Source organism: Pseudomonas tritici, assembly GCF_014268275.3.
GTDB lineage: Bacteria > Pseudomonadota > Gammaproteobacteria > Pseudomonadales > Pseudomonadaceae > Aquipseudomonas > Aquipseudomonas tritici.
Map to the genome: position 1 here is coordinate 4,413,630 of NZ_CP077084.1, position 56,467 is coordinate 4,470,096.

53 protein-coding genes, 1 tRNA gene and 1 pseudogene (2 of these 55 only partly in view) are annotated in these 56,467 nt (G+C 59.6%); 25 read left to right on the top strand and 30 right to left on the bottom strand.

All coding sequences use genetic code 11. The annotated features are described in order from the left end of the window. Positions 1 to 1,180, top strand: the 3' portion of a protein-coding gene (locus HU722_RS20010) for a CitMHS family transporter (RefSeq protein WP_065873296.1). The gene continues 125 nt to the left of window position 1, outside the view; the window shows 1,180 of its 1,305 coding nt (coding positions 126-1,305); the start codon falls outside the window, past its left edge; the stop codon is at positions 1,178 to 1,180. Between the two features lie 95 nt (positions 1,181 to 1,275). After that, positions 1,276 to 2,520, top strand: a complete 1,245-nt coding sequence (locus HU722_RS20015; RefSeq protein ID WP_371913950.1) for an OprD family porin — start codon at positions 1,276 to 1,278, stop codon at positions 2,518 to 2,520. A 299-nt stretch (positions 2,521 to 2,819) separates the two neighbouring features. Here HU722_RS20015 and HU722_RS20020 read toward each other — a convergent pair whose 3' ends face one another. Further along, complete coding sequence (locus HU722_RS20020; RefSeq protein WP_083207051.1) at positions 2,820 to 3,782, bottom strand: alpha/beta fold hydrolase; 963 nt, start codon at positions 3,780 to 3,782, stop codon at positions 2,820 to 2,822. Between the two features lie 169 nt (positions 3,783 to 3,951). On the opposite strand from HU722_RS20020, the gene HU722_RS20025 reads away from it, so the two are divergent. After that, on the top strand, positions 3,952 to 4,842 hold the full coding sequence (locus HU722_RS20025) for a LysR family transcriptional regulator (RefSeq protein WP_065880832.1): 891 nt from the start codon (positions 3,952 to 3,954) through the stop codon (positions 4,840 to 4,842). Between the two features lie 587 nt (positions 4,843 to 5,429). On the opposite strand, the gene HU722_RS20030 is transcribed toward HU722_RS20025, so the two are convergent. Then, positions 5,430 to 6,317, bottom strand: a complete 888-nt coding sequence (locus HU722_RS20030) for a LysR substrate-binding domain-containing protein (RefSeq protein ID WP_065873300.1) — start codon at positions 6,315 to 6,317, stop codon at positions 5,430 to 5,432. Positions 6,318 to 6,539: 222 nt separating this feature from the next. On the opposite strand from HU722_RS20030, the gene HU722_RS20035 reads away from it, so the two are divergent. Continuing rightward, entirely contained in the window at positions 6,540 to 7,502 is a 963-nt protein-coding gene (locus tag HU722_RS20035; RefSeq protein WP_065873301.1) for a DMT family transporter, read from the top strand. On the opposite strand, the gene HU722_RS20040 is transcribed toward HU722_RS20035, so the two are convergent. Then, a complete protein-coding gene (locus HU722_RS20040) occupies positions 7,497 to 8,120 on the bottom strand; it encodes a helix-turn-helix transcriptional regulator (protein WP_065873302.1) in 624 nt (207 codons plus the stop codon). The genes HU722_RS20035 and HU722_RS20040 overlap by 6 nt on opposite strands. A gap of 187 nt (positions 8,121 to 8,307) precedes the next feature. On the opposite strand from HU722_RS20040, the gene HU722_RS20045 reads away from it, so the two are divergent. The 3 genes and pseudogenes from HU722_RS20045 to HU722_RS20055 all read left to right on the top strand — a co-directional run. Then, positions 8,308 to 9,255 carry an ornithine cyclodeaminase family protein gene (locus HU722_RS20045; protein ID WP_065873303.1) on the top strand — a complete coding sequence of 316 codons (948 nt, stop codon included), beginning with the start codon at positions 8,308 to 8,310 and terminating at the stop codon, positions 9,253 to 9,255. A gap of 30 nt (positions 9,256 to 9,285) precedes the next feature. After that, entirely contained in the window at positions 9,286 to 10,296 is a 1,011-nt protein-coding gene (locus HU722_RS20050; RefSeq protein ID WP_225930644.1) for a membrane dipeptidase, read from the top strand. A 156-nt stretch (positions 10,297 to 10,452) separates the two neighbouring features. Continuing rightward, positions 10,453 to 10,853, top strand: a pseudogene (locus tag HU722_RS20055) (transposase); the annotation flags it as partial. Positions 10,854 to 10,913: 60 nt separating this feature from the next. Here HU722_RS20055 and HU722_RS20060 read toward each other — a convergent pair. Together HU722_RS20060 and HU722_RS20065 are read right to left on the bottom strand one after the other, a co-directional pair. Next, positions 10,914 to 10,989: transfer RNA gene (locus tag HU722_RS20060), tRNA-Asn, on the bottom strand. A 60-nt stretch (positions 10,990 to 11,049) separates the two neighbouring features. Continuing rightward, positions 11,050 to 11,946, bottom strand: a complete 897-nt coding sequence (locus HU722_RS20065) for a LysR family transcriptional regulator (RefSeq protein ID WP_065873304.1) — start codon at positions 11,944 to 11,946, stop codon at positions 11,050 to 11,052. 100 nt (positions 11,947 to 12,046) lie between these two features. Here HU722_RS20065 and lldD point away from each other — a divergent pair, with 100 nt between their 5' ends. Beyond that, entirely contained in the window at positions 12,047 to 13,198 is a 1,152-nt protein-coding gene (gene lldD / locus HU722_RS20070; RefSeq protein ID WP_065910858.1) for an FMN-dependent L-lactate dehydrogenase LldD, read from the top strand. Positions 13,199 to 13,494: 296 nt separating this feature from the next. Beyond that, entirely contained in the window at positions 13,495 to 14,421 is a 927-nt protein-coding gene (locus HU722_RS20075; protein WP_065873306.1) for a GGDEF domain-containing protein, read from the top strand. 72 nt (positions 14,422 to 14,493) lie between these two features. Here the strand turns inward: HU722_RS20075 and HU722_RS20080 are convergent, their stop codons facing one another. From HU722_RS20080 to HU722_RS20110, 7 genes are all read right to left on the bottom strand, one after another. Continuing rightward, complete coding sequence (locus HU722_RS20080; RefSeq protein WP_189683645.1) at positions 14,494 to 15,261, bottom strand: iron-containing redox enzyme family protein; 768 nt, start codon at positions 15,259 to 15,261, stop codon at positions 14,494 to 14,496. A gap of 80 nt (positions 15,262 to 15,341) precedes the next feature. Further along, positions 15,342 to 17,804 carry an EAL domain-containing protein gene (locus tag HU722_RS20085; protein ID WP_065873308.1) on the bottom strand — a complete coding sequence of 821 codons (2,463 nt, stop codon included), beginning with the start codon at positions 17,802 to 17,804 and terminating at the stop codon, positions 15,342 to 15,344. A 71-nt stretch (positions 17,805 to 17,875) separates the two neighbouring features. Then, positions 17,876 to 19,693, bottom strand: a complete 1,818-nt coding sequence (locus tag HU722_RS20090) for an ABC transporter ATP-binding protein (RefSeq protein WP_186752059.1) — start codon at positions 19,691 to 19,693, stop codon at positions 17,876 to 17,878. Next, positions 19,686 to 20,321 carry a DsbA family protein gene (locus HU722_RS20095; protein WP_065873310.1) on the bottom strand — a complete coding sequence of 212 codons (636 nt, stop codon included), beginning with the start codon at positions 20,319 to 20,321 and terminating at the stop codon, positions 19,686 to 19,688. The genes HU722_RS20090 and HU722_RS20095 overlap by 8 nt, the downstream gene beginning before the upstream one ends. Before the next feature lie 3 nt (positions 20,322 to 20,324). After that, positions 20,325 to 21,266 carry an oxygen-dependent tRNA uridine(34) hydroxylase TrhO gene (gene trhO / locus HU722_RS20100; protein ID WP_065873311.1) on the bottom strand — a complete coding sequence of 314 codons (942 nt, stop codon included), beginning with the start codon at positions 21,264 to 21,266 and terminating at the stop codon, positions 20,325 to 20,327. Between the two features lie 118 nt (positions 21,267 to 21,384). Beyond that, entirely contained in the window at positions 21,385 to 21,681 is a 297-nt protein-coding gene (locus HU722_RS20105) for a BolA family protein (protein ID WP_065873312.1), read from the bottom strand. A 12-nt stretch (positions 21,682 to 21,693) separates the two neighbouring features. Further along, positions 21,694 to 22,215 carry a DUF2059 domain-containing protein gene (locus tag HU722_RS20110; RefSeq protein WP_010208895.1) on the bottom strand — a complete coding sequence of 174 codons (522 nt, stop codon included), beginning with the start codon at positions 22,213 to 22,215 and terminating at the stop codon, positions 21,694 to 21,696. A 193-nt stretch (positions 22,216 to 22,408) separates the two neighbouring features. On the opposite strand from HU722_RS20110, the gene HU722_RS20115 reads away from it, so the two are divergent. Continuing rightward, positions 22,409 to 23,791: a class II fumarate hydratase gene (locus tag HU722_RS20115; protein WP_065873313.1), complete on the top strand. Its 1,383-nt coding sequence runs from the start codon at positions 22,409 to 22,411 to the stop codon at positions 23,789 to 23,791. On the opposite strand, the gene HU722_RS20120 is transcribed toward HU722_RS20115, so the two are convergent. The 3 genes from HU722_RS20120 to pap all read right to left on the bottom strand — a co-directional run bounded on the left by HU722_RS20120 (position 23,788) and on the right by pap (position 27,903). Further along, complete coding sequence (locus HU722_RS20120; protein ID WP_065873314.1) at positions 23,788 to 24,744, bottom strand: DMT family transporter; 957 nt, start codon at positions 24,742 to 24,744, stop codon at positions 23,788 to 23,790. The genes HU722_RS20115 and HU722_RS20120 overlap by 4 nt on opposite strands. A gap of 188 nt (positions 24,745 to 24,932) precedes the next feature. Further along, on the bottom strand, positions 24,933 to 26,117 hold the full coding sequence (locus HU722_RS20125; protein WP_065891056.1) for a thiolase family protein: 1,185 nt from the start codon (positions 26,115 to 26,117) through the stop codon (positions 24,933 to 24,935). Between the two features lie 271 nt (positions 26,118 to 26,388). Continuing rightward, a complete protein-coding gene (gene pap, locus HU722_RS20130) occupies positions 26,389 to 27,903 on the bottom strand; it encodes a polyphosphate:AMP phosphotransferase (protein ID WP_065873316.1) in 1,515 nt (504 codons plus the stop codon). Between the two features lie 141 nt (positions 27,904 to 28,044). Between pap and mnmC the strand changes: the two genes are divergently transcribed. The 5 genes from mnmC to HU722_RS20155 all read left to right on the top strand — a co-directional run bounded on the left by mnmC (position 28,045) and on the right by HU722_RS20155 (position 35,330). Next, positions 28,045 to 30,033: a bifunctional tRNA (5-methylaminomethyl-2-thiouridine)(34)-methyltransferase MnmC2/FAD-dependent 5-carboxymethylaminomethyl-2-thiouridine(34) oxidoreductase MnmC1 gene (gene mnmC / locus HU722_RS20135; protein WP_065891057.1), complete on the top strand. Its 1,989-nt coding sequence runs from the start codon at positions 28,045 to 28,047 to the stop codon at positions 30,031 to 30,033. A gap of 158 nt (positions 30,034 to 30,191) precedes the next feature. After that, positions 30,192 to 31,964 (top strand): N-acetylglutaminylglutamine amidotransferase, encoded by a 1,773-nt coding sequence (locus tag HU722_RS20140; RefSeq protein WP_065880821.1) that lies wholly within the window; start codon positions 30,192 to 30,194, stop codon positions 31,962 to 31,964. 3 nt (positions 31,965 to 31,967) lie between these two features. Further along, complete coding sequence (ngg, locus tag HU722_RS20145) at positions 31,968 to 33,713, top strand: N-acetylglutaminylglutamine synthetase (RefSeq protein ID WP_065891058.1); 1,746 nt, start codon at positions 31,968 to 31,970, stop codon at positions 33,711 to 33,713. Between the two features lie 145 nt (positions 33,714 to 33,858). Next, entirely contained in the window at positions 33,859 to 35,043 is a 1,185-nt protein-coding gene (locus tag HU722_RS20150) for an osmoprotectant NAGGN system M42 family peptidase (RefSeq protein WP_065873320.1), read from the top strand. Between the two features lie 59 nt (positions 35,044 to 35,102). Continuing rightward, on the top strand, positions 35,103 to 35,330 hold the full coding sequence (locus HU722_RS20155; RefSeq protein WP_003192759.1) for a YheU family protein: 228 nt from the start codon (positions 35,103 to 35,105) through the stop codon (positions 35,328 to 35,330). A gap of 7 nt (positions 35,331 to 35,337) precedes the next feature. Here the strand turns inward: HU722_RS20155 and csrA are convergent, their stop codons facing one another. Further along, positions 35,338 to 35,535, bottom strand: a complete 198-nt coding sequence (csrA, locus tag HU722_RS20160; protein WP_049712242.1) for a carbon storage regulator CsrA — start codon at positions 35,533 to 35,535, stop codon at positions 35,338 to 35,340. A 127-nt stretch (positions 35,536 to 35,662) separates the two neighbouring features. Then, a complete protein-coding gene (locus HU722_RS20165; protein WP_065891059.1) occupies positions 35,663 to 36,478 on the bottom strand; it encodes an SDR family oxidoreductase in 816 nt (271 codons plus the stop codon). 328 nt (positions 36,479 to 36,806) lie between these two features. Here HU722_RS20165 and HU722_RS20170 point away from each other — a divergent pair, with 328 nt between their 5' ends. Further along, positions 36,807 to 36,959 (top strand): DUF3309 family protein, encoded by a 153-nt coding sequence (locus HU722_RS20170; protein ID WP_065873322.1) that lies wholly within the window; start codon positions 36,807 to 36,809, stop codon positions 36,957 to 36,959. A 68-nt stretch (positions 36,960 to 37,027) separates the two neighbouring features. On the opposite strand, the gene HU722_RS20175 is transcribed toward HU722_RS20170, so the two are convergent. The 5 genes from HU722_RS20175 to HU722_RS20195 form a co-directional block, all read right to left on the bottom strand. Then, positions 37,028 to 39,115 (bottom strand): LTA synthase family protein, encoded by a 2,088-nt coding sequence (locus HU722_RS20175; protein WP_065873323.1) that lies wholly within the window; start codon positions 39,113 to 39,115, stop codon positions 37,028 to 37,030. Between the two features lie 341 nt (positions 39,116 to 39,456). Continuing rightward, positions 39,457 to 39,648, bottom strand: coding sequence for a PLDc N-terminal domain-containing protein (locus HU722_RS20180; RefSeq protein WP_003172956.1), 192 nt, complete (start codon positions 39,646 to 39,648; stop codon positions 39,457 to 39,459). Positions 39,649 to 39,715: 67 nt separating this feature from the next. After that, on the bottom strand, positions 39,716 to 40,246 hold the full coding sequence (locus HU722_RS20185) for a hypothetical protein (protein ID WP_065873324.1): 531 nt from the start codon (positions 40,244 to 40,246) through the stop codon (positions 39,716 to 39,718). 42 nt (positions 40,247 to 40,288) lie between these two features. Beyond that, positions 40,289 to 40,804, bottom strand: coding sequence for an ankyrin repeat domain-containing protein (locus tag HU722_RS20190; protein ID WP_065873325.1), 516 nt, complete (start codon positions 40,802 to 40,804; stop codon positions 40,289 to 40,291). A 110-nt stretch (positions 40,805 to 40,914) separates the two neighbouring features. Then, complete coding sequence (locus HU722_RS20195; protein ID WP_065891060.1) at positions 40,915 to 42,741, bottom strand: long-chain-acyl-CoA synthetase; 1,827 nt, start codon at positions 42,739 to 42,741, stop codon at positions 40,915 to 40,917. A 352-nt stretch (positions 42,742 to 43,093) separates the two neighbouring features. Here HU722_RS20195 and HU722_RS20200 point away from each other — a divergent pair, with 352 nt between their 5' ends. After that, positions 43,094 to 43,372: a DUF3509 domain-containing protein gene (locus HU722_RS20200; RefSeq protein WP_010208870.1), complete on the top strand. Its 279-nt coding sequence runs from the start codon at positions 43,094 to 43,096 to the stop codon at positions 43,370 to 43,372. A gap of 59 nt (positions 43,373 to 43,431) precedes the next feature. Here HU722_RS20200 and HU722_RS20205 read toward each other — a convergent pair whose 3' ends face one another. The 4 genes from HU722_RS20205 to aroC form a co-directional block, all read right to left on the bottom strand. Then, positions 43,432 to 43,701 carry a response regulator transcription factor gene (locus tag HU722_RS20205; RefSeq protein ID WP_049712233.1) on the bottom strand — a complete coding sequence of 90 codons (270 nt, stop codon included), beginning with the start codon at positions 43,699 to 43,701 and terminating at the stop codon, positions 43,432 to 43,434. A gap of 211 nt (positions 43,702 to 43,912) precedes the next feature. Continuing rightward, positions 43,913 to 44,443: a 1,2-dihydroxy-3-keto-5-methylthiopentene dioxygenase gene (locus tag HU722_RS20210; protein ID WP_065873327.1), complete on the bottom strand. Its 531-nt coding sequence runs from the start codon at positions 44,441 to 44,443 to the stop codon at positions 43,913 to 43,915. Next, on the bottom strand, positions 44,440 to 45,603 hold the full coding sequence (locus tag HU722_RS20215) for an MFS transporter (protein ID WP_065873419.1): 1,164 nt from the start codon (positions 45,601 to 45,603) through the stop codon (positions 44,440 to 44,442). The genes HU722_RS20210 and HU722_RS20215 overlap by 4 nt, the downstream gene beginning before the upstream one ends. A gap of 55 nt (positions 45,604 to 45,658) precedes the next feature. After that, positions 45,659 to 46,750 carry a chorismate synthase gene (gene aroC, locus HU722_RS20220; RefSeq protein WP_049712231.1) on the bottom strand — a complete coding sequence of 364 codons (1,092 nt, stop codon included), beginning with the start codon at positions 46,748 to 46,750 and terminating at the stop codon, positions 45,659 to 45,661. 143 nt (positions 46,751 to 46,893) lie between these two features. On the opposite strand from aroC, the gene HU722_RS20225 reads away from it, so the two are divergent. After that, a complete protein-coding gene (locus HU722_RS20225; RefSeq protein ID WP_065891061.1) occupies positions 46,894 to 47,856 on the top strand; it encodes an alpha/beta hydrolase in 963 nt (320 codons plus the stop codon). 99 nt (positions 47,857 to 47,955) lie between these two features. After that, positions 47,956 to 48,762, top strand: a complete 807-nt coding sequence (locus HU722_RS20230; RefSeq protein WP_065880818.1) for a hypothetical protein — start codon at positions 47,956 to 47,958, stop codon at positions 48,760 to 48,762. A gap of 72 nt (positions 48,763 to 48,834) precedes the next feature. Here HU722_RS20230 and prmB read toward each other — a convergent pair whose 3' ends face one another. Next, positions 48,835 to 49,743, bottom strand: coding sequence for a 50S ribosomal protein L3 N(5)-glutamine methyltransferase (gene prmB / locus HU722_RS20235; protein ID WP_065873330.1), 909 nt, complete (start codon positions 49,741 to 49,743; stop codon positions 48,835 to 48,837). A 239-nt stretch (positions 49,744 to 49,982) separates the two neighbouring features. Here prmB and HU722_RS20240 point away from each other — a divergent pair, with 239 nt between their 5' ends. The 5 genes from HU722_RS20240 (at position 49,983) to HU722_RS20260 (ending at position 52,767) form a co-directional block, all read left to right on the top strand. Further along, entirely contained in the window at positions 49,983 to 50,573 is a 591-nt protein-coding gene (locus HU722_RS20240; RefSeq protein WP_065880816.1) for a cysteine hydrolase family protein, read from the top strand. A 142-nt stretch (positions 50,574 to 50,715) separates the two neighbouring features. Beyond that, positions 50,716 to 51,036 (top strand): hypothetical protein, encoded by a 321-nt coding sequence (locus tag HU722_RS20245; RefSeq protein ID WP_065873331.1) that lies wholly within the window; start codon positions 50,716 to 50,718, stop codon positions 51,034 to 51,036. 75 nt (positions 51,037 to 51,111) lie between these two features. Beyond that, complete coding sequence (locus tag HU722_RS20250; protein WP_065873332.1) at positions 51,112 to 51,669, top strand: Smr/MutS family protein; 558 nt, start codon at positions 51,112 to 51,114, stop codon at positions 51,667 to 51,669. Positions 51,670 to 51,747: 78 nt separating this feature from the next. Then, positions 51,748 to 52,293 carry a GTP cyclohydrolase I FolE gene (gene folE / locus HU722_RS20255; RefSeq protein ID WP_003442011.1) on the top strand — a complete coding sequence of 182 codons (546 nt, stop codon included), beginning with the start codon at positions 51,748 to 51,750 and terminating at the stop codon, positions 52,291 to 52,293. Between the two features lie 102 nt (positions 52,294 to 52,395). Then, on the top strand, positions 52,396 to 52,767 hold the full coding sequence (locus HU722_RS20260) for a glutathione S-transferase N-terminal domain-containing protein (RefSeq protein ID WP_065873333.1): 372 nt from the start codon (positions 52,396 to 52,398) through the stop codon (positions 52,765 to 52,767). Between the two features lie 22 nt (positions 52,768 to 52,789). Here the strand turns inward: HU722_RS20260 and HU722_RS20265 are convergent, their stop codons facing one another. Genes HU722_RS20265 through HU722_RS20275 form a run of 3 tightly spaced genes read right to left on the bottom strand, consistent with a single transcriptional unit; the run spans position 52,790 to position 55,726 of the window. Then, entirely contained in the window at positions 52,790 to 53,110 is a 321-nt protein-coding gene (locus HU722_RS20265; RefSeq protein WP_065873334.1) for an AtuA-related protein, read from the bottom strand. Then, on the bottom strand, positions 53,107 to 54,432 hold the full coding sequence (locus HU722_RS20270) for an acyclic terpene utilization AtuA family protein (protein WP_065910855.1): 1,326 nt from the start codon (positions 54,430 to 54,432) through the stop codon (positions 53,107 to 53,109). The genes HU722_RS20265 and HU722_RS20270 overlap by 4 nt, the downstream gene beginning before the upstream one ends. 1 nt (position 54,433) lies before the next feature. Continuing rightward, entirely contained in the window at positions 54,434 to 55,726 is a 1,293-nt protein-coding gene (locus HU722_RS20275) for a CitMHS family transporter (protein ID WP_065880814.1), read from the bottom strand. A gap of 111 nt (positions 55,727 to 55,837) precedes the next feature. Here HU722_RS20275 and HU722_RS20280 point away from each other — a divergent pair, with 111 nt between their 5' ends. Then, a protein-coding gene (locus HU722_RS20280) for a LysR family transcriptional regulator (protein ID WP_065873337.1) crosses the window boundary here: on the top strand, positions 55,838 to 56,467 show its 5' portion. 258 nt of this gene lie beyond the right edge of the window; 630 of the gene's 888 nt are visible here — the first part of the coding sequence; its start codon is at positions 55,838 to 55,840; its stop codon lies beyond the right edge, outside the window.

Here is a 56,467-nt window from a genome sequence, read left to right on the forward strand (position 1 = left end):
CGGCACCACGGGCAAGATGATGCTTGACGGCCTGAAAATGGTCGCGCCGTCTGCCGCATTGCTGTTGTTCGCGATCCTGTTCTTTGGCCTGATGATCGATGCGGGCCTGTTCGACCCGCTGATCCGCAAGATCCTCAAGCGCGTCAATGGCGACCCGATGAAGATCGCGGTGGGCACCGCCTTGCTGTCCCTGGTGGTCGCGCTCGACGGCGACGGCACCACCACCTACATGATTACCTGCGCGGCGATGCTGCCGCTGTACAAACGCATCGGCATGAACCCGATGATCCTGGCGACTATCTCCATGCTGTCCCTGAGCATCATGAGCGGCATGACACCCTGGGGCGGCCCCGCGACACGGGCCATCGCAGCGCTGGGCCTGGATGCCGGCGCATACTTCGTGCCGTTACTGCCGACCATGATCGGCGGTGCCATGTGGGTGGTCTTTGTGGCTTTCGTACTGGGGCGAGCCGAGCGCAAGCGTATTGGCAACGTGCAACTGCAAAGCGGTGGCGGCGATTGCTACATCAACGCGATTCTTGAGGACACGCCCCACAAGCGTCCCAAACTGGCCTACGTCAACCTGGTCCTGGTGATTGCGGTGATGGTGGCCCTGGTGATGGGGCTGATGCACTCCGCGATCCTGTTCCTGATCGGCTTTGTGCTCGCACTGATGATCAACTACCCGCAATTGGATATTCAGAAAGAACGCATCCTGGCGCACTCGGGCAACGCTATGACGGTCGTGTTGCTGGTGTTCGCCGCAGGGATTTTTGCCGGGATTTTTTCCGGCACCAAGATGGTGGATGCCCTGGCCCAGACGCTGGTCGACTGGATCCCTCCGTCCTGGGGCCACCTGTTTCCATTGGTGGTTGCGATCACCAGCATGCCGCTGACCTTCGTGCTGTCCAATGACGCCTACTATTTTGGTGTAGTGCCGATCCTTGCCAATGCGGCCGCCGCTTACGGCATAGACCCGGTAGAAATCGCGCGTGCCTCGATCCTCGGGCAACCCGTGCATCTGATGAGTCCGCTGGTCGCATCGACGCTGTTGCTGGTGGGGATGGTCGACCGTGACATTGGTGACTTCCAGAAAGCCACTGTCAAGTGGGCGGTGTTGACCTCCTTGGTCGTCACCGCGCTGGCCTTGTTGACTGGGGCCATCAGCCTGTTTACCTGATTCATCTCTCTGCTGCCTTGCAACGCGCCTCGCTCACGGGGTGCGTGTCGCCCTGCACGCCAAATAACAACAATGAGACGTTTGCCATGAACCCTATGTATACCCGTCAGGCCCTTTTTTGTGCATTGGGTCTGGTGCCGATCGCCGGTGCCAATGCCGAAGGCTTTATTGATGACAGCAAGCTCAAGCTGCAACTGCGCAATGTGTATTTCAACGAGAACTTTCGCGATGAGCACGGCATGAGTGCACGTGCCGCGAGAACGGCAAAAAGCGAACGTACCGAATGGGCCCAGGGATTCTTGCTGGACTATCAGTCCGGATTCACTGCGGGTACTCTCGGCTTCGGCGTTGATGCCCTGGGGCTCTACGGCGTAAAGCTCGACTCAGGACGCGGTCGCAGCGGTACCGGGCTCATGCCGATTCATGACGACGGCCGCGCAGCGGGCGAATTTGCCAGCGCCGGCGCCACCGCGAAAGCCCGGTTCGCCAAAACCACCGTCAAGTACGGCACCCTGCTGCCCAAGACCCCGGTGCTGATTTACAACGACGCACGTCTGTTGCCCCAGACCTATCAGGGCACTCAGGTCAGCAGTAACGACATCGAGAACCTGACGGTCACCGGCGGGCACCTGGACCGTTTCAAATTACGCGACTCCACCGACAGCGTGCCGATTGTGCCGGATGGCTACAGTGGCGAAAAGTCAGGCGACTTCAACTACGCCGGCGCCGAATACAAATGGGGGAAAAACACCCGCTTGAGTTATTTCTACGGCGAACTGGAAAACTTTTACCGCCAGAACTTCGCCGGTATCCAGCACGACCTGCCGCTGGCCGGTGGCGTGCTGACTGGCGACCTGCGGTACTTCAACAGCGCTGATAGCGGCTCTGCCTACGCAGGCAAAATCGATAACGACATGTTCAGCGGGCAATTGTCCTACGCGATCGCTGGCCATACCGTTGGCGGGGGCTACCAGAGCCTGCGCGGCGATGCCGGTTTGCCCTACATCAGTGGCGCAACCGTGTACTCGTTCAGTAACGCCGGCATTGGCAAGTTCATCGAGGAAGACGAAAAGACCTGGATGCTCAACTACGGCTACAACTTCGCCGCCGTCGGCGTCCCCGGCCTGACTTTCTCTGCGCGCTACTTGAGCGGCAATGACGGCAAGTCCACCACCACGGTCAAGGAATGGGAGCGCGATACCGAACTGGCCTACGTTGTACAGGCCGGCACGCTCAAGGGCCTGGGTGTGCGCATGCGCAACTATGTGTACCGCTCGGAGTTCTCCCGAGGGCGCGACAGCAACCGCCTCTACCTCACCTACGACATCGCCCTCTGGTAAGTCGACGATTGCGGCCCATGCGGCCGCTTTCCTACAGGTTAAGGCAAGGCCCCCTCAACATGCTGGCACTCAATGCCGCTGTCGAGGCGGCGCGAGCCGGGGATGCAGTACGAAAGCCGCGCCCTTTTGCTCGCTTTGGCGAAAGTTGAGGCCCAACGCTTCCAAGGCAATAGGGACCTTGACGCTGTTGGGGGGAGCAATGCCGTGACCGCCACGCAACATGCAAGACGCTAACGAGCGAGTAGAGAGGACCCGCAACAGCGGGCGCATGACCCGCTGTTGCAGACGTGCGACAGGACTTATTTTTGCGGCACCACATTCCGGTCCAGGAAGCGGTGGATTTCACCACTGATCTCGTTCAAGTGTGTTTCCAGTGCGAAGTGCCCGGTGTCGTAGAGATGTACCTCAGCTTTGGGAATATCACGCTTGAATGCGTTCGCGCCTGCCGGGAGAAAAAACGGATCGTTCTTTCCCCAGACGGCCAACATCGGCGGCTGATATTTGCGGAAATACGCCTGGAACTCGGGGTAGCGCTTCACGTTGGTGGCATAGTCTGCGAACAGGTCCAGCTGGATTTCATCGTTACCGGGACGCGACACGAACGCGTAATCCAAGGTGTATGTTTCAGGTGCGATACTGTCAGGGTCCGCTACGCCATGCGTGTATTGCCACTTGATTGATTCTGGTTTGAGCAGCTCGCGCAATGCGTTGCGGTTCTGGGCAGTGGGCGCGTTCCAGTAACGTTGAATCGGGTTCCAGCCCTCGCTGAGGCCTTCAACGTAAGCATTCCCGTTTTGGCTAATGATTGCGCTGATTCTATCGGGGTGTGCGACGGCCATCCGCCAGCCTACAGGCGCACCGTAGTCGAAGACTTGAAGAGCGTAGCGATTCAGCGCAAGCGCTTCAGTAAATCCATCCATGGTTTTGGCGATGTTGTCGAACGTGTATGAGTACTTCGCCCGATCAGGGCTGTCCGAGAATCCAAAACCTGGGAAGTCAGGGGCAATCACGTGGTAACGGTCCGCTAGTTTCGAAATCAAGTCGCGATACATGAATGATGAGGTAGGAAATCCATGAAGCAACACGATGGTTGGCGCCGATGGGTCGCCCGCTTCCCGATAAAAGATGCGGACCCCTTTTACCTCTACAAAATGGTGTTGGACGTCGCTTGCCCTTTGGTGGCTAATGTCGGCTGCTTCCACTCCCGCGCTGGCGAGCGCTGCACTGAGGGCAGTGGCGGCTAACAACGTTTTAATGCTCATGCAAACTCCTTGGACACTGAATGAAAAAGATAAGTGGTCTATCAGGCGATGAGTTCATGGCTTGTCGAGCGTCAGGCGCACCCACTTGATAGGGCTATATTGCCTGTTTCAATAAACCAACATAATCTGAGAATATTGGTAATCTCCCTACCAAATATTGGAACATTCCATGGACAGATTTGAGGCAATGAAGCTGCTCGTGGCTGCGATTGATGCTGGCAGCCTGACGGCAGCCGGACGGCTAGCCGATATCCCTCTTCCCACCATCAGCAGGAAAATTTCTGACCTGGAGATGCTGATAGGTAGCCGCTTATTGATTCGAACCACGCGTAGGCTCTCGTTGACCGATGCAGGGGTGGCTTATGTGGCTGCTGCACGCCGAATATTGGAGCAGTTGGAGGTTGCCGAACGCGAAGCTGCCGGAGAATTCATTGCCCCCAAAGGCGAACTGGTCCTGACCGCGCCCATCATGTTCGGCCGGCTGCAGGTGCTGCCGATCGTCAACGCGTTTTTAGGGGAGTTTTCCGAAATCAACATCCGGCTCCTGCTTTCTGATCGCAACGCTCACCTCGTTGACGACCACGTGGACATGGCAGTGCGCATTGGAACACTCGCTGATAGCGGCATGATCGCCACTCAGGTGGGGGCCATGAGAACTGTAATTTGCGCGAGTCCTAGGCTGCTGGAAGCGTATGGAAGACCTGAATGTCCCGCAGACCTGCAGAACTTGCCAACCGTGCGACTTGACGCCCCTATGCCTTTTCAACACTCAAAACATGGCGTGGCAGAATCAACGAGGCGGATGCCCCCGCGCTTATCGGTGACGACCGCTGACGCAGCAGCGCAGGCCGCCATTGATGGCGTTGGAGTCGTTCAGTTATTGCACTACCAAGTCGCGGAGGCGATCAGCGAGGGACTGCTGGAGATTGTGCTGGATAACTATGAGCCTCCGTCGGCGCCTATCAACCTGATCCACATGTCACCTGGGCATATGCCCCTGAAAATGAGGCGATTTCTGGATTTCGCGATTCCTCGGTTTCGTCAGCGCCTGGATCAGTAAACTCAGCAATGGCGTGCGAACCTCACTCAGTTTGCTCCGACAGTTTAGGAATTATTCATGGCATTCATTGTTACCTGCGTTGTGTCCCTATTTTTTTGGACTGTTGTTTCAGTAATCACAGGGGCTGAGGAGCCGTGGGACCTGGCCAGTTACTGGACGATCATCTATCCCGCCGCGCTAGCGCTGTCGGTAATCCTCGGGGCAGTACTAAGAAGCTCACAGTGGTCCGCAGGTGGCGTCGTAATGCTCTCCCAGATCCCAGTGGTTTTAGCGATTTCTGGTGCATCCCCGTTGCTAGGCGTCGGTATCATCTATGCGGCCCTTCTCTCAATTCCGGCGATAGCCCTGTCATGGCTCGCTGGCAAATTGCGCTCAGGTAAGAACGGACGATGGACATCTACGAAGAAATGAAGGCTCCGTTCCGGGAACAACCGAGACGCGTACTGATTACACAATAAAGATTGAGCCAGGCAAAAAAATACGGCGGCCGGACAGTACGACGTAACCCCCTGTTCGCCCAAATACGATTGATAGATGCCCTTTGCGCAGATCCCCCCGCAAAGCCAAGACAGAGTGTGCTCAAGTTATCAATTTTGTTGGGCTCGCTGCGCTACGTCGCAAAGCCATCGGCGCAACAGTTGGGCTGCCTCACCCAACACCACATCGTTGGCCTGCACCACGTAATAGCCTTTACCTGTCCTTAGGACAGCGTCAAAGACCGGTACGAGCAGGCCTCGCTGTACGTCCTCCTCAACCAGCCAAGGGCTGGTGAGCACTAGACCTTGATCGCGCCGGGCCGCGTCGATTGCCAGCTCAGACTGGTCGAATTTGAGGCTGCTGGAGAAGCTATCGGGAGACATCCCGACCGATGATAGCCATTGAGACCAGTGGGCATGAGACGTCGTATAGAGCAAGGTTGCCCCCAGCAAACAATCAAGGCTATGCAACTGGAGCCGTTCGCGGTAAGCCGGGCTGCAATAAACCCTTACCTCGTCCGGCAACAGCAGTTCTGCGTTCACGTCACTGCCATATCCATCGAAATGCCGCACTGCCAGGTCGCAAGTAGCGTCATTGAAATCCACAGCATCGGTAGATGCGCTCAAGTGCAGTTGCACCTCTGGATGACGTTCCGTGAACAAAGGCATGCGCTTTGCGAACCAGGAGTTGGCGAACGCCGGCGGCAGGCTTAAACGTACCTGCTTGTCCCTACTCCCTCGGACGGCGAGATTGGCGGTCTCTAGCTGGCGAAGCGCCGGCTTGACTTGCTCCCAATAGCTCAGCGCTTCAGCCGTTGGTCGTAGCCTGCGAACGTTACGCACAAACAGCGGCGTTCCTAGCCAACCTTCCAGCTTGCGAATTTGTTGCCCTACTGCTCCCGGCGTCACAAACAACTGGCTTGCCGCAAGACTGACGCTTCCCGTTCGCATGACCGCGTCGAAACAAGCTATGGCCCGAAGGGGCGTATCAGCTCTCATAACGTAGTTTTTCTCTTCTATAGGCTGAAAACACGTGATTTGTAGCGGCTTGCTTACTTTCGCACAATCCACGTTCGCCGTAGGGCAACAACAGATCCCAACTTCCAAGGAAAGGCCAATGTCGATTGTTCGAGCAACCTGGTTTGACGATAAATCACCCAAGGTGAACAGCTGGTCGTCGCAGGCAAATAAAGGGTTGCCCCAATCAAAAGGTATCGATGAATGAGGAAGTCAGTAGACGGAGCCGCCACGGCGGTGATGGTTCTGCTATGCCTCATATGGGGTGCCCAGCAAGTGGCGATCAAAGCTGTTGCGGGCGACATAGCCCCTATCATGCAGGTCGCCGTTCGCTCCGGAGTCGCTGCACTCCTGGTCTGGCTAATAGGAAAATGGATCATGCGGGAGGTATGGTTACCAAACGTTTGGTGCCGCTCCGGGTTAGTCGTGGGCGTTTTATTTGCCGCTGAGTTTCTGCTTGTTGCGCAAGGACTACGCTGGACAAGTGCTTCGCATATGGCGGTTTTTCTTTATACAGCGCCGTTATTCGCCGCCATCGGCCTGCACCTGCGCCTGCCGGAGGAGCGTCTTGGTGCAATGCAATGGCTTGGCATGTCTTTAGCATTCGCCGGTATTGCCATCACCTTTCTCATGCCGCGTGATGGGGGCGCGACTCAGCCAGCCATCACGGACAGTCTGCTGGGCGATCTGCTGGGTTTAGGCGCAGGTGCTGCATGGGGGTTCACGACCGTAGCGGTGCGTACCAGTCGCCTCAGTGAGGCACCAGCAACCCAGACTCTGTTCTACCAACTCGCGGGCGCGTTTCTCCTCTTGTTGCCCTTAAGCCTGCTGCTAGGCCAGAACGCAGTGACCTTTTCAACCCAAGCTCTGGCCAGCTTGATTTTTCAAACAGTGATTGTGTCAGTAGCAAGTTACTTAATCTGGTTCTGGATGCTTCGTCGCTACCTCGCAGCTCGCCTTGGTGTGCTGGCTTTCATGAGTCCGCTCTTTGGCGTACTCATGGGGTACCTATGGCTTGGAGAACAGACAAGTTACGGATTTCTGCTGGGTGCAAGCCTCACTATTGTTGGCCTGCTGGTAGTGAATCTCAGCAAGTCGGGCGGACAGACTCAGGAGGAAAGCAGTTATCTGAGACCCAAAAATCGCAAGGAGAAAGTACCGTTATAAACCCGTGGCTGCTCTGGAGCGCCTTAGATATTTGTAGACGGTAGCCCGTGATAGAGATAACAGCTCGCAGATGTAGTTGGTTGCATTGCGCAACGCGAAGACTCCGCCTTTATCCATTTCACCAATCAGTGCCACCATTTCTTCTGAAGTAAGCGACGCCAATGTCACCCTGCGAGCCCTCAAAAATTCATCCATGATCGCGTGCGCTGACTCTTGGAAATCGGTGGCAAACAATGCCGGAGGCTTCTCAACTGTATTTTCAAAACCTAAAAATGATGCAGCGATTTCTGCCATCCCGCTCATGACAGTGATGTCAAAATTTACGCATAAGAGCCCGATCTGGATCCCTTCAGGATCTCGGAGCACCGCTGTAACCGACCTTAGCTGTCGGCGATCAAAATTCACCTTTCTATAAGGGCCCGCAACATCTCCCTCGAATGATGCCCCATCGTTGATATCCGTCAATGAACTGTCGCCGACCCGCCGCTGAGAGAACACATTGAAGATATGTGCAATCTTTCCGGAGGCCAGGTCATGAATAATGACCTCGGCGTGCGGATCCAGGAGCTTCGCAATCGCCTGGGCGCTGCTGATGTAATTATCCAGATGTTTATTCACGGTAAAAATATGCCTCGAAAAAATACAAAACGTCTTCAGGATACTAATTGTATTTTTGTGCTATGGTTATGCCCGCCTTTACTGAAGCGCCCGATTGTAGCGCCATATCCCGTCTAACGGCGGCGAGTAACCGCCAGTCAGCCGGGTAAGCACAACGCCCGTCTTTCAATAGCCGATGGAGCAATCGATGAATATCTACACCCAAGCGCAAATCATGAGTGCCTTGTGCCCGAGGGACGCTGCTGCGCTGATTGCAGAAGGATTCATTGCCCATGCTAACGGACGGGTGCAGCTACCTCAGGTTCAAAGCTTTCAGTTCCCGGCCAGCAACGGTGACTGCTGCGTGAAGTCGGCTTGGATGCTAGGAGACGAGGTGTTTTCAGTCAGGGTCTCGGCAGGTTTCTACGACAATCCTGCGAAGGGTTTTTCCAGTAACGGTGGGTTGACGCTGATTTTCTCGGCCTTGACGGGGCAACCCGTCGCTTTGCTTCGGGATGGCGGCTGGCTGACCTCAATGCGTACAGCGCTGGCGGGGCAAATCGTGGCGAGGGCCATGGCGCCCTCACAGGTGAGAGGCATCGGTGTGGTGGGTACCGGCGACCAGGCACGCATGCAACTGGAACACCTGATGCCCGTCACGGCATGTCGACGCTTGACGGTTTACGGGCGTAACCGGCAAGGCTTGGAACAATACTGTGAATTTGCCGACGCTTTAGGCTTTGATGTCGTTGCTACCCAAGATGCAAAGGACGTTGCGACCAACTCCAACCTGATCATCACGGCTACACCCTCTCGCGAAGCCATCATCGCGAATGAATGGGTCAACCCTGGGACACACATCACTGCTATTGGCGCAGACAGTTTTGGCAAGCAAGAGCTGGATGTGCGCCTGGTTGCACGTGCCGATGTGATTGTCGTGGACTCAATCGAGCAATGCTGCCAATTCGGTGAGATTTCAGGAGCCTTCAAATCCGGCCTGATCGACAAAGGCAGCCTTGTAGCACTCGGCAGCGTATTGAGCGGTCACGCCATCGGACGACAGGACGACACGCAGATTACCATTGCAGACCTTACAGGCTTAGGCGTGCAGGATGCTCAGATTGCGAAATGCGCCGTGGCATCATTAGCGCACTAATGGATAGCGACGCGATTAGACGGGGTTTAAATGATGAAGCTTGACCCATCAGGAGTCAGCAAGCCCCCGGTGATTCAATGGGAGGCCCATGCGTGCTTGCCATTGATTCCCGGACAGGATATGTCCCGCCTGAACAGGTATCGAGCAGCCGGCTTCCATCATGTGTCGATCAACGTTGGCATGGACATGACCCCGTTTGAAACGGTGATCCGAACAATTGCGGGGTTTAGAAGCTGGCTGGCTGATCACCCGGAAGACTTTGTCCTGGTGGCCACCGCCGACGATATCTACCAGGCGCACAAGTATAGAAAGCTCGCGGTCTCCTTTGACCTCGAAGGTTCAAACATGCTGCTACAGGATCCTGCGATGGTGGCACTGTTCGCAAGCTTAGGGGTTCGCCAAATGTTGCTTGCCTACAACCGCGACAACAGTTGCGCTGGCGGCTGCCATGGAGCAAGTACCGGATTGACCCCCCTGGGACGCAAGATCGTACAGGGTATTAATACAGCAGGAATTATCATTGACTGTTCGCACGCCAGCAAAAGCGCCAGTCTTGAAATTATGGAAATTTCACAGCTCCCTGCGATTTTTTCTCACACCAACGTTAAAGCGGTTTTTGATCACCCGCGAACAATCGACGACGAACAAATATTCGCGTGTGCGGCTCAAGGTGGGGTGATCGGACTTACAGGTTTAGGCATATTCTTGGGCGACCCATCCGCCTCTGTAGACGCTTACATTCGACAAATCGACTATCTGGCAGAGCGCATCGGGACACGCCATATTGGGATAGGCTTGGATACCGAGTTGTACCCTGAGCATAAAGATTTGCCGGAAGGTGAAAAAGAGGAAGACTGGTGGCCGATTGAGCACTATGGCCAGATGAACGGACATGTTCAATTGCAGCCAGAGACACTGGGTGAGGTTGCACAACAATTAACGCGCTTGGGTTACTCAGATGCGGATATCCAGGCGATCTACGGCAATAATTTCATGCGTATTGCACAGGCAACCTGGCCAAGACCGAAACCTGGGACTTGAATCGCACCCCGTTAATTGAACACGCGTCTGATCAATTGGATGAGCAATCAACGCGCTACAGAAGCGTGCAGCCGTTCCAGGCTGTCAATCGAGTGCTGGCGCAGGCGCACAGTAATCACTGCGGATTGACCGGCGTGTCAATTAGCGTGATGACACACCTTACTTCCTGAGAGCCTCGACGACTACGTCAGCGGTACCAATCCGGTGCGCGTAGTCGACGTCTTTGTCGACGAACTCGACTTGGTCAACTTGGGGTTTGATAACGCTATTCCTGCTGATACAGGCCGACCTGGTTATCACCCTGCGATCCTGCTGAAGATCTATATCTACGGCTATCTCACCGAATTCAGTCGAGCCGGCGCCTGGAGCAAGAAGCCTAGTGTAACGTCGAATTGATGTGGCTGACTGGGCGTTTGATGCCGGACTTCAAGACTATCGCCGACTTCCGAAAAGACGCCAGCAAGGCCATCCGAAGCGTCTGTCGCCAGTTCGTTGTGCTGTGTCAGCAGTTGGGATTGTTTGGAGAGAATCGGGTCGCCATCGATGGCAGTCAATTTATGATCACCTGGGAAATCCAAAGCAAAAAAAAGCCTGCATCTCTGCAGGCTTTCTCTATCTGGCTCCACGACCTGGACTCGAACCAGGGACCCAATGATTAACAGTCATTTGCTCTACCAACTGAGCTATCGCGGAATGCGCCGTATGTTACTGATTGAAAAGGAGAAGTCAAGCTTTCTATGGCACTCGCTGCGATTAAACCGGATGGCCGGTTGAATCCGCGTGCTCGCTGGCCAACTCCAGCCAGGCCAGGGCGGCGGGTGGTAAGTGGGCGCTGGCGCGCCAGGCCAGGGCGATGTGCCAGTCGGTGTGAGGTTCGTCCAAGGGGATCAGGGCGATGCCGGCGTGTTGATGTTTGTGCGCCAGCATGCGCGGCAGGAAGGCCACGCCCAAACCGGCGGCGACAAGGTCGACGATGAAGTCGATCTGGCCGCTGCGTGCCGTCACCTTGGGGGTGACGCCTTTGCGTTCGCACGCAGTGAGAATCTTGGCGTTCAGGGCGAAGCCGGCTTCAAACAGGATGAAAGGTGAGTCCGCCAAGTCGGTGAAGTCGATGCGTTTGCGCCGAGCCAATGGGTGGCTGATGGGCAACACGGCGATCAGTGGTTCATTGCGTACGGGTTGGTAGTCGAAGCCTTCGTCCACCGGCAGCAGCAGCGCCGCCAAGTCGACCTCCCCCGCTTCCAGGCACTCGCGCAGTTTTTTGCTGCCGTACTCGGTGAGTTCGATGTCGATGTCCGGATAGCGACTGCGGTAGGTGGCAAACATCGTCGCGAACAGCACGCCGCAGCCCACAGGCGGCAAGCCGATTCGCAGCACGCCGCGCTTGAGGCCGCGCAGGTCGTTGATCTCGGCCACCAGGTCGTTGTGTTCGGCGAGCAGCACCAAGGCGCGGCGGTAGGCAATTTCGCCGGCGGCGGTGAGTTCGTTGCGGTGGCCGAGACGGTTGAGCAACGGCGTGCCCAGTTCGTCTTCGAGGGTCTTGACCGCCTTGCTCACGGTGGATTGGGTCAGGGACACCACCTCGGCAGCCTGGGAGAAGCCACCTTGGCGCACCACTTCGACAAAGGCACGCAGTGTTCTCAGGTTCATCGGTATTCCTTTGGCGACTGGCTACCAGTGATAAAAGTTGTTTTTATCATGCCAGATATTTGCCTATCCTGATCCGCCCTGGCTTGTGGAGACACCGTTCATGATCATCTCGTCCGCCTCCGACTACCGCGCCGCCGCCAAGCGCAAGCTGCCGCGCTTCCTGTTCGACTACATCGACGGCGGCGCCTACGCCGAACACACGATGCGCGCGAACAGTTCGGACCTGGCCGAGATCAGCCTGCGCCAGCGCGTCCTGCGCAACGTGGATAACCTGAGCCTGAAGACCACGGTGTTCGGCCAGACACTGGACATGCCGGTGATCCTCAGCCCGGTGGGCCTGACCGGCATGTACGCGCGACGCGGCGAAGTGCAGGCGGCCAAGGCAGCGGGGAACAAAGGCATCCCGTTCTGCCTGTCGACGGTATCGGTGTGCCCAATTGAAGAGGTGGCGTCGCAAAGCGCGCAGGCGATCTGGTTCCAACTGTACGTGCTCAAGGACCGTGGCTTCATGCGCAACGCACTGGAACGAGCGCAGGCGGCCGGCGTCACGACGCTGGTATTCACCGTGGATATGCCCACGCCCGGCGCGCGCTACCGCGATGCCCACTCGGGCATGTCCGGGCCATTCGCAGCACAGCGACGCATGTTGCAAGCTGTCACCAAGCCGCAATGGGCCTTTGATGTGGGGTTGATGGGCCGCCCGCACGACCTGGGTAATATCTCCAAGTACCTGGGCAAACCCACCCACTTGGAAGACTACATCGGCTGGCTGGCCAACAACTTCGACCCGTCGATCAGTTGGAAAGACTTGGAGTGGATCCGCGAATTCTGGAAGGGCCCGATGATCATCAAGGGCATCCTCGACCCACAGGATGCCAAGGACGCGGTGAGGTTCGGCGCCGATGGCATCGTGGTTTCCAACCATGGTGGTCGTCAGTTGGATGGCGTGCTGTCCACCGCTAAGGCCTTGCCACCGATTGCCGATGCGGTAGGCGACGACCTTACGGTGCTGGTCGACTCCGGCATCCGTTCCGGGCTGGACGTGGTGCGCATGCTCGCCCTGGGTGCCAAAGCCTGCCTGCTGGGTCGCGCCAGTGCCTACGCGCTGGCCGCCAATGGCCAGCATGGCGTGGAAAACCTGCTGGACATCTTCGCCAAGGAAATGCGCGTGGCCATGACCCTCACGGGCGTGACGTCGATTGACCAGATTGACCAAACTACCTTGGTTGGCCAACACCTTCAAAACGGGTAACCATCGGCCAAATAACCGGCGCCATTATTCAACGACTGTTTCTATATATAAGAACGGTCGTTGTTTTATAAGAACATTTAATAATGTTAAACCATTTGGCATGAATATCGCTCTAACCTCTCCAAGCAGGTTAAGCGATGACAAGACGTGCGGCGGTTCCCAGGGGTTATAACCCAGTGAAAAGCGGTCTAAACTGTAACCAATGTTTTACGGAACTGAAGGAACAGTTAGACGCTTGGCACTCGCCACTCTCATCGAGCCTGTAAGACAGCTAAGAGCTTAGAGGCCGATCGCTTATGAAAACACCTACCCAGACCAACGCAATTGACTTCGACAGTGCCAAATTGCAGCGCCTGGGGTTTGGTCAGCCATCCCTCGTCCCACGCCGCCCCACCACCATCACTCAACTTCGCCAGCAACTGGGCCTGCAACTGCAAACCAGCCTGGAACCGGAGCGCATCCTCGGTGTTTTCTTCCGAGAGATCCAACGCCTGGTGCCTCTGGACGCCCTGCAATACCGCCATCAAGCCAGCGACCTGCGCCTGGAGTTCGGCCATCGCGGCCACCATACGGCGAGCTACAGCCTGAGCCATGAAGGCGAGCACCTCGGTGAATTAATCTTTCGCCGCAACCAGCGCCTGGTGGAAGAAGAACTGGGCCAGCTCGAATCCCTGCTGGCCACCCTGCTCTACCCGATGCGCAACGCTCTGCTTTACCGTGCCGCCACCCGCAGCGCCCTGCGCGACCCGTTGACTGAGACCGGCAACCGCATTGCCATGGACCAGACCTTGCAACGGGAAATCGACATGGCGCGCCGGCACTTGAACCCGCTGTCCTTGCTGATGCTCGACATCGACCACTTCAAGGTCATCAACGATACCCACGGCCACACCGCCGGCGATACCGTGTTGCGCGCCGTCGCCGCAGCTATAAAGAGTCAATTGCGCAACGTGGACATGGTGTTTCGATTTGGCGGGGAAGAGTTTCTGATCCTGCTGTCCAACACCGGCCGAGACGCGGCGGCAATGGTCGGCGAACGCCTGCGCCAAGCGGCACAGACCCAGGATTACCGGGCGGATGGAGAACGGATCGAATTGACGGTGAGCCTCGGTTGTTCGACCTTGCTGGCTGCAGAATCTGCCGAAAGCCTGCTGCGCCGAGCTGACAGCGCGTTGTACGTGGCCAAGCGCGAAGGCCGCAACCGCTTGGCGATGGCGGGGTAAGCCCTAACCGTTAAAGGCGAATGAAATAACTGTGGCGAGGGAGCTTGCTCCCTCGCCACATTACCTACTGCATCAGGCTTCGCTGGCGACCCGCGCCTGGCGGTCACGCACCAACGTTGGCGCCTTCTCTTTCTCCAGGCGCATGCAACTTTCCAGGAACAGATACATGTAGTCGTAGCTCTTGCACACGGCTTGGCGCAGCTCTACCTGCAATTCCTGGGACGGGTTCATGCCGGCCAGGGTGCAGAGGATTTCCAGCGCTTCCCACGGGTGGGCGTCATCGTACTGGGCGTGCATCTTCAGCCACTTCATCGCACGCTTGCGTTCTTCCTCTGGGAAGGCCGCCGCGTAGACGCCGGTAGAACAGACCACCGCAGACCATTCCCCCGTTGCCCCCTCGATTGCGTAGTTGGTCGCGGCAATCGCCACGATCAGCGAATCGGCAGAGCTGGTGTGCCAGCACCAATGGCTCAGTGCGTGCAACTCCGGCGGTACGTTCTGGGCCTGCAACTCTTCCAGGCTCACGCCGTGAGCACGGGCCCAATGCACCCAATAGTCGGCATGGTTGAGTTCCACGCGAATATTGCGCATCAGCCAGCGGCGCGCCATGTCCTCCCCGGGATGGCGGGCAAATTTGGTCTTGGTGAGGTTCTGTGCCATGTACAAGGCAAACTGTTCCACCACAGGCCAGCCACCGATCAGGTAGTGGCGCATGGTCTTGGCGCTGAGCGTGTTATCGCGCATGCGCTGGTACAGTTCGTGTTCGACAACGCGACGCTTGCTCTCGCTACAGTCCTGGATCAGTTTCTGTGCCCAGGCGGGGTAACTCGAGGCTTCCATAAGCGGGCCGGTTCTGTTGAATGTGTCGATCACTGTTTAAGGCTCCTTTTTAAGTGTGATTGTACAGACCAGCGAATGTTTCAGCGGAATGTGCCAGGCGCCTTGAATAACAGGGGCTGCGGCCGCACAGGTCGACACTGCAAGCTATCAAAGGTAAACAATTGCGGTCGTTCAATCAGGTAGCCCTGAGCGTAATCCACACCAATTTCGAGTAGTGCCTGTTCGATTTGCGGTGTCTCGACAAATTCTGCAATTGTGCGCTTACCCATGACATGGCCGATGTGATTGATCACTTCGACCATCGCGCGGTTAATCGGGTCGTCCAGCATATCCTTTACGAAACTTCCATCGATCTTCAGGAAGTCTACAGGTAAATGTTTGAGATAAGCGAATGAGGACATTCCGGCACAAAAGTCATCCAGCGAGAACTGACAACCTAAGGCTTTGAGTTCATTAATAAAGCGGATTGCACTGCCCAGATTGGCAATCGCACTGGTTTCAGTAATTTCAAAACAGATCATGCCGGGCGGAATATTGTAAGTATGAAATTTCTCACGTAAAAACCCGAGGAACTCATCATCACCAATAGTTATGCCTGACAGATTGATCGCACACATGGCCATCGGGCGGTTCGGACGCTCCTGCAGGCAACGGGCGATGATCTTGAACACATTCTCCACCACCCAACGGTCCAGGGACGTCATCAGACCGTAACGCTCGGCCGCCGGGATAAAGCTGTCGGGCAAGATAATGCGGCCGGCCTCATCATGCAGGCGCAGCAGGATTTCGATATGCCCATTGCCCGCATCGGTCTGTCCCAGGGGCGAGATTTCCTGGGCATAGAGGCAAAACCGGTTCTCTTCCAAGGCCATGTGCAGGCGCTGCACCCAGGCCATCTCGCCAAAGCGCAGGGACAATTCCGAATCATCGGCGTGGTACACCTGCACACGGTTGCGACCTTTCTCCTTGGCCATGTAGCACGCCATGTCGGCGGCGCGCAGCGAGGTTTCCAGGGTGGTCGGCGTTTGCCCAAGGTGCACCAGGCCGATGCTGACAGTGGTCATGAACGGCCGGCCCTTCCACACAAAATGCAGGCTCTGCACCGTATGGCGCAGGCTCTCGGCGATTTTTTCCGCCACGACCGCCGGACAGTTTTCCAGCAAAATGCCGAACTCATCCCCCCCCAGGCGCGCCAGGGTGTCGCCCTCGCGCAGGTCCGACTGCAGCAACGCGCAAATATGTCGCAACAGTTCGTCACCGGCCGCATGACCACAGGTGTCGTTGACCAGCTTGAACTGGTCCAGGTCAAGAAACATCAATGCATGCCGTCCGCCGTGCTGCTGCCCTGCCGGGTGCAGCACCTGTTCCAGGCGGAATTCGAATTCGCGGCGGTTGGCCAGGCCAGTCAGGGCGTCATGGGTTGCCTGCCAGGACAGGTTGGCGATGTATTGGCGCTCTTGGGTCATGTCATGCAACACCAGCACCGCCCCCGTGACCTTGCCGTCGCTGCGGATCGGCGCACCCACCAGGGTCACCGAGACCGTGCTGCCATCCAGCCGCTGGATGGTCTTTGAATGCTCGCTGCCGCCGCTGAGCTGGCCCTTGACGATATGTTCGATCAGGGTAAACCCGTCGGGCTCGGCATCGTCATCCAATAAGTTGAACAACGCTGCCAGCGGCAGGCCCTGAGCCTGGGCCGAATGCCAGTGAGTCAGCGCCTCGGCTGCCGGGTTCATATAGGTAATGGCGCCGTCAACGTCGGTGGTGATCACGCCATCGCCAATCGACTCCAACGTGATCTGCGCTCGCTCCTTCTCTTGTTGCAGGGCATTGGCGAAAGCGTGGCGCTGGGCCAGCAACTTATGCGTGCGCAACAGCGCCAGCACAATCAGGCCAAGGGCCGTGGCCAGGTTGGTAATCAGCAGCAGCCGCAGGATCATCCGCGAGCCTTCGCCCAAGGCATCGCTGAAGGCCTTGGCAGCTGGCGTTACGCCTTCATTGATCGCGATGATATGCGCCTTCCATTGCCGCACATCGTTGGCGCTGACGTGGTCGCGGAGGATTGCGCCGTGCATCTCCTGGGCCAGGCCATCGAGTTGCACCAGGTAGCTATCGCCCACGGTCCACAACTCGATGGCTTTTTCCAGGTAGCTGAAGTGACGAAAATTGAGGTACAGCCAGATCAGGCTCGAGACGTCATCCGGGTGGTTGCCCCCCTTGAGAATGCCCAGCCGCGCAGCCGTAAGATCAGGCGTAGGACGATCGAGGGCGATGCGCAGCTCATGCCCGCCCTGGGGCACGGCTATGGCCTGCTGGTATCTGAGGTACGTGGCTTCGTCACGGTTGTCAGCGTAGAGCGTGAGGTAGTAGATGGCGTCTTTCTGGCCCTTCGACCACAGGCTCTCGCCGGCCACATAGCCGCGCACAGCTGAAAGCATGAAAAGACTGACACAGCCCAACAATGCCTGAAACAGCACCACGGCGATGAAAGGCCACACAATGCCCAATAGCCTTGGCGTTCCGAGAGTACGCTTTTGCTTCATGAAGTCCCTTGCACATGCACTGCTGGATACGCACGCGAAAAACCGCTTCCGATAGCTCAGCTTAGGCTGAATCAACGTACTTGCTGTAAGTGCCCGTAGAGTTTGGCGTACAAGCCGCCATCGGCAATCAATTGCTGATGATCACCGTCCTCAGCAATGTGACCGCCGTCGAACACTAATACTCGGTCGGCTTGCTTAACCGCCGACAGGCGGTGGGCGATGATCAGTGTAGTACGCCCACTGAGAAACCGCGCCAGCGCCTGATGCAGGTTGTACTCGGTAGCGGCGTCCAGGGCGGAAGTTGCTTCGTCGAGGATCACCACTTTCGGCTCGGCCAACACCATGCGCGCAATCGCCAGGCGTTGACGCTGCCCGCCGGAAAACCTCACCCCGGAGCGCCCTACCACACTGTCCAAGCCCATCGGCAATGCCTTGACGGTAGCATCCAACTGGGCGATTTCCAGTGCCTGCCAGCAGGCCTGGTCGCTGCGCTCGCGACCCATGGTCAGGTTGGCGCGCACAGTATCATTGAACAACGCGGGATGTTGCAGCACCACGGCGACGTTTTCGCGGAGGGTCTCCAGCCCGATTTCCTGCTGAGTGGCACCACCAAAGCGAATAGTTCCAGCTTGTGGCGTATACAGCCCGAGCAGCAGTTGCACCAAGGTACTTTTTCCGCCGCCGCTGGCGCCGACGATTGCCACTTTCTCGCCCGGCGCAATGACCAGGTTCAACTGGTCGAGCACCAGGTCTTCGCCGTAGCCGAAGTTCAGGCCGCGCACTTCGATGCCGACGGTCTCACGCCCGGTAAACGGGTCTTCCCCCCCGGCATACTGCGGTTCGTCGGCACGCGCCAGCAGTTCGTTGATCCGCGTCAGGGCCCCGCCCGCCGCGTAATAGGCATATTGCAAGTTCAACAGCTGCTCCACCGGCCCGATCATGAACCACAAGTAACTGAACACCGCGAGCATCTGGCCAATGGACAGGTCGGAAAACAGCACGGTGAGCATGGCGGCCGCACGGAAAATATCGATACCAAACTGGAACAGCAAACCACTGGCGCGGCTGGAGGCGTCGGTTTTCCACTGTGAATGAATGGCAAAGTCACGCACCTCCCGGGCACGCTGGCCCAGGCGCCCGAGGAAAAAGCCCTGGCGGTTGCCGGCGCGCACTTCCTGGATAGCGTCGAGGGTCTCGGTCAAGGCCTGGGTGAAGCGCGAAGTACTGTCGTTTTCCAGCTTCTTCAAGTGTTTGACGCGTTTGCCCAACTGCACCGTGGCGTAGATCACCAGCGGGTTAAACAGCAGGATCAGCAGCGCCAATTGCCAATGCATCCACACCAGGATCGCCGAAGTGCCCACCAGCGTGAGCATGGCCACCAAAAAGCGGCTGAGGGTTTCGCCGACGAGTTTATCCAGGGTATCCAGGTCGGTGACCAAGTGCGTGGTGACCGTGCCACTGCCCAGGCTTTCGTACTCGCCCAGAGAAATACGCTTGAGCCGCTCAATCAGGCGCACGCGGATGCGGTACACAATGTCCTTGGCCAGCCGCGCAAACAGCCGCGCCTGCACCACGTTGAACACCAGGGCGCCGCAGCGCAGACACAGGGTCACCAGCAGCATGAGGCCGATATACCCGGCCGCTTTCTGCCAACCCAGCGGGAGGGCGTGGTTCATCACGTTGAGGGCGGCATCGCCATGGCCCAGCAGCACTTCGTCCACCAGCAACGGCAGTAGCAAGGGGATGGGTACACTGCACAGGGTTGCCAGTACGGCAACGCCATTGGCGATCCACAGGGATTTCTTGTGACGCAGGGCCAGGCGGCGAATTTCCGCCCAGGTCAGTCGGTCCACACGTTTGCCGGCATTTTTGTCTGGCTGATCATGCACAGGTCGCTCGCTCCAGCCACCGGGCCAACAACGGCGACAGCTCGGACAACGGCTGGTAACCGTTGGTCAGCAGGGCCAACTGGCCATTACGCTCGGCCAACAGCGTCGGGAAGCCGGCGATGCCCAAGTCCTGTACCCAAGTGAAGTCGGCAGCCGTGGCAGCATGCTGCTCCGCACGGTCGAAGGCACCGGCGAACTCGATACGTGGAATGCCCGCTTGTTCGGCCAGCTCCACCAGGACGCTGGCAAGGGTCACATCGCGGCCCTCGACATAAAACGCATGCTGGATCAGCCCCAGCAGTTTCCACGCGCAATCCGGCGCCAAGCTGCGGGCGGTAACGATGGCGCGGCACGCGGGCTCCGTGTCGTACACAAAACCGTCAGGCAATGCGCCTTCGCGCTTGAACGGCTGGCCAGTGGCGTCGGTGACGGCCTGCCAGTGCTCCAGGATGTAGCGGCGGGTCGTCGGCTCCAACGCCGCGCCACTGCCGGTGCGCAGGCCGCCCACCACCAGGTGCAGTTCCACACCGGCCGACTGGGCCTGCTTCACCAACGCCTTGGCCACCGGGGCAAAGCCCCAGCACCAGGAACACATCGGGTCCATTACATAGAGCAGGCGCGTGGACATGGCTCAAGCCTCGGAAGGTGATTGCTTATAGTTGAAGCCAATCGGGTGCGGCATGTTGCGGGCCTTGGCCAGCTCGATCTGCTTTTGCCGATCAATCGCGCTGCGACGGGTCTTCTCGGGCAGCTTATCCCAGCAATGCGGGCAGCTGATGCCAGCCACGTAGTGCTCGGATGCACGGTCTTCCACACTCACGGGTGTGCGGCAGGCATGACATTGATCGTAGTCGCCTTCGCTCAAGTCGTGACGCACGGTCACGCGATTGTCGAACACAAAGCAGTCGCCCTGCCATTTGGTTTCTGCCTGCGGCACCTCTTCGAGGTACTTCAGAATGCCGCCCTTGAGGTGGTAGACCTCGTCGAAGCCTTCGCTGAGCATATAGCTGGAGGCTTTCTCGCAACGAATGCCGCCGGTGCAGAACATGGCGACTTTCTTGTGCTTGGCGGGGTCGAAGTTGGCTTTGATGTAGTCGGGAAATTCACGAAAACTGGTGGTTTTCGGGTCAATCGCGCCTTCAAAGGTGCCAATGGACACTTCGTAGTCGTTACGGGTGTCGATCAGCAGCACTTCCGGGTCGCTGATCAGCGCGTTCCAGTCCTGCGGTTCGACGTAAGTACCGACCTTTTTGTTCGGGTCGACGCCTTCGACGCCCAGGGTCACGATCTCTTTCTTGAGCTTGACCTTGGTGCGGTAGAACGGCTGGTCGTCGCAGTAGGATTCTTTGTGGTCGATGTCGACCATGCGCGGGTCTTTTTTCAGCCAGGCCATCAGGCCATCAATGCCTTCGCGGCTTCCGGAAACGGTGCCGTTGATGCCTTCTTCGGCGATCAGCAAGGTGCCTTTGATGCCGTTGTCGACCATCGCCTGCAGCAAGGGCTCGCGCAGGGCGACGTAATCTTCGAGGGTGACGAACTTATACAGTGCCGCCACGACAATCGGTTGAGTCACGGGTGTTCTCTCCAGGTGGCTACCCTCGTAAAGGGTGAACCGGATGCAAAAAAAACGCGCCGTCTGAGCGGCGCGTTGCGGAGTCTAACAAATGCTCGGTGTCAGAGACACCCGATCATCAGTCATGCCCGCCGGCGCAGGTCGGCGAGGCCGGGGCTGCGTCGATTTTCGCCCATTCTTCAGGCGTGTAGGTATGCAACGCGAGCGCATGAAACTCGCCCATCAGGTCACCCAGGGTAGCGTAGACCTTCTGGTGGCGCTTGACGCGGTTGAGCCCTTCGAACTGCGGGCTGACCAGCACGGCCTTGAAGTGGGTCTGCAACCCACGGCTGTGCATATGGCTTTCATCCTGCACGCTCAAATAGTCCTGGCCCAGCTCGGCGAGCGCCACTTCGATACGCTGTTGCATGGTCATTGCCGGCTCCACTTACTTCTTGGCAGGGGCGGCAGGTTTCTTCGCCGGTGCCAGTTCGTTGGTCATGTCTTCCAACAGCTTGTTCACCACCGGCACGGCGCTTTCCAGCTTGGCCTGGGTCATCTGGGCCGATTGCTGGGTCAGTTGCGGCATTTTTTCCAGGACTTTCTTACCCAGTGGCGACTGGTAGAAGGCAACCAGGTCCTTGAGTTCGGATTCGCTGAAGTTGGTGGTGTAGAGCTTGACCATGTCCGGTTTCAGCTTTGGCCAGCCGATAGCCTGGTCCAGGGCAGCGTTGGCCTTGGCCTGGTAGCTGTCCAGTACGGACTGCTTGGCGGCAGGCGCCTTGGTTTGTTCGAAACGCTGGGCGAACATTTGCTGCACTTGCATGTACACCGGGGTACCCAGCTTGTCAGCGTGGGCCAGGGTAAGGAAGGCTTCGGCACTGGCGTTGTGGCTGGCGGTATCGGCAAAAACCTGGCCGCTGGCGCAAACCAGAGCAACCGCGGTACAGATGGCACGAAGACGAGTCATCGAGTTTCCTTTTCTAGCAGGCGAGGTAAGACCCCAAGGGCGCCCATTCTGCGCCTAAAAAACGCCATGGCTCAACCCCACCCCTTGTCGGGCCTGGATTTGCGGGCAATGAATCCGATGAAAAGCCTTTTATGGAACCCGCTGGGTCGATCAGGGCCTAAACTGCGCAAACGAACCTGAAGGAGTGTGCCCGATGAGCCGTATCGAAACCGACAGCCTGGGAGAAGTCCAAGTCCCGGATGACGCTTACTGGGGCGCTCAGACCCAACGTTCGCTGGTGAATTTTGCCATTGGCGAGCAACGCATGCCCCTGGCGGTACTGCACGCCCTGGCCCTGATCAAAAAGGCCGCGGCACGGGTCAACGATCGAAATGGCGACCTGCCTGCCGACATCGCCCGCCTGATCGAACAAGCCGCCGATGAAGTGCTGGCTGGCCAGCATGACGACCAGTTCCCCCTCGTGGTCTGGCAAACCGGCAGCGGCACCCAAAGCAACATGAACGCCAACGAAGTGATCGCCGGCCGCGCCAATGAGCTGGCTGGCAACAAGCGCGGCGGCAAGAGCCCGGTGCACCCCAACGATCACGTCAACCGTTCCCAGAGTTCCAATGACTGCTTCCCCACCGCCATGAGCATCGCAGCGGTACAAGCGATACATGAGCGATTGTTGCCGTCGATCGCCACGCTTTCCGGTGGCTTGGCCGAACTGGCCGCCCGGCATATGAACCTGGTGAAGACCGGGCGCACCCATATGATGGACGCCACGCCGATCACCTTTGGCCAGGAACTCTCGGCATTTATCGCCCAGCTCGACTACGCCGAACGCGCTGTGCGCAGCGCCCTGCCCGCCGTGTGCGAGCTGGCACAGGGCGGCACGGCCGTGGGCACCGGGCTGAATGCGCCGCAGGGTTTTGGCGAAGCGATTGCCGCCGAACTGGCGGCGCTGTCCGGCTTGCCGTTTGTGACCGCGCCAAACAAATTCGCCGCCCTCTCCGGCCATGAGCCGTTGGTGACCCTGCACGGCGCCCTGAAAACCCTGGCCGTGGCCTTGATGAAAATCGCCAACGACCTGCGCCTGCTGGGCTCCGGCCCGCGCGCCGGGTTGGCCGAGGTGAAGTTGCCGGCCAACGAGCCGGGCAGTTCGATCATGCCGGGCAAGGTCAACCCGACCCAATGCGAAGCGCTGTCGATGCTGGCCTGCCAGGTCTTGGGCAATGACGTAACCATCGGCATGGCCGCGAGCCAAGGGCACTTGCAGTTAAACGTGTACAAGCCGGTGATCATCCACAACCTGCTGGAGTCGATCCGCCTGCTGGCCGACGGCTGCAACAACTTCCAGGAACATTGCATTGCCGGTCTCGAGCCCGACGCCGAGCAGATGGGCGCGCACTTGGAGCGTGGGCTGATGCTGGTGACTGCGCTTAATCCGCATATCGGCTACGACAAGTCGGCAGAAATCGCCAAGAAGGCCTACACCGAAGGCCTCACCCTACGGGAGGCTGCACTGGCGCTGGGCTATCTGACGGATGCCGAATTTGATCAGTGGGTTCGCCCCCAGGACATGCTAGGCGCCTAGGAAGCCATGCGCACCCGCCGGGCCTTGAGCCCGGCGAGCAACGACGGCGCCAGCGCCACGGTCGCCGAGCCCAACACCACCACCAACGCCCCGGCATACCCCAGGGCGTTGATTTCTTCGGCCTGCACATACTCAGGCCACAGCCACGCCGCCAGGGCGACGGCTACAAAGGTCACCAACGGTGTGAGCGCAAGAGTCGCACTGACCCGCGAGGCTTCCCAATGCGCGAGCGCTTCAGCAAAGGCGCCGTAGGCCACCAGGGTGTTCATGCAGCACGCCAGCAGCAACCAGCCTTGCAGCGGGCTCAGGTCCAACGCCTCCAGCGGGTGCGCCCAAGGCGTGAGTAGCACGGCGCAGGACAGGTAGATCACCATCATCACCTGCAGCGAATTCCACACCGTGAGCAATTGCTTCTGACCCAGGGCGTAGAACACCCAGATCGACGTCGCGAGCAGAACGGTCAGCACCCCGGCGGTGTAGGTGCCAAGTGACGTCAACAACTCCAACAGACGTTGGTTGAAGAACAGGCCAAAACCGACCATCAGCACCAACAACCCCAGTACTTGCCCGCGACTGAAACGCTCCTTGAACACAAACACGCTGGCGACCATCAAGAAGATCGGCCCCATCTGCACCACTAACTGCGCAGTGCCGGGGCTGAGCATTTTCAAGCCCACCAAGTACAGCACGTAATTGCCCACCAGGCCGCACACGGCCATCCCCACCAGCCAGCCACCCTTGGGGCCCAGCACCTTGCGGCTGGGCAAGCGCCGGGTGAGCGCCAGGTAGAAGAACAGGCAACCGCCGGCCACCGTCAGGCGAAACCAGGTGACCGTGATGGGGTCCATCACCTGCAACACCTGCTTGAGTTTGATCGGCAGAATGCCCCAGAGCAGCGCGGTCAGCAGGGTCAGGAAAAAACCATAGACCCAGCGGCCGGAAGAGATGTGCATGAATGCCCCAGGAGCCAGAGGAAGTGGTGCAGCATTCTAGGGGTAAGTGAAAGGGTTGGGCTATGACGCCGTTCAAATGTGGGATCCGGCTTGCCTGCGATGGCGGTGTGTCAGGCAAAAAATCGACTGATCGACCGCTATCGCAGGCAAGCCAGCCCTCACATTCGAGCCGGTTTCTTCAGTGGGGTTTAGCGGACGGCTTCGAACAGGCCGGTGGCGCCCATGCCGCCGCCGACGCACATGGTGACGATGCCATAGCGCACATTGCGCCGCTGCAGCTCACGCACCAAATGCCCTACCTGCCGCGATCCGGTCATGCCGAACGGGTGCCCGATGGAAATCGAACCACCGTTGACGTTGTACTTCGCGTTATCAATGCCTAGGCGATTACGCGCATACAGGCACTGCGACGCAAACGCTTCGTTCAGCTCCCACAGGTCGATATCCGCCACTTGCAAGCCCCTGGCCTTGAGCAGCTTGGGCACCGAGAACACCGGGCCGATGCCCATCTCGTCCGGCTCGCAGCCAGCCACGGTAAACCCACGGAAAAAAGCCTTGGGCTTGAGGCCCAACGCCAAGGCTTTTTCCAGGCTCATCACCAGGGTCATCGAAGCCCCGTCGGACAGTTGCGACGAGTTACCCGCCGTCACCGAACCGTCCTCAGCAAATACCGGCTTCAACCCTTGCAGGCTGGCCAACGTGGTGTCCGGACGGTTGCAATCATCACGATCAACCACGCCATCGAGCACCTGCACTTCACCGGTGTTCTTGTCTTCGACCTTGTACTTGACGGCCATGGGCACGATTTCATCGTTGAACAAACCATCAGCCTGAGCCTGGGCGGTACGCTGCTGGCTTTGCAGGGCGTACAGGTCCTGCTCTTCGCGGCTGACGTTGTAGCGACGGGCGACGATTTCCGCGGTCTGGCCCATGGGGAAGTAAATACCTGGCACCTGCTCTTTGAGCAGTGGGTTGATCAGGTTGTCGGTGTTGACGCTTTTCATGGTCAGGCTGATGGACTCGACACCACCGGCGACGATGATGTCGCTGCAACCCGAGGCAATCTGGTTCGCCGCAATCGCAATGGCCTGCAAGCCCGACGAGCAGAAGCGATTGAGGGTCATCCCCGCCGTGCCGGTGCCCAATTGTGACAGCACCGCCACATTGCGTCCGATGTTGTAGCCCTGCGCACCTTCGTTGGAGCCGGCGCCGACGATGCAATCTTCCAACGTCGCCGGGTCGATGCCGTTGCGGCTCAGCAGCGCGTTGACGCAATGGGCCGCCATGTCATCCGGGCGAGTCTGGTTGAACTTGCCGCGAAAGGATTTGGCCAGGCCGGTTCGCACGCTGTCGACGATCACTACTTCACGCATGGGCTACCTCGATCTTGTCGTTGTTGGGAGTTGGATCGAGGATAGATCCAGGCCCTCCCAATCGCGACGATCATTCACCCCGCCTATACAAAAGCATGGCAGGTAAACAACTTGTAGTGAGCGGGCTTGCCCCGCGCTTGGCTGCGAAGCAGCCCTAATCCAGGCACCGCATTTATCCAGTTAAATCTCGTTGGCAGGTTTTGGGGCTGCTTTGCAGCCCAGCGCGGGGCAAGCCCGCTCACTACAGAAATTCCAGTCACCATAAAAGGGGTTATTTCTTTTTCTTTTTATCGTGCTTGTCGGACTTGGCAAATGCCTCTTCCAAGGCCACGTTGATCGTGCGCAAAACCTTGACCCGGGCCCAGCGCTTGTCATTGGCTTCCACCAATGTCCAGGGCGAGACTTCAGTGCTGGTGCGGTCGACCATATCGCCGACGGCGGCGCGGTAGTCGTCCCATTTGTCGCGGTTACGCCAGTCGTCCTCGGTGATCTTGAAGCGCTTGAAGGGGATTTCCTCGCGGGCCTGGAAACGCTCCAACTGGGTCTGCTTGTCGATGGCCAGCCAAAACTTGACCACGATCACGCCGGCATTGCGCAGTTGCTCTTCGAAGTCATTGATCTCGCCATAGGCGCGCATCCAGTCCGCCGTGGTGCAAAAGCCCTCGATGCGCTCCACGAGCACGCGGCCGTACCACGAACGATCGAACACGGTGAACTTGCCCCGCGCCGGGATTTTCTGCCAGAACCGCCACAAGTAAGGCTGGGCGCGTTCGTCTTCGGTGGGCGCGGCAATCGGCACGATATGGTACTGGCGCGGGTCCAGTGCGGCGGCGACACGACGGATCGCCCCGCCCTTGCCCGCCGCATCGTTGCCTTCAAACACCGTGACCAGGGCGTGCTTGCGCATGCGTTTGTCGCGCATCAGGCCGGAAAAGCGCGCCTGCTCCGTAATCAGTTGCTCTTCGTAATCGTCCTTGTCCAGCCGCAGCGTCATGTCGAGGCTGTTAAGCAAGCTCATCTGGTCCACCGCCGAGGGTAATGGCGCCGGGTTCATGCCACTGGCCTTGCCCTTGGGCAGCTTCAGGGCGTTTTGCAGGCCTTCGAGCAGGATCTTGCCCACGGTCAGCCCACGGTAATGCGCGTCAACGCCTTCGATGACATGCCACGGTGCATAGTCGCGGCTGGTGCGGCGCAGCACACGTTCGCCGAAATGCACGAATTTGTCGTACGTCTCGGACTGCTGCCAATCCAGCGGGCTGATGCGCCAGCTGTGCAGCGGGTCATCGGCCAGGGCCTTGAGCCGCGCCTTCATTTGCTTCTTGGACAGGTGGAACCAGAACTTGAAGATCAGCGCGCCTTCATCGCAGAGCATCTTCTCCAGGCGCTCGGCACCGGCGATGGCCTGGTCCAGGCGTGCATCCTTGATCTGCCCATGTACCCGGCCTTGCAACATCTGGCTGTACCAGTTGCCGAAAAAAATCCCCATGCGGCCCTTGGCCGGCAGTTGGCGCCAGTAGCGCCACGCGGGCGGTCGCGCCAGTTCTTCGTCGGTCTGCTGGTCGAAGGTGCGCACTTCGATCAAGCGCGGGTCCATCCATTCATTGAGCAGTTTGACGGTCTCGCCTTTACCGGCGCCTTCGATGCCATTGATCAGGATGATGACCGGAAAGCGCTTCTGCTGTTGCAGCTCGTACTGCGCTTCCAGCAGGGCTTCACGCAGTGCCGGCACTTCGGCGTCGTAAGTGTCTTTGTCGATGGCGTGGCCGATTTCAGCGGATTCGAACATGGGCAGCTCCGTTTCAAGTTGGACCAAGACTAGCGGATTGGGCAGCAGCGCGCGGGAGGAAATTCCATACGCGCTTGCCGTAGGTCAATTCATCACGGGTTGATCGGCTAGAATGGCCACCTGGAATTTACCGAGCCGCCCATGAACCCCATCACCCACGCCCAGCTCGACTGGGATGACCAAGGCCGCCCGCACTCGCGGGTGTTCGACGATGTGTACTTTTCCGACCAGTCGGGCCTTGAAGAAACCCGCTACGTGTTCCTCGAACAGAACCGTTTGCAGCAACGCTTCGCGGCGCTCCCGGCGGATGGGCGACTGGTGATTGGTGAAACCGGCTTCGGCACCGGGTTGAATTTCCTGTGTGCCTGGCAACTGTTCGAACAGCACGCGGTTGCCGGTGCGCACCTGCATTTTGTCAGCGTGGAAAAGTACCCGCTGAGCCACGTCGACCTGCAACGCGCCCTCGCCCTCTGGCCCGAGCTGCAGCCCTTCGCCGAGCAACTACTGGCGCAGTACATCGCTGTCCATCAAGGCTTCCAGCGGCTGGTGTTGGATAACGGCCGCGTGACCCTGACCCTGTTGATCGGCGATGCCCTGGAACAATTGCCACAACTGGATGCGCAGATCGACGCGTGGTTTCTCGACGGCTTCGCCCCGGCGAAAAACCCCGACATGTGGACCGCCGAGCTGTTTGCCGAACTGGCGCGCCTGGCGGCACCCGGCTCAACCATCAGTACCTTTACCAGCACCGGTTGGGTACGACGGTTGATCAACGCGGCCGGATTCAAGATGAAGCGCACACCCGGCATCGGCCACAAGTGGGAGATCCTGCGCGGCGAGTTTCTTGGCTGGCCCGTAGATACGCCGCGTCCCACACCAGCCAAACCCTGGTTCGCCCGCCCGCCTGTCATCACAGGCCAGCGCCATGCCATGGTCATCGGCGGCGGCCTGGCCGGTTGCGCCACCGCCGCCAGCCTTGCGGCACGGGGCTGGCGCGTCAGCCTGCTGGAACGCCATATGGCGTTGGCGCAGGAAGCGTCGGGCAACCCCCAAGGCGTGCTGTACCTCAAGCTGTCCGCACACGGCACGGCCTTGTCGCAACTGATCCTCAGCGGTTTCGGCCACACCCGACGGCTGTTGGAACACTTGCACCGAGGCGTCGACTGGGACGGCTGCGGCGTGCTGCAACTGGCGTTTGATGCCAAGGAAGGCCAGCGCCAGGCGCAACTCGCCGATGCGTTCGCCCCGGATCTGCTGCACCTGCTGGACCGCGATCAAGCCCAACAACGCGCCGGAATCAGCCTGGCCCAGGGCGGCCTGTTTTTCCCCGAAGGCGGTTGGGTGCACCCGCCGGCGCTTTGCCAGTGGCAGGCGGCACATCCGTTGATTGAGGTACTCACACATAACGAGGCCGTTGAGCTGCACCGGGTCGATGACCAGTGGCAAGCCCGCAACGGCGATTGCGTGCTGGCGAGCGCCTCAGTGGTGGTGCTGGCGGGAGCGGCTGACATCAAGCGGTTTGCGTTCAGCGCCGACCTGCCGCTCAAGCGGATTCGTGGGCAGATCAGCCGACTGCCGCAAACCGCAGACAGCCAGGCACTGGGCACGGTGGTGTGCGCCGAAGGCTATGTCGCGCCCGCCCGGCTGGGTGAACACACGCTTGGCGCCAGCTTCGACTTCACCAACGACGACCTCACGCCCACCGCTGCCGAACATGCTGGCAACCTGGAAATGCTGCGCGAGATATCCGCAGACCTGCTGCAGCGCCTGGGCGGCGAACACTTGGCCCCGGAACAGCTTGAGGGGCGTGCCGCATTCCGCTGTACCAGCCCTGATTACCTGCCGATTGTCGGACCGCTGGCGGATCGTACAGCGTTTCAAAGCGTGTATGCCGTGCTCGGCAAAGACGCCCGGCAAGTCCCGGATACGCCGTGCCCGTGGCTTCCGGGCGTGTACATTAATAGCGGCCACGGATCACGCGGACTGATCACGGCGCCACTGTGCGGCGAACTAATCGCCGCCTGGCTGAGCGACGAACCGCTGCCGGTACCGGCCAGTGTGGCCGAAGCTTGCCACCCCAACCGGTTTCCCTTACGGGCATTGATTCGCGGCAAAACAACGACGCCGTAATCAGCGCAAACGAAGGCATTAAAGCCATCGCGGCTATTTGCCTTATAACTTATCGGTCTAAAACTCCACGGATAGCACTGGGTCAGTTTCTGGGTACGCGCCCTCAGCGGCGTATTGAGTATTGACCCCTCCCCAACGGAAAAACCGGTAAGGAATTTATGTGCGGATTAGCTGGAGAATTACGTTTCGATGCCCAACCTGCCGACTTGGCGGCCATTGAGCGCATCACTCATCACTTGGCCCCACGTGGCCCGGATGCCTGGGGCTTCCATGCCCAAGGGCCGATTGCCCTGGGCCACAGACGCCTGAAGATCATGGACCTGTCGGACGGCTCGGCCCAACCGATGGTCGATTCACACCTCGGCCTGAGCCTGGCCTTCAACGGCGCGATCTATAACTTCCCGGAATTGCGCCAAGAGCTGGAAGCCCTGGGCTACGCCTTCTATTCCGGTGGCGACACCGAAGTGCTGCTCAAGGGCTATCACGCCTGGGGCGAAGCGCTGCTGCCCAAGCTCAACGGCATGTTTGCCTTCGCCATCTGGGAGCGCGATGCCCAGCGTCTGTTTATCGCGCGTGACCGTCTCGGCGTAAAACCGCTGTACCTGTCGCGCACCGGCCAGCGCTTGCGCTTTGCCTCGGCATTGCCGGCGCTGCTCAAGGGCGGCGATATCAACCCGGTCCTTGATCCGGTGGCGCTCAACCACTACTTGAACTTCCACGCCGTGGTGCCTGCACCGCGTACCCTGCTGGCAGGCATTGAAAAACTGCCGCCGGCGAGCTGGATGCGTGTCGAAGCCAACGGCAAGACCGAGCAGAAAACCTGGTGGACCCTGCCCTACGGTCCCCATGAGGACGAGAAAAACCTGAGCCTGGAAGATTGGACCGATCGCGTGCTCGACAGCACCCGCGAAGCCGTGGCCATCCGCCAACGTGCCGCCGTGGATGTCGGCGTGCTGCTGTCCGGCGGTGTCGATTCGAGCATGCTCGTCGGCCTGCTGCGAGAAGTCGGCGTGCAAGACCTGTCGACCTTCTCCATCGGTTTTGAAGACGCGGGCGGCGAAGCTGGCAACGAGTTCCAGTACTCCGACCTGATCGCCAAGCACTACGGCACGCGTCACCACCAATTGCGCATCGCTGAAAGCGAGATCATCGAGCAACTGCCGGCGGCGTTCCGCGCCATGAGCGAGCCGATGGTCAGTCATGACTGCATCGCCTTCTACCTGCTGTCGCGGGAAGTGGCCAAGCATTGCAAGGTGGTGCAGAGCGGCCAGGGCGCCGACGAGTTGTTCGCCGGTTACCACTGGTACCCACAGGTGGACGGCGCCAGCGATCCTTATGCGGCGTATCGCGATGCGTTTTTTGACCGCAGCTACGAGGATTACGCCGCCACCGTCGCGCCGAAATGGCTGACGGCCAACGACGCTGCCGGTGACTTTGTACGCGAGCATTTCGCCATGCCAGGCGCCGATGCCGCCGTGGACAAGGCGCTACGCCTGGACAGCACGGTGATGCTGGTGGACGACCCGGTCAAACGCGTCGACAACATGACCATGGCCTGGGGCCTGGAAGCGCGTACGCCATTCCTGGACTACCGCCTGGTGGAACTGTCGGCCCGTGTACCTGGCAAGTTCAAGTTGCCTGATGGCGGCAAGCAGGTCCTCAAAGAAGCCGCGCGCCGTGTCATCCCAAGCGAAGTCATCGACCGTAAGAAAGGCTATTTCCCAGTGCCGGGCCTCAAGCATTTGCAGGGCGATACCCTGAACTGGGTCCGTGAACTGTTGCTGGACCCCAGCCAGGATCGCGGCCTGTTCAACCCGGCCATGCTCGACCGCCTGCTCACCGACCCGCAGGGCCAACTGACGCCGTTGCGCGGCTCCAAGCTGTGGCAACTGGCGGCGCTGAACCTGTGGCTCAGCGAACAAGGAATCTGATTGATGAAACCTCTTGCAGCGGCTTACAGCCAACGCTTGCTGAAGGGCCAGGCGCCAACCTACGAGCGCCTGCAAGCTCGCCTGGCTGAAGACGGCAGCCCCTTGGCCGCCGAACCGATTGCCGTGCATTGCGGTTGGGGTCGGCTGTTGATCGGCCATACCTTTCCGGACCCTGCCAGCCTCGCCCAGGAGTTGCTCAATGAGCAGGCTGGCGAGCGAGACATCGCCCTGTATGTGGCGGCTCCCCAGCAAATTCTGGGGATCGATCCCCAACAGTTGTTTCTTGATCCGTCCGACACGTTGCGCCTGTGGTTCAGCGACTATCGCCCAGCGACTCGAGTGTTTCGTGGCTTCCGTATTCGCCGCGTGCAGAGCGAGGCCGATTGGCTGGCGGTGAACCGGCTCTATCAAGGGCGTGGCATGTTGCCTGTCGACGCCGAACGCCTCACGCCGCGCCATCAAGGTGGCCCGGTGTATTGGCTGGCGGAGGATGAAGACAGCGGCGCGGTAATCGGCAGCGTGATGGGCCTCAATCACCAAAAAGCGTTTCACGACCCGGAAAACGGTTGCAGCCTGTGGTGCCTCGCGGTTGACCCGCAATGCACGCGCCCCGGTGTGGGCGAGGTGCTGGTGCGCCATCTGGTGGAACACTTCATGAGCCGTGGCTTGAGCTATCTGGATTTGTCGGTGCTGCACGATAACCGCCAAGCCAAGAACCTTTACGCCAAGCTCGGTTTTCGCGCGCTGACCACCTTTGCGATCAAGCGCAAGAATGGCATTAACCAGCCGTTGTTCCTCGGCCCCGGCCCGCAGGCGGGGTTTAACCCCTATGCACGAATCATCGTTGAGGAGGCCCACCGACGTGGTATCGATGTGCAGGTGGATGACGCTGATGCGGGCATGTTCACCCTGAGTCATGGCGGCCGCCGTGTGCGCTGCCGTGAATCCCTGAGCGACCTGACCACCGCCGTCAGCATGACGCTGTGCCAGGATAAAAGCCTGACGCATAAAACGCTGAAAGCCGCAGGGCTGAACGTGCCTTCGCAACAACTTGCGGGCAGCGCCGATGACAACCTGGAGTTCCTCGACGAGCACCAGCGCGTGGTGGTCAAGCCGCTGGATGGCGAGCAAGGCCATGGTGTAGCGGTGGATTTGCAAAGCATCGAAGATGTGCAGCAAGCGATTGAAGCAGCGCGGCAGTTTGACAGCCGGGTGTTGCTGGAGAGCTTCCACGAAGGCCTGGACCTGCGCATCCTGGTGATTGGTTTCGACGTTGTCGCCGCTGCAATCCGACGCCCAGCCGAAGTGACCGGCGACGGTCAGCATTCCATCGGCGCCTTGATCGAAGCCCAGAGCCGCCGCCGCCAGGCCGCCACTGACGGTGAAAGCAAAATCCCGGTCGACGCCGAAACCGAGCGCACCCTGCGCGCCGCCGGCTACGACTACAGCAGCATTCTGCCTCGCGGCCAGACCCTGGCCGTGCGCCGCACCGCCAACCTGCACACGGGGGGTTGCCTGGAAGACGTCACCGCCATCCTGCACCCCACGCTGGTGGACGCCGCCGTGCGCGCTGCGCGTGCCCTGGATATTCCCATGGTGGGCCTGGACCTGATGGTGCCTGCCGCCGATCAACCCGAGTACGTGTTTATCGAAGCCAACGAACGCGCCGGCCTGGCCAATCATGAACCGCAACCCACGGCGGAGAAGTTCGTGGATTTGTTGTTCCCCCACAGCCAGCCGTCTGCTTGAAAGATGTGTTGCCTGTACTGGCGTCTTCGCGAGCAAGCCCGCTCCCACATTCAGACCGCATTCCAATGTGGGAGCGGGCTTGCTCGCGAAGGCGTCGTAACAGACGCCATACACCTTTAAGCCTGCCACTTCATCAGGAGTCTCTATGACCCGAACCATCCCCGAACCGGACCTTGCTTACCTGCAAAAAGTGCTGCTGGAAATGCTCGCGATCCCCAGCCCCACCGGGTTCACCGACACCATCGTGCGCTACGTCGCCGAGCGCCTGGAAGAACTGGGCATTCCGTTTGAAATGACGCGGCGCGGCACCATTCGCGCCACCCTCAAGGGCCAGAAGAACAGCCCAGACCGTGCGGTGTCCGCGCATTTGGACACCATCGGCGCCGCCGTACGCGCGATCAAGGACAACGGCCGCCTGAGCCTGGCGCCGGTAGGCTGCTGGTCGAGCCGATTTGCCGAAGGCAGCCGCGTCAGCCTGTTTACCGATAACGGTGTGATCCGTGGCAGCGTGTTGCCGTTGATGGCCTCCGGGCACGCCTTCAACACCGCCGTGGACGAAATGCCGGTGAGCTGGGACCACGTGGAGCTGCGCCTGGACGCCTACTGCGCGACCCGCGCCGATTGCGATTCCCTGGGGATCGGCATCGGTGACTACGTGGCCTTCGACCCACTGCCCGAATTTACCGAAAGTGGGCACATCAGCGCCCGACACCTTGACGACAAGGCGGGCGTCGCTGCCCTGCTCGCCGCGCTCAAGGCTATTATCGACAGCGGCGAACCGCTGCTGATCGACTGCCACCCACTCTTCACGATTACCGAGGAGACCGGCAGCGGCGCAGCGGCCGCCCTGCCTTGGGATGTCAGTGAGTTCGTCGGCATCGATATCGCCCCCGTCGCCCCCGGCCAGCATTCCAGTGAACATGCGGTGAGCGTGGCGATGCAGGATTCGGGGGGGCCGTATGACTATCACCTGTCGCGGCATTTGCTGCGCCTGGCGTCTGATAACGAGTTGCCGGTGCGCCGCGACCTGTTCCGCTACTACTTCAGCGATGCACACTCGGCCGTGACCGCCGGCCATGATATCCGCACCGCGTTGCTGGCGTTTGGCTGCGACGCGACTCACGGCTACGAACGCACCCATATCGATAGCCTCGCGGCGCTGAGCCGCCTGCTGGGCGCGTATATTCTCAGCCCGCCGGTGTTCGCCAGCGACGCACAACCGGCCCAGGGTTCATTGGATCGGTTCAGTCATCAGATTGAACACGATGCACAAATGGAGAGCGACACGCGGGTGCCATCGGTGGACAGCCTGGTGGGCAACAAGTCCTGAGACTGGCAACTGCGGTCCCGGCGCAGTAGCATCGCCGGGACCCATCACCCGAGGCTTGTATGCTGATTCCCTACGACGCGCTTGAAGTCGACACCCTGACCCGCCTCATCGAAGACTTCGTCACCCGTGACGGCACCGACAATGGCGACGACACGCCCCTGGAGACCCGCGTATTGCGCGTGCGCCAGGCGCTGACCAAGGGGCAGGCGCTGATCGTGTTCGACCCCGAGAGCGAGCAATGCCAGTTAATGCTCAAGCACGACGTGCCCAAGCATCTGTTCGACTGAAAATGCGCTAAGGGTTGGGGGCCGCGTGCAGCTCGGCGGCTTGGCGTTCGAGGATTTTCTGGTAGACCTCGGCGCGATGAACATGCACCCCGGCCGGCGCTGCAACACCGAACTTCACTTGGTTACCGTTCAACTCGAGGATGTGCACGGCGATGTCATCGCCAATGGAGATGACTTCGCCTACAGCGCGGCTTAAGACCAGCATGGCGGTTGTCCTTTTAGAATGACAGGACCTCGACCATGCGCGCTGGCTGTGGGTGCATCAATGCCTTGCGGTGAAATCAGGCACTCCCTACATACGCAGGTAACTTGCCTGACAGACTGCCACCTGATCAGCCTTTAACCGCCTGCGCCTTAGCACGCATCTTGTCGGCCATGGTGGTCATCTCGTCATAGAGCAACTGCGGGTTCTTCTGCTTTAACGCCCACGCCATCCGCCCTTGCTCATGGGGCAGGATCATGAATTCGCCTGCTGCGACGCGCTGATAAATGTAATCGGCAATGTCCGCCGCCGAAATCGGCGAGCTCTCAAGCAGTTTGCCCACTTGCGCCTTCATCGCCGGGGTCGGCCCGCGGAACGAGTCGAGCAGGTTGGTCTGGAAGAACGACGGGCAGACCACGTGCACGCCGACTTCCTGCTGCTTTAGCTCCACCAGCAGACTTTCCGACAGCGCCACCACGCCGGCCTTGGCCACGTTGTAGTTACTCATGGCCGGGCTCTGCATCAATGCCGCCATAGACGCGATGTTGATGATGCGGCCCTTGCTCTTTTCCAGCAGGGGCAGGAACGCCTTGCAGCCCTTGACCACGCCCATCAGGTTGATTGCGATCTGCCAGTCCCAGTCTTCCAGGGACAGTTCGGCGAAGAACCCACCCGACGCCACGCCTGCATTGTTGACGATCACATCGATGCCACCCAGTTTCACCTCGCAAGCCTGGGCAAAAGCGGTGAGCTGGCTGTAATCGCGCACGTCACAGCGTTGCACAAAACCGTCGCCGCCCGCCTCGCGCACGCGCTTGAGGGTGTCCTGCAAGCCCGGCTCGCTGACGTCAGACAAGGCCAATTGCCAACCTTCGCGGGCCCAGCGCAGAGCGATTTCGCGACCCAGGCCGGACCCGGCACCAGTGATCATCATGCGATTTTGCATAGGAGGTAGCCTTGTGGTTCACGGAAGAAGTGACCGGCAGTGTAGCGAAGGTTTTTCCTACACCCACCCACCATCAGAGTGATGAATGCCCCTGGCAAACCGGCAGCTGGGTCGAATATTTGCCTATAGCCTAAGTTCAATATTTTTCAACTAGCAAAGCCAATTTGCGAACGCATTAAAAGAAATAAGCACGTGCGCGAAATGCTTTAAAAAAATACTGAATTTTTCGCAAGGGGCAATAGTCGGAGTTGTTAAGGCGTCCGTAAGTTAGCTGTCGGGCCTACCGTTAAATAACCGGTCTTTGCAGAAAGCCAATAAGGAAAAAACCATGAGCCTCATTCTGATCATTATCCTGATCCTCCTGCTGGTCGGTGGTCTGCCAGTGTTCCCTCACTCACGTAACTGGGGTTACGGCCCGTCGGGTATCCTCGGGGTGGTATTGGTAGTGCTGCTGGTGTTGATGTTGCTCGGCCGGATATAAAGCCCTGGTAGCAAAAAAACAGCAAAAAAAGAGGCCTTGAAAAAGGCCTCTTTTTTATTGCCGGTTAATTAGTCCGGCTTGCCGTCAACCACACCGGCAGTGTTATCCAACAGGCTCTTGGTCGCCGTCTGTAGGAACGACTCAAGTTTCTGCCTCAATGCCCCCTCGTCCGGCGATTCAGGAATCACCTTACCGGTCGGATTGGCGCCCAGCTCATATTCCCAAAGCTTGGGTGGCATTTCCTTCGGCAGCACCAGAATGCGATCGCCGGTAACCAGCGCCACTGTCTGGTCGCTGCCCGACGGTTTGATCACGCCGAAGCCTTTATCGCCTTCCGGCAGGTTCAGCAGGTCGCGCCCCCAGCACTGGTGCAGGGTTTCGCCACCCAGGCGGCCCATGATGGTCGGCACGATGTCGATCTGGGTGCCCACGGTGTGGTCACGCTCGCCGAACTTCTCCTGCATGCCCGGTGCGATCATCAGCATCGGCACATTGAAGCGACCCAGGTCCATTTCGGTGATCTGCTGTTCGTTGCCAAAGCCGTGGTCGCCGACAATCACGAACAAGGTTTCCTTGAAGTACGGCTCCTTGCGGGCCTTTTCAAAGAACTGGCCCAAGGCCCAGTCGGAGTAGCGCATCGCCGTCAAATGCTCGTCGAGGCTGCCACGCCCCGTGACCTTCTCGACCGGTAATGGCGTCGGCAAGGCATACGGCGTGTGGTTGGACAAGGTTTGCAGCAAGGCATAGAACGGCTTGCCACCTTCGCGGGCTTTCAGCTCTTCCAGGCCACGGTTGAACATGTCCTGATCGGACACGCCCCACGTCGGGTCGGAGAACACCGGGTCAACGAAGTCGTTGCGACCAATGAAGTTGGTCATGCCCTGGTTGCTGAAGAAGCCCGATTGGTTATCCCAGGCGAAGTCACCGTTGTAGACATACACGTCGTCAAACTTGCGCGCGCTGAGCAACTGCGGCAGGCCTGACAGCTTGTGGCTGCCTTCCGGGGTCTGCATCAGGTATTCGAACGCCGGCAGGTTGGGGAAACACGCCATGGTGGCGAACATTCCCTGGTGAGTGTGCGTGCCGTTGGAGAAAAAGCGGTCGAACAACAGGCCTTCCTTGGACAGTTTGTCGAAGTACGGCGTGATGTTACCCGGACGACCCAGGGCGCCCACCGAGTGACCGGCGAAGCTTTCCATCAGGATCACCACGACGTTCTTGATCGGCAGGGTTTTCTCTGCCGGTGGGGTGAACTCACGGCGCACGGCGGCGGTGTCGGTATCCACCAGTTTTTCCATCGGCAGCACCAGCATGTCGCGCACAGTCTGGGTCGCCAACGGCTGTTCCAGCGTCGCCTTCCAGGTGTTATCACGATGCTCGGAGAACCGTGCCTTGGCCGCGCCGACCAGTGACAACGTGCCATTCAGGCCCAGTTGGTTGGCGAAGTTCGAGTCGGTGGTGTAGACGTCACCCCAACGCAGCGGCGGGCCTTGGCGCAGGGTGCCACGTGCGGCGATTACAGCGACCAACAGGCAGACCACGAACACCGCAATACGCGTGTACCACGGCGCTACTTGGCGGGTGCCGATGCTGCCACCGCTGAACGGCCCGCGTGGGCGCGTTGCACGGTCTGCACCTTTAAAGGCGATGCTCAGGATCAGCGTGCCCACGGCCCAGGCCAGCAGGTAGCGCACCACCGGGAAACCGTACCAGAGCATGCTCATCACGGTTTTCGGGTCTTCTTTCACGTACTGGAACACCAGGCCGTTGAGGCGCTGGTGGAACTCGCGATAGAAGTCCATTTCCATCAGGCCCAGGAACAGCGCGATGCTGGACGCCACAGTCAGCCAGAAACGGAAGAACCCGCGAGCAGCCATCGCCCGTACGCTGAACAGTGCCAACAGCAATGGGATGATCAGGTACACCACCAGGCGCAGGTCCAGGCGCAGGCCGTTGGCGAACGCTTCAAGGAAGGTCGAGGCCGGCGTGTCGAGGATCATCTCGCGGTTGTACACCAGCAGCGCCAGGCGCAGCAGGGAGAACATCACCATCATGACCAGTGCGCAGAGCAGCGTGTATGCCAGATGGGATTTGACGGTCGGTTGCAGCAGGCGATTTGAAGCTCGCTGCTGATTCAGGGCGTCCGGGTTTGCCATGTCGTTTTAGGACCCATTGGAAGTTTAAGTTGCGAAATATTGCTGCGGCATCCTGCCCACGCCCAAGCGTGTAGGAACGGGGGGGGTAAGCGCGTTGGCGCAAATGGTGCCCGATGAATGCCATCAACGCTATTGATTACTGAGGAAAAACACTTCTTTGTAGTGCTTTCGCCGGCCGGCGACAGAGCCGTCCTACAAGGAAACAAAGCGAAGGGAATTGTCCGGAAGGCTGTGTGAAAATTCTGTACAGCGAATATTTCGACACAAAAAAATGTGGGAGGGGGCTTGCCCCCCTCCCACATTGACTACGGCCACTCTATGTTGAGTGGGCAGTTTTACCGTCAGATCCGCACGTTGCCACGCGGCCCGGCGATTGCCCAAATGATCAAGCCCAGCACCGGCAACAACAGGATCAGCAAAATCCACAGCACCTTGGCGCCCGTGCTGGCACCGCTTTTGAATACATTGATGATCGCCCAGATATCCAGCGCCAGGATGATCAGCCCGATCAGGCCATTGAAAGTCGAACCCATGGTGTTGCTCCTAAGTGAGGGCATGCCCTTGTAGGATAGTCAGCCCTGGCCGGGGTTCCGTTTTATTTCAGACGTGCACGGCGATCTTCAGCGCTTCCAGGGACGGCTCGCCCTTGATGCCGACTTCGGCGCACAACGCCAGCACACGCGGCAGGTCGTTGCCGTAGACGAGCACGGCCTGGATCTCGTCGTCCAACAGTTGGCTGAAGTTGAGCAACACGTAGCCGCCATCTTCCGGGCTGAGGGCACTCATCTGGATCTGGATGCGGTTCAGTGCAGTCAGGTCTTCGGTCTTGGCCAGTTGCTTGGGCTTGAGGTTGAACGCCACGCCTGGGCCGAACGAAGCGACGATCTGTGCGAACAGGTCGCCGTAGGTGTCGGCCTGGAACAACACGGTGTCCGGCAGGCTGCCGACCACGATCCATTCACCCAAAGGAATCGGGAAGGTATCGTCGTAGTTGATGTCCGGGTTGACCGCCAGAAACGCCGCCGGGTCCGCGTAGGCCTGGGCCGCTTCATCGGCGATACGCGCCACTTCGTCCTCGCCCATGACGCCGGCGCTGATTTTGCTGATGAGTTCGACGAGGGCGGTTTTCATGGGCATGGTCCTGTAGCGGGCTGGTTTTTCAGGGCGCGTAGCCTACACCAGTTTCTGCAACTGCGCCGCCGTATCCACTGCGCCCATGGTCTGCGCCGCCGCCAACGCCGTCGCGCCCTGGGCATCCGTCGCCTTGGGGTTGGCGCCCTGGCCGAGCAGGTAGTCGACCATCTCCACGCGGTTGAACATTGCCGCCATCATCAAGGCGGTACGGCCGTCCGAGGAGGAGGCGTCCACTGGCGCGCCACCTTCGATCAGCGCCTGAACCACCGGCAAGTTGCCCTTGAACGCAGCTCCGGCGATCGGCAACTGGTTCTTATCATTGGCGATCAGCGGGTCAGCCTTGAACTCCAGCAGGACTTTTACCGCTTCGGCATGGCCGTGGTAGGCCGCGAGCATCAACAGGGTGTCGCCGTTATGGTTACGAAAATTGGCTGGCAAGCCTTTGGCCAGCAGCGCGGCGAGCATGGCGGCGTCGCCTTTGCGGGCGACGTCAAAGACCTGCTCGGCAAATTCGGCGGCTTCATCATCGGTCATTTGTTTGGGTTGATCTGACATGTGGGGCTCCTTGTCCTGATACTGAATAGGCGCCAGTGTCGCGAGGGAGTTCCCACCTGTCATGGCTTTTTTGTCAAAAGGCGCCATAGGCAGAATCAATAACGCTACAGTTAATAACGGAAATGGCCGGCCTGGATCTGCGCCAACAATGGCCCCGTCACCGGGACATAGCAGTCCGAACCCGGCAGCCAGGCGTACACCGGATCATTGCCTGCCTTGTCCGGGTCGAACGCCTCCTCCTTGAGCCGCACCTTCTGGTATTTGAAGGTGCCGGTGGTTTCCATCTTCACCTTGATCCGCAGGAACAACGGCACCGCATAGTGCGGCAACTGGCCGTGGGCGAACTGCAGCAACTCGCGCATATCGAGGGCGGCCAGGGACTCGCTCGGGGTAATGGCGACCATGCCGGCACGGCCGTTGGTGTTTTCGATTTCCACACCATAAGCCACGACCTCGGCGATCTGCGGATGTTGCAGCAGGACATTCTCAACTTCAGTGGTGGAGACGTTTTCGCCCTTCCAGCGATAGGTATCCCCTAGACGGTCGACGAATTGCGCATGGCCAAAGCCAATGCTGCGCACCAGATCGCCGGTGTTGAAGTAGCGGTCGCCCTTCTCGAACACATCGGTGAGGATCACTTTGCGGTTCTTTTCCGGGTCGGTGTAGCCATCATAAGGCGACTTTTCATCGATCCTGGCCAGCAACAATCCCTGTCCGCCTGTCTTCACTTTGTGCAGGAAACCATCGCTGCCGCGTAGCGGCTCACCCGTATCGTGGGTGCAGTCCACCAGCGCCCAGTGCTGCAGGCAAAAGCCGACGGTATTGTCGAAGTTCAAGACGTTGGTGAAGCCGATATTGCCGTCGCTGGCGGCATACAACTCGCACACATGATCGACGCCGTAACGCGCCTTGAAAGGCGCCCACACGCCAGGACGCAGGCCATTGCCGACCATCTTGGTCACGCGGTGATCACGATCGTTTTCGCTGGCTGGCTGGTCGAGCAGGTAACGGCACAACTCACCGACATAACCGAGGGTGGTCGCCTTGAATCTACGCACGTCGTCCCAGAACTGGCTGGCACTGAACTTACGCCGGATGGCAAACCCCGACGCTCCGACAATCGCCGAGCCCCAGCACACGCACAGGCCGGTGGCGTGATAGAGCGGCAGCGTGCAATAGAGGACGTCGTCCGGGCCCATGTCCAAGGCAATGCTGCCGAAGCTGACGGCGGTCTTGGTCCAGCGGCCGTGCTTCATGATGCCGGCCTTGGGCAGGCCCGTGGTGCCGGAGGTGTAGATATAAAAGCAGGGGTCGTTGAAGAAAATCTGCGCGGTGCTCGCCGGGTTAGTCGCCGGGCTCTCGGCGCTGGCAGCGATCAGGTCGATGTAACCGTGCGGCACTGTACTGCCGTGTTGCTCGGCGACATACCAAGTGCGTGTTGCCTCGATCGCCACCTCATTACGCACGACTTCATAGGCGGCCACCAATTCCGCCCCCACCACAATCGCCACGGGGTTCACCAGGTTAAGGCTGTGCACCAGCGCCGCTTGGGTTTGCGCCGTATTGAGCATGGCGCAGATGCCGCCCAGCTTGGCCACCGCCAACACGTTAAGCAGCAGTTCGGGACGGTTTTCGATAAACATCGCGACTACATCACCCTTGCCGATGCCCTGGCCTTGCAGGTGATGGGCAATGCGGTTGGCGCGTTGGTTGGCTTCGGTGTAGCTGAGGACGCGGTCGGCGTACAACAAGGCGGCGCCATCCGGGTTACGCAAGGTGGCTTGTTCAAAGTGCCAGCCCAGGCCGCAGGGTTGCTGCGGGTCTGTGACATTGGCGGCACGCATGCCGCGTACCACGCGTGGTAGCGCACGAACAATGGCAGGCACCTTACGCAACATCATGCCCCAAGTGATCATGTCGTTTCGCGGATGGCTCATGGGAACGTCCTTTTTCTTATTCTTCGTAAACCTTGCAGGAAAGTACGTCAGCGCCTCTTCGGCTGTACACGCAGGATTTGAAAAGTTTTGTATCCCGATGAGCGACCGCGGAAAAATGGAATTTAGCGACGCGCAGGCAGTCTTTAAAACTGATGGGGCCCCTGTTCAGGCCTGATGAACAACGCAAAATGCAGGATGCATGATGGCCATTCATGCAAATTGCACGAAACTGAAATTTCTGAATTTTTACAAATAACTGATTTATAAGAATATTTTTATAAACTAGTAGCTGGCACAATCACTGCACGTATCACTCCATGCTTGCCAACTTGAGCCAACGGAGCTGATAGACATGAGCCTGATCCAAGATAAATTCGCTTCAGTATTCTCCAACTACGACGTCACCACTCAGCCACGTCCTGACGGCGGCATCCTGTTGACCCTGCGCAACAGCGAAGGCAAACAGGTGAAACGCTCGATCTCCTACCAGCAGTTGCACACTGCCGACCAATTGACCTGGGTGATCAGCGCCATTCGCCGCGACCTCGCCGAACAAGCCAGCGACCTGCCGCAGATTTCGATGTTGCAGAGCCAAAACCGCTTTGCCCTGCCGACGTACCATTCGGCTTAAGCCTCAGACAAAGTAAAGGGCCGCGACACTGTTGAGTGTCACGGCCCTTTTTTATGCCTTCAGCAAAGCCCCTGACGGGCGGCTTCATTCATTGCCTGCACGCGGTTGGTCACTTCCAACTTGCCGTAGATATTGCGCAAGTGGAATTTTACCGTGGCTTCTGACGTGGCGCGTATCTTACTGATCTCCCACACAGTCTTGCCTTCCGAGGCCCAGCGCAATATTTCCAATTCTGTCGGGGTCAGCGACTTGCCCGCCAGGTTAATGCGTCGCCTGACAGCATTGGGTACCGAATACGGCGGTAGAAACGATTCCCTCGGGCCTCTCATTGCATTCTCTCCATGTTATTGGTCGACGTCTTATCACCCTTCGGATTCCTCCTATTGACAGGTGACATAAACGCTAATGCCGGAGAGAGTTACATAAGGAATGGTATTAAGGCGCAGGCCCGGAAATAAACAGCAATCCCCTACAGAAGTTTAAGTTTCTTCCCACAGGAACTTCCAACGTACGGGGGTTGAAGTTTCTGATGGGCCGCAATTAATCGTCCAAACCGGGAAAACGCCGGGCAATACCATCACCTGTGAATTCAGGTACCCACCCTTTCTCCGTATTGAACAACCGCAACGCTACGACGTGCGGGTTCTCACCCATGTCAAACCAGTGCGCAATACCGGCGGGAATCACCAGCAGGTCGTTTTTCTCGCAACGCACGGCGTACACGTAGTCGCCAATGTGCAGGGCGAACAGGCCCTGGCCAGCAATGAAAAAACGCCCATCGTCTTCACTGTAGCGGCGCTCGTCCAAAAACTGTGCACGCTGTTCAGACTTTTGCGCGTGATCGCCGGTAACGCGCAGCACCTCTACAGAGCCGTAGCCGAGAGCATCGATCTGCGTCTGATACGCCGCGATCAGTTCAGCATCGCTGGCACCCTGCTCAATCGGGCTCGGCTGCCAGCGCTCAAAGCGCACGCCATGCTCGGCCAGGGTCGCGGCGATGTCATCGAAATGGGTCAAGACCTTGTTCGGAGTGTCCGGTGTAGCGACGGAGTAGACAGCGACGTAGCTCATTGGAGGGTTCCTTGGTTCTGCTCTTGCAATCGAAGACCGATGATAACGGCGGCGGCCAGGGCGGCCACGCTGGCGATGCTGAAGGTCAGGGTCGGCCCCAACAGGTTCCAACTGTAGCCCGAATACAGCGCGCCCAGCGCACCGCCGGTACCGGCGAGGGCGGCATACAGTGCCTGGCCCTGGCCTTGTTGTTTGTCGCCAAAACTGCGCTGCACAAAGGCAATCGCTGCCGCGTGAAAGCTGCCGAAGGTGGCGGCGTGCATCACCTGCGCCAGCAACAGCACCCAGAAAAATTCGGCAAACGAACCCAACAACAGCCAGCGCAGCGCCGCCAGCAGGAAACTGGCGAGCAACACCCGGCGTACCGAAAAGCGCGAGAGGATACGACTCATGGCGAGGAACATCAGCACTTCCGCCACGACACCCAACGCCCACAACAGGCCGATCACACCACGGCTGTAACCCAGGTGTTCTAGGTGCAGGGTGAGAAAGGTGTAGTACGGGCCGTGGCTCATTTGCATCAACGCCACACAGGCGTAAAACGCCAAGACGCCCGGGCTGCGCAATTGTTTCAGGAACCCCTCGCCTGCCAGGCGATTACCCTGGGTCGCGGGCTGCGCGTTCGGCACCCACAGGCTGGCGCCGATGATGCCGGCCATGATCACCACAACCACCACCGGGTAGATGTCCAGGCTCAGCCAGTCGAACAGGCGGCCCATGATGACCACGGTGAGGATAAAACCAATAGAGCCCCAGAGGCGGATCTGGCTGTAGCGCGAGGTTTGTTTGTGCAGGTGTGCGAGCGTGATCACTTCAAACTGCGGCAGCACTGCGTGCCAGAAGAACGCATGCAGCGCCATCACCAGCGCCAGCCAGGCGTAGGTATGACTGACGAAGATCAGCGAAAAACTCGCCAGGGTGCACACCGCGCCAACGCGCACGATGGCCAGGCGCTGGCCGGTATAGTCACCCAGCCAGCCCCACAGGTTGGGCGCCACGCAGCGCATCAGCATGGGGATGGCCACCAGCTCGCCGATGCGCGCGCTGGAGAAGCCAAGGTGATCGAAGTACAACGCGAGGAACGGCGCTGTCGCCCCAAGCAGGGCGAAGTAGAACAGGTAGAAGCTGGAGAGGCGCCAGTATGGGAGAGGGGATGTCATGCAGGGGGCCGCTTCGCGGCCCAGCGCGAGCAAGCTCGCTCACTACAACAAGCTGTCACAGCTGGCCCAGCACCGGGGTGGTTACGTGGACGTCGGCATTTTGACCACGGTTGCGCAGCAGGTGGTCCATCAACACGATGGCCATCATCGCTTCGGCAATCGGCGTGGCGCGGATGCCGACGCAGGGGTCGTGGCGGCCCTTGGTGATCACGTCCACCGGGTTGCCGTGCACATCAATCGAACGGCCCGGTGTGGTGATGCTTGAGGTCGCCTTGAGCGCCAGGTGCGCAACGATCGGCTGGCCGGAGGATATACCGCCGAGGATGCCGCCCGCGTTGTTGCTGAGAAAACCTTGCGGAGTCAGCTCGTCGCGATGCTCGGTGCCGCGCTGGGACACGCACGCGAAGCCGGCGCCGATTTCCACGCCTTTGACGGCGTTGATGCTCATCAGCGCGTGGGCCAGTTCGGCGTCGAGGCGGTCGAAGATCGGTTCGCCCAGGCCCGGTTTAACGCCTTCGGCAACTACGGTGATCTTGGCGCCGACCGAATCCTGGTCGCGGCGCAACTGGTCCATGTAGGCTTCCAGTTCCGGCACCTTGTCCGGGTCGGGGCTGAAGAAAGCGTTGTCTTCCACGCTGTCCCAGGTCTTGAACGGGATTTCAATCGGGCCCAGCTGGCTCATGTAGCCGCGGATCACGATGCCCTGGGTCGCCAGGTATTTCTTGGCAATGGCGCCGGCAGCCACACGCATGGCGGTTTCGCGGGCCGAGCTGCGGCCACCGCCACGGTAGTCGCGTTCGCCGTATTTGTGGTGGTAGGTGTAATCGGCGTGGGCCGGGCGGAACAGGTCCTTGATCGCCGAGTAGTCCTTGGACTTCTGGTCGGTGTTGCGGATCAGCAAGCCGATGGAACAGCCGGTGGTACGCCCTTCGAACACGCCGGAAAGAATCTCGACTTCGTCGGGCTCCTGGCGCTGGGTGGTGTGGCGGCTGGTGCCGGGTTTGCGACGATCGAGGTCACGCTGCAAGTCTGCCACGGACAGCTCGAGGCCAGGCGGGCAGCCGTCGACAATGGCGACCAACGCCGGGCCATGGCTTTCGCCCGCGGTGGTGACAGTGAACAGCTTGCCGAAGGTATTGCCGGACATGCAGGGCGCTCCGTGAAATCAGTTGAATCAAGTCAACTGTAATAACTTAAGGCCGCCAGTATACGCAGGCCAACCGACTAGTTCATCCTCGAAACCTTACCGGTAGACCTTGGTCCAACCGGCACCTCTCTGATGATGGCGCGATGATGCTGCGAGTTCTACTGTTGACCCTTACCCTGTTTTCCAGTCTTGGCTTTGCCGCCTCCCCCGTTGTGTTGCAACGCCCCATAAGCCTGGACACCGGTAGCGGCGAGCTGTTTGGTTCACTCCTACTGCCCAAATCCGACAAGCCAGTACCCGTGGTGCTGATCATTGCCGGCTCCGGCCCCACCGACCGCAACGGCAACAGTGCCGACGGCGCGCGCAACGACAGCCTCAAGCGCCTGGCCTGGGTGCTGGCGCGGCATAACATCGCCAGCGTGCGCTACGACAAGCGTGGCGTGGCTGCCAGCCTGGCCGCCACGCCGGATGAGCGCAACCTGACACTGGACGCTTATGTCGCGGACGCCGTGGCCTGGGGCAAACGGCTCAAAGCCGACAAACGCATGGGCCCGCTGATTGTGCTCGGTCACAGTGAAGGCGCCCTGGTAGCAGCCCTCGCCGCGCCGCAACTGGACCCCGCCGGCGTGATTTCCCTGTCCGGCAGCGCACGCCCGGTTGACCAGGTGATCCGCCAACAGTTGGCCGATCACCTGCCGCCTGCCCTGCTGCTGCGCAGCAATCAGATCCTCGATCACCTCAAGGCAGGCCAAATGGATATGGATGTGCCTGGCCCACTGGAAGGCATTTTCCGACCCAGTGTGCAGCCGTATCTGATCAGTCTGTTTCGCGCCGATCCGTCGGCCGCCTTCGCCAAGCTGGGCATGCCAGCGCTGATCATCCAGGGCACCAACGACATCCAAGTCGGTGTGGGCGATGCCCAGCAACTGAAAAAGGCCAAGCCCGACGCCCAGCTTGCGGTGATCGAGGGCATGAACCACGTGATGCGCATCGTGCCCAACGACGTGAAACAGCAATTGGCCTCCTACAACGACCCGCAATTGCCACTTGCCGCTGAGCTGAGCAGTCGCCTGGTGCGTTTTATCGACGGACTTCAACCCCATTAAGCGGCAATTTGCCTCCAGTCTTGGAAAAAACGGCCGATAAGCCCAGGGTCGACAGTAAAAAGACTGTCGGTTTGCTGGGCTTGGACAGGATCGCGCCGCATGACAACCACTGAAGCAACACCGGAACCTACTGCCGAAACCTCGGCTGAAAAAACCGAGGCCGTCGACGCGGCGCCCCTGCCATGGGCGGATGTTCAGGCCGAGCATTTCAAGATGCTGCGCCTGGCCCCCTTGGCCACCGACCGGGCCACGGGCGTGCGGCCGTTGCGGTTCGTGCAATTCGGTTACGCCGAGCGCAATGACAAGCACCATAGCCTGCTGCGCATGGTCATCCAACTGCCGGGCCAGCGCGTGCGCCGTGAGCAGAATCACCTGGATATCTGGGTCGACCACGACAAGCACCGCGTGCACTTCGGCCCGGGCAACAGCCTGGAAATCGAACCGGCGAACCGCGGTATCGGCCGCTTCCTGGTCGCCCAAGCCGCCGCGTGGGCGAAGAAGAAGTGGTCGCACTATCGCGTCGACGGCGTGGACCTGTCCAACAAGGACGCATTGAACGAAGCGACACGCCTGCGCCGCGATCACTTCTTGCGCATCCAGGGTTTTGATGTGGCCTACGCCGACGTGCAGCACCTCAAGGGCAATGTGCAGCCGGGCAAGGTCAGCGACGTGCTGGACAGCTGGAACACCGAGAAGGTGCAGTTCGTGGAGATTCTTGAAGCAGCGCAGATGCTGCAACAGGCCGAACAGAACCTGATGGAACAGGAAGTGAAGCTGCGCAAGGAAGAGGAAAAAGTCACCAAGTTCAAGCGTGAGGACAGCGGGTTACGTTTTACCATCACGTGCCTGGTGGCGTTTACGGTGTTTCAGGCGGGGTTGTTGATCTGGATTGCGACGCACCGCTGACAGCCGCTGAAATGCGGTCAAACATGTGGAAGCTGGCTCCCACATTGACCGCGTTTCTATCTTGCGATTAGGTTAAACGCGGGCGGCAAACACCGCCTGATGTTGGCGGCACTGCTCCGCCGTCAACATAAACACCCCATGCCCACCGCGCTGGAAATCCAGCCAGGCAAAATCCACTTCCGGGTACAACGCTTCGACGTGGACCTGGCTGTTGCCCACTTCAACCATCAGCAACCCCTTCTCGGTCAAGTGGTCCGCCGCTTCGGCCAGCATGCGCCGCACGAGGTTCAAGCCATCATCGCCGCAAGCCAGGCCCAGCTCCGGCTCGTGCTGGTATTCGTCAGGCATGTCGGCAAAGTCTTCGGCATCCACATACGGCGGGTTGGACACGATCAGGTCAAAGCGCTGGCCCGGCAGGCCGTCGAAGCCGTCGCCCTGTACGGTATACACGCGCTCATCGACGCCATGACGCTCGATGTTCTGGTTAGCCACTTCCAGGGCTTCGAAGGACAAGTCCCCCAGCACCACCTCGGCGTCCTGGAACTCGTAGGCACAGGCGATGCCGATGCAGCCGGAGCCGGTGCACAGGTCGAGGATGCGTGCCGGTGGCTGGGCCAGCCAAGGCGCGAAGCGGTTTTCGATCAGCTCGCCGATCGGCGAACGCGGGATCAGCACGCGCTCATCGACGATAAATGACAGGCCACAGAACCAAGCCTCGCCAATCAGATAAGGCGTCGGCACGCGTTCGTGGATCCGGCGGTGCAGCAACCGTTGCAGGTGCGCGACTTCCTCTTCTTCCAGGTTGCAATCCAGGTAACTGTCGGCAATTTCCCATGGCAGGTGCAAGGCACCGAGCACCAATTGCCGGGCATCGTCCCAGGCATTGTCGGTGCCATGGCCAAAAAACAGGTCTTCCCCATGAAAACGGCTGACAGCCCAACGGATATGGTCGCGCAAGGTGCGCAGGCGGGAAGTGGTCACGGGGGCAAGCTCCTGGAAAAAACGACTGGCGATTCTAACAGCCTTAGCCCGTACCGACGATGTACGAAAACCTGTCGCCACCCGTCGGAATTCATGCAAATTGCCATCATTGTGTTAAACAAGCCCACCTATTGACATGGCTGCACGTCAACAACGGCGTACCTTACGATCGTAGCGATTCACAGAACCGCTCAGCCAGTGGACAATGTCGCAAAAGCCCCCCTCACAGGAGCCCCAGAATGTCCGTTCCAAAGACGATGTTTCAACTCAGCGGTCGCGGTTACGCAGCAGCGAACCTTGCCCATGCGACTCTCGTGATCATCGACGCCCAGAAGGAATACCTCAGCGGTCCACTCGCCCTCTCGGGCATGGACGCGGCTGTCGAAAACATCAAGCAACTCGTTGCAGCGGCACGCAATGCCGGGCGACCGATCGTGCATGTACGCCATCTGGGCACCGTGGGTGGCCTGTTTGACCCCCAGGGCGAGCGCGGTGAGTTCATTCCCGGCCTCGAGCCTCTTGGCGACGAAACCATCATCGGCAAGCTGCTGCCCAGCGCCTTTCACGGCACGGGCCTGGAAAAACACCTGCAAGACCTCGGCCCCCTGGACTTGATCGTCTGCGGTTTCATGAGCCACTCCAGCGTCAGCACCACCGTGCGTGCCGCCAAGAACCTGGGCTTTCGCTGCACCCTGGTGGAAGACGCCTGCGCCACCCGTGACCTGCCTTACAAAGGCGGCATCCTGAGCGCCGAGCATGTGCAGCAAACTGAAATGGCGATCATGGCCGACAACTTTGCCACTCTCGCGCAGACCAAAGATCTGATCTGATCGACCTTTTGATGAGCGGCGCGACAGTGTTTATTGCCCCGCTCATCCGCAAAGCCTTTTCATTTGGCGCATTTACCCCTCCCCCCGGAACAACCTGTGTATTGTCCGGTCGAAGGGCCGATACCCTGGAGGAAAGGTCGGAATGAAGATATCCGATGGTTTTGATGCTCGTCGCTTGCGCCCCAAGGGCCCGAGCAACTGGCGTCTGCGCCTGGTGGCCGGCATTGCCGCGCTGCTGGCGATTATTGGTGTGCTGTTGGCTGGTGCTGGTGGCGCCGGTCTGTTTGGTCACTCGCCGGCCCTTGGCGAGCTGAATGCCAGCCCTGGCGGTTCGGCGATTCTGTTGGTGATCGGGTTGTTGGTGCTGTGGCTGGGCGTGTGGTTGTGGCGGCGCAGCCGTCGGAAAATGCGCCAGCCGTTGTCGCTGAACATCGCTTCGCATCTGATGAAAAAGCACGACTGATGGCGCTTGGATAGCGTTTCCTGCGCCCTGGCCGCCGCGATTTAGGTAAACTGCCCGCCCTTCGCGGAGGCCAACATGCACGACGACGACTTTTCCCTGTTCAAAAACGAGCTGCGCGGCGTCAAGCCGATCAAGCACGATCGCGCCGACACCGGCAAACCCAAGGCCGACCGGGCGCAGCTCGCCAAACTGCGCCAGGCCGCGACCGTGCGCACCGACGCCACCACCGTGGATGGCCTGTCGGACCAGTTCGTGATCGATGTCGGCCCCGAAGACGAGCTGATGTGGGCTCGCGATGGCGTGCAGGAAAGCCAGATGCGCAAGCTCAAGGCCGGCCAGATCCCCTTCGAAGGCAGCCTCGACCTGCACGGCATGACCGTGGAAAAAGCCCGCGAAACCCTCTGGGCCTTCCTGGCCGAAGCGACCAAATTCGAAATCCGCTGCGTGCGCGTTACCCACGGCAAAGCCGTGCGCCTGGACGGCAAGCGGCCAATGATCAAGAGCCACGTCAACACCTGGCTGCGCCAGCACGCCCAGGTGCTCGGCTTTACCTCGTGCCAGGCCCGCCACGGCGGCGCGGGGGCAGTGTATGTGATGCTCAAGCGCACCATGATGGAAGGGCGTGACGAGTAACAAGTGCCCTCGTCAGGCTTGCAGCGATGTGTCCGCCACCGTAACCTTGCGCTTTGCGAAAACCCCACAGGTAGTTTCATGTCCCTGGAACAAAATTACACCGCGATCCTCGGCCAACTCGGCGAGGACGTTTCCCGCGAGGGCCTGCTCGACACGCCAAAACGTGCCGCCAAGGCGATGCAGTACCTTTGCCGCGGCTATGAACAGACGCTCGAAGAAGTCACCAATGGTGCCTTGTTCAGCTCCGACAACAGCGAAATGGTGCTGGTCAAGGACATCGAGTTGTACTCGCTGTGCGAACACCACCTGCTGCCGTTTATCGGCAAGGCCCACGTGGCGTATATCCCGAGCGGCAAGGTGCTGGGCCTGTCAAAGGTTGCGCGGATCGTCGACATGTACGCCCGTCGCCTGCAAATCCAGGAGAACCTCAGCCGCCAGATCGCCGATGCCGTGATGCAAGTGACCGGCGCCCTGGGTGTGGCCGTGGTGATTGAAGCCAAGCACATGTGCATGATGATGCGCGGTGTCGAGAAACAGAATTCGTCGATGATCACCTCGGTGATGCTGGGTGAGTTCCGCGAAAACGCGGCCACCCGCAGCGAATTCCTCAGCCTGATCAAGTAACAGGCTGCATACGAAAAAGCCGGCGTTCATCGCCGGTTTTTTTTCGCCTGCCAAATTGAGGTAAGCTGCGGCCCCTTCTGTATCGGGCAAGAGGTTTCAGCCATGTTCGTCAAAGCACTTCGAGTGGGCCTCGGCCACGTCATCATCGCGGGCGACTTTCTTACCCGTCCGCGCAAAAAGCAGCGCCCTGCCGAGCAGCAGGCGTTGGTGAATGCGGCAGCCAAGGAGCTGACGCTCTATCAATTCCATGCCTGCCCGTTCTGCGTGAAGACCCGCCGCACCCTGCACCGCCTGAATGTGCCGGTGGCATTGAAGGATGCGAAGAACAACGAGCAGGACCGCCAGACCCTGCTGGAGCAAGGCGGCAAGATCAAAGTGCCGTGCCTGCGTATCGAAGAAAATGGCCAGACCACCTGGATGTATGACTCCAAGGTGATCATTGATTACCTGGACAAGCGGTTTGCAGCGGTCTGAGAGGGTTACGCCGATCCCACATTTAGTCCTGCATTACCAAATCGAAATCGAGCAACGCGGAACCCAGGCACTTGCCATGCGCATCCAGCGCCAGTGACCGGGTTACGCCGCCGCGCAAAATCCCCGGCAATACAAAGTTCAACGCCTGCACATTGGGCAACTCATAACGCCGCACAGGTGCCGCACCCGGTTCCCGCAAGCCAGCGAAAAACTCAGCCACGCGTTCGGCCGTGAGCTGTTCGCACAGCAGCGGATAATCTTCGGCACGGTAGGCAATGATCGAGATATTTGACGTATCGCCCTTATCCCCGGTGCGGGAATGGGCCAGCGTGTGCAACTTCATGCTTCGATCCTCGGGTTGACCGCATTGCGCGGCAGCAGCAACGACGCCACGGCCACCACCTGGCGCACGCTTTTGCTCGCGCCGCCGCCTCCGGACGGGCCGTTGGTGTAGAGCGTTTCAACTTCATTGCCAACGCGCACCGCTTCGCCGCGATCCTCACAGCGGGCCGCCACGCGCAGGCGCACTTCCCAGGGTTCAACTGTGCTGCGGGGGCCGTGGAGCGAGTCCATGCCGATCAGCTCCGCCCGCAGGTCCTGCATCTTCACACCCATCAACTCAAGGCGCTTGAGGACTACATCCCGCGCCAGCTGCGCCCGCGCGACAGCACCGGGGCCGCCGTAGGACATCTGCCCCTCACCGATCCAGCCATCCAGATAGCCGACGCTGACCTTCAATTGTTCGGGCCGCGCGCGGCCGTCGGCACCGCTGGCCCGTACGCGATCAACGCTTTCCTCGACAAACCCCACCTGGGAAAAATCGGCCGTCACATCCGGCGTGAGGTACGCCGCCGGGTCGTGTACTTCGTAGATCAGTTGCTCAGCGCAGGTGGCGCGGCTGACCCGCCCACCTGAGCCGGCAACCTTGGTGATCAAGGCGTCGCCGTCGGCATCGATCTCCGCCAAGGGGAAGCCCAGGCGCGCGAGGTCATCCACGTCCTTGAAACCGGGATCGGCAAAGTACCCACCGCTGACTTGGCCGGCGCATTCGAGCAAATGCCCCACCAACGTGCCGCGCCCCAGACGCCGCCAATCATCAGGCGCCCAGCCAAATTCAAACATCTGCGGCGCCAGGAACAACGACGGGTCGGCCACGCGCCCGGTGATCACCACATCCGCTTCGGCGCGCAACGCCTCCAGGATACCGTCTACGCCCAGGTAGGCATTGGCGGAAATCAGCCGTTCGCCCAGGGAACCGACAGTCTGGCCGTTATCCAACAGAAACTCGGGCTGCAACACGTGCAACACGTCGTCGCCGACGACCGCAACCACCTTAAGATCAAGGCCCAACTCGTCGGCAATCCGCCGCACTTCAATAGCCGCGGATACCGGATTGGCGGCGCCCATGTTGGTGATCACCCGCAGGCGGCGGCGACCTTCAGGCCGGCCAACAAAGGGCAACACCCGGCGCATGCGCTCACTCAGCAAGGGGTCGTACCCACCCTGTGGATCACTGATACGCGCCTGTTGCGCCAAGGCAATCGTGCGTTCAGCCAGGCACTCGAACACCAGATAATCCAGGTCGCCCCGCTCGGCCAGTTCCACGGCAGGTTCGATACGGTCGCCGGAATAGCCGGCGCCGGAACCGATGCGCAAGGTTTTCATCTCAAATTACTCCCAGGAGCAACGCCGTCAGGGTCATCAACACCGACGCGGCGAACAGAAACGGAATGGTGAAGCGCTGGTGATCGGCCAATTCGATCTTGCACAGGCCCACCAACAGGAAGGTCGCGGGGGTCAGCGGGCTGACCGGGAAGCCGGTGGTGTGCACGCCCAGCAATGAGGCTTGGGCCACTTGCAGCGGGTCGACGCCCAAGGCCTTGCCGACTTCAGCGATCACCGGCATGACGCCGAAATAGTAGGAGTCGGGGTCAAACAGCATGCTCAGCGGCATCGAAATAAAGCCCACCACCGCCGGGATCAACTTGCCGTGGCCGGCCGGAATCTGCGCCACCGCCACTTCGGCAATCGCCTTGAGCATGCCGGTGCCTTGCATGATGCCGGTGAACACGCCGGCTGCCAGCAGGATACTGGCCATGGTCAGCGCGGTCTTGGCATGGGCATCGATGCGGGCGCGCTGGGCGTCGACGTTCGGGTAGTTGATGCACAGCGCCACCACGGTGCCGAGCATAAACATCACTACCGGGTCGACCCAGCCGGCAATCATCACCACCATCACCAGCACGGTCAGGACCAGGTTGACCCAGAACAGACGCGGGCGACGCAGCTTGATGTCGTCGTCACTGAGCACCCGCTGCGGCATCGCATCGACGGTCGAGCCGGCGCCGAGGCCCAGGCGTTTTTCTTCGCGATGACCCAGCCACCAGGCGCAAGCAAATACGAAGATCAGGCCGACGATTTGCACCGGGATCAGCGGCTGGAACAAATCCGCCACTGGCACATGTAACGCCGCGGAGGAGCGCAGCACCGGGCCGGTCCACGGCAAGAAGTTGACCCCGGCCGCCATCGCGCAGACACACGCAAGGATGCGCTTATCAATGCCCAGCCGCGTGTACAGCGGCAGCATCGCCGGCACCGTCACCAGAAAGGTCACCGCGCCGGAGCCGTCCAGGTGCACCAGCAACGCTAAGGTCGCGGTACCCACGACGATCCTTGTAGGACGCGTCCCCACCGTGCGCAGGATGCGATCAATGATGGGGTCGAGCATGCCGGCATCGGTCATGATTCCGAAAAACAGGATCGCAAACACAAACATGCCCACCACAGGGGCGACGTTCTTGATACCGGTGATGATGAAGGCGCTGGTTTGCAGGCCGAACCCACCGAGCAGCGCGGCAATGATCGGCAAAGCGATCAAGGCGACCAGCGGCGAGAGGCGTTTGCTCATGACGGCAGCGAGCAGGCACAGGATGGTGATGACACCCAGGGTAGCGAGCATGGGTTACTCCAGAGCGGCCTTTGTGGCCGGTTATTGTTTTCCCTGGAGTATTGGAAGCGGGTTATTCTTTGTAAATTGGAATATTCACCAGCTGGTGTTCGGAAAAACAAAATGAAGAACAGTATCCAACACATCCAGGCATTCCTTGCCGTGGCCCGCACGGGCAGTTTCACCAAGGCTGCCAATGAGCTGCACCTGTCGCCTTCCGCGCTGACCGTGCAGGTGCAACAGCTGGAAGACTGGCTCGGCGTCGCCCTGCTCGACCGCAGCCCACGTCACGTCAGTATCACCGCCGCCGGCCTGGAGGCGCGCGGGCCCATGGAAAAACTGCTGTTGGACCTGGACAACATCGTCACCGGCTCCCGGGACCTCGCCGCCTTACGCCGAGGCGTGGTCACCATCGCCGCCCTGCCCTCGGTGTGTGCCGGTTCGCTGCCGCCGGTTCTGCGCCTGTTTCGCGAGCGTTTTGCCGGGATCGAAGTACGCCTGCATGACTTGGTGGCCCATCGCATTCACGCCCAAGTACGTTCCGGCGAAGTGGATTTCGGCATCGGCGTGCGCGCACGGCTCAGCCACGGCCTGGAATTCGTACCGGTGCTGGATGATCGTTTGTGTGCGTTTGTACCGCTGGATCATCCCCTCACCCGCCATCGCCAACTGACCCTGGAACAATTGGCGGACCAGCCGATCATCCTCACCGGCCGCGACAGCAGTGTGCGTGAGCACGTGGATGCGCTGTTT

Bases quoted from the DNA above. Each gene is read 5' to 3' on its own strand.
- HU722_RS20015 (WP_371913950.1), top strand. From the start codon at position 1,276: ATGTATACCCGTCAGGCCCTTTTTTGTGCATTGGGTCTGGTGCCGATC.
- HU722_RS20020 (WP_083207051.1), bottom strand. From the start codon at position 3,782: ATGAGCATTAAAACGTTGTTAGCCGCCACTGCCCTCAGTGCAGCGCTC.
- HU722_RS20025 (WP_065880832.1), top strand. From the start codon at position 3,952: ATGGACAGATTTGAGGCAATGAAGCTGCTCGTGGCTGCGATTGATGCT.
- HU722_RS20030 (WP_065873300.1), bottom strand. From the start codon at position 6,317: ATGAGAGCTGATACGCCCCTTCGGGCCATAGCTTGTTTCGACGCGGTC.
- HU722_RS20035 (WP_065873301.1), top strand. From the start codon at position 6,540: ATGAGGAAGTCAGTAGACGGAGCCGCCACGGCGGTGATGGTTCTGCTA.
- HU722_RS20045 (WP_065873303.1), top strand. From the start codon at position 8,308: ATGAATATCTACACCCAAGCGCAAATCATGAGTGCCTTGTGCCCGAGG.
- HU722_RS20050 (WP_225930644.1), top strand. From the start codon at position 9,286: ATGATGAAGCTTGACCCATCAGGAGTCAGCAAGCCCCCGGTGATTCAA.
- HU722_RS20065 (WP_065873304.1), bottom strand. From the start codon at position 11,946: ATGAACCTGAGAACACTGCGTGCCTTTGTCGAAGTGGTGCGCCAAGGT.
- lldD (WP_065910858.1), top strand. From the start codon at position 12,047: ATGATCATCTCGTCCGCCTCCGACTACCGCGCCGCCGCCAAGCGCAAG.
- HU722_RS20075 (WP_065873306.1), top strand. From the start codon at position 13,495: ATGAAAACACCTACCCAGACCAACGCAATTGACTTCGACAGTGCCAAA.
- HU722_RS20080 (WP_189683645.1), bottom strand. From the start codon at position 15,261: ATGGAAGCCTCGAGTTACCCCGCCTGGGCACAGAAACTGATCCAGGAC.
- HU722_RS20085 (WP_065873308.1), bottom strand. From the start codon at position 17,804: ATGAAGCAAAAGCGTACTCTCGGAACGCCAAGGCTATTGGGCATTGTG.
- HU722_RS20095 (WP_065873310.1), bottom strand. From the start codon at position 20,321: ATGTCCACGCGCCTGCTCTATGTAATGGACCCGATGTGTTCCTGGTGC.
- HU722_RS20105 (WP_065873312.1), bottom strand. From the start codon at position 21,681: ATGACCATGCAACAGCGTATCGAAGTGGCGCTCGCCGAGCTGGGCCAG.
- HU722_RS20110 (WP_010208895.1), bottom strand. From the start codon at position 22,215: ATGACTCGTCTTCGTGCCATCTGTACCGCGGTTGCTCTGGTTTGCGCC.
- HU722_RS20115 (WP_065873313.1), top strand. From the start codon at position 22,409: ATGAGCCGTATCGAAACCGACAGCCTGGGAGAAGTCCAAGTCCCGGAT.
- HU722_RS20120 (WP_065873314.1), bottom strand. From the start codon at position 24,744: ATGCACATCTCTTCCGGCCGCTGGGTCTATGGTTTTTTCCTGACCCTG.
- HU722_RS20125 (WP_065891056.1), bottom strand. From the start codon at position 26,117: ATGCGTGAAGTAGTGATCGTCGACAGCGTGCGAACCGGCCTGGCCAAA.
- pap (WP_065873316.1), bottom strand. From the start codon at position 27,903: ATGTTCGAATCCGCTGAAATCGGCCACGCCATCGACAAAGACACTTAC.
- mnmC (WP_065891057.1), top strand. From the start codon at position 28,045: ATGAACCCCATCACCCACGCCCAGCTCGACTGGGATGACCAAGGCCGC.
- HU722_RS20140 (WP_065880821.1), top strand. From the start codon at position 30,192: ATGTGCGGATTAGCTGGAGAATTACGTTTCGATGCCCAACCTGCCGAC.
- ngg (WP_065891058.1), top strand. From the start codon at position 31,968: ATGAAACCTCTTGCAGCGGCTTACAGCCAACGCTTGCTGAAGGGCCAG.
- HU722_RS20150 (WP_065873320.1), top strand. From the start codon at position 33,859: ATGACCCGAACCATCCCCGAACCGGACCTTGCTTACCTGCAAAAAGTG.
- HU722_RS20155 (WP_003192759.1), top strand. From the start codon at position 35,103: ATGCTGATTCCCTACGACGCGCTTGAAGTCGACACCCTGACCCGCCTC.
- csrA (WP_049712242.1), bottom strand. From the start codon at position 35,535: ATGCTGGTCTTAAGCCGCGCTGTAGGCGAAGTCATCTCCATTGGCGAT.
- HU722_RS20165 (WP_065891059.1), bottom strand. From the start codon at position 36,478: ATGCAAAATCGCATGATGATCACTGGTGCCGGGTCCGGCCTGGGTCGC.
- HU722_RS20170 (WP_065873322.1), top strand. From the start codon at position 36,807: ATGAGCCTCATTCTGATCATTATCCTGATCCTCCTGCTGGTCGGTGGT.
- HU722_RS20175 (WP_065873323.1), bottom strand. From the start codon at position 39,115: ATGGCAAACCCGGACGCCCTGAATCAGCAGCGAGCTTCAAATCGCCTG.
- HU722_RS20180 (WP_003172956.1), bottom strand. From the start codon at position 39,648: ATGGGTTCGACTTTCAATGGCCTGATCGGGCTGATCATCCTGGCGCTG.
- HU722_RS20185 (WP_065873324.1), bottom strand. From the start codon at position 40,246: ATGAAAACCGCCCTCGTCGAACTCATCAGCAAAATCAGCGCCGGCGTC.
- HU722_RS20190 (WP_065873325.1), bottom strand. From the start codon at position 40,804: ATGTCAGATCAACCCAAACAAATGACCGATGATGAAGCCGCCGAATTT.
- HU722_RS20195 (WP_065891060.1), bottom strand. From the start codon at position 42,741: ATGAGCCATCCGCGAAACGACATGATCACTTGGGGCATGATGTTGCGT.
- HU722_RS20200 (WP_010208870.1), top strand. From the start codon at position 43,094: ATGAGCCTGATCCAAGATAAATTCGCTTCAGTATTCTCCAACTACGAC.
- HU722_RS20205 (WP_049712233.1), bottom strand. From the start codon at position 43,701: ATGAGAGGCCCGAGGGAATCGTTTCTACCGCCGTATTCGGTACCCAAT.
- HU722_RS20210 (WP_065873327.1), bottom strand. From the start codon at position 44,443: ATGAGCTACGTCGCTGTCTACTCCGTCGCTACACCGGACACTCCGAAC.
- HU722_RS20215 (WP_065873419.1), bottom strand. From the start codon at position 45,603: ATGACATCCCCTCTCCCATACTGGCGCCTCTCCAGCTTCTACCTGTTC.
- aroC (WP_049712231.1), bottom strand. From the start codon at position 46,750: ATGTCCGGCAATACCTTCGGCAAGCTGTTCACTGTCACCACCGCGGGC.
- HU722_RS20225 (WP_065891061.1), top strand. From the start codon at position 46,894: ATGATGCTGCGAGTTCTACTGTTGACCCTTACCCTGTTTTCCAGTCTT.
- HU722_RS20230 (WP_065880818.1), top strand. From the start codon at position 47,956: ATGACAACCACTGAAGCAACACCGGAACCTACTGCCGAAACCTCGGCT.
- HU722_RS20240 (WP_065880816.1), top strand. From the start codon at position 49,983: ATGTCCGTTCCAAAGACGATGTTTCAACTCAGCGGTCGCGGTTACGCA.
- HU722_RS20245 (WP_065873331.1), top strand. From the start codon at position 50,716: ATGAAGATATCCGATGGTTTTGATGCTCGTCGCTTGCGCCCCAAGGGC.
- HU722_RS20250 (WP_065873332.1), top strand. From the start codon at position 51,112: ATGCACGACGACGACTTTTCCCTGTTCAAAAACGAGCTGCGCGGCGTC.
- folE (WP_003442011.1), top strand. From the start codon at position 51,748: ATGTCCCTGGAACAAAATTACACCGCGATCCTCGGCCAACTCGGCGAG.
- HU722_RS20260 (WP_065873333.1), top strand. From the start codon at position 52,396: ATGTTCGTCAAAGCACTTCGAGTGGGCCTCGGCCACGTCATCATCGCG.
- HU722_RS20265 (WP_065873334.1), bottom strand. From the start codon at position 53,110: ATGAAGTTGCACACGCTGGCCCATTCCCGCACCGGGGATAAGGGCGAT.
- HU722_RS20270 (WP_065910855.1), bottom strand. From the start codon at position 54,432: ATGAAAACCTTGCGCATCGGTTCCGGCGCCGGCTATTCCGGCGACCGT.
- HU722_RS20275 (WP_065880814.1), bottom strand. From the start codon at position 55,726: ATGCTCGCTACCCTGGGTGTCATCACCATCCTGTGCCTGCTCGCTGCC.